General features: G+C 72.3%; 50 protein-coding genes and 1 pseudogene. 31 read left to right on the forward strand and 20 right to left on the reverse strand.

Annotated elements, in window-relative coordinates; translation table 11 throughout:
- The 6 genes from C2142_RS40180 to C2142_RS22105 all read left to right on the forward strand — a co-directional run.
- On the forward strand, positions 1 to 686 hold a 686-nt coding region (locus C2142_RS40180; RefSeq protein WP_241002718.1), incomplete at its 5' end, for a uroporphyrinogen-III synthase.
- Between the two features lie 66 nt (positions 687 to 752).
- Positions 753 to 1,739, forward strand: a complete 987-nt coding sequence (hemB, locus tag C2142_RS22085; protein ID WP_148644259.1) for a porphobilinogen synthase — start codon at positions 753 to 755, stop codon at positions 1,737 to 1,739.
- A gap of 381 nt (positions 1,740 to 2,120) precedes the next feature.
- Positions 2,121 to 2,483, forward strand: coding sequence for a hypothetical protein (locus tag C2142_RS22090; RefSeq protein WP_148644260.1), 363 nt, complete (start codon positions 2,121 to 2,123; stop codon positions 2,481 to 2,483).
- Positions 2,484 to 2,762: 279 nt separating this feature from the next.
- Positions 2,763 to 3,116: a hypothetical protein gene (locus tag C2142_RS22095; protein WP_148644261.1), complete on the forward strand. Its 354-nt coding sequence runs from the start codon at positions 2,763 to 2,765 to the stop codon at positions 3,114 to 3,116.
- Positions 3,117 to 3,419: 303 nt separating this feature from the next.
- On the forward strand, positions 3,420 to 3,764 hold the full coding sequence (locus tag C2142_RS22100) for a hypothetical protein (RefSeq protein WP_153882807.1): 345 nt from the start codon (positions 3,420 to 3,422) through the stop codon (positions 3,762 to 3,764).
- A 572-nt stretch (positions 3,765 to 4,336) separates the two neighbouring features.
- On the forward strand, positions 4,337 to 4,711 hold the full coding sequence (locus tag C2142_RS22105; protein WP_148644262.1) for a hypothetical protein: 375 nt from the start codon (positions 4,337 to 4,339) through the stop codon (positions 4,709 to 4,711).
- A 4-nt stretch (positions 4,712 to 4,715) separates the two neighbouring features.
- Here C2142_RS22105 and C2142_RS22110 read toward each other — a convergent pair whose 3' ends face one another.
- The 3 genes from C2142_RS22110 to ccrA are packed head-to-tail and all read right to left on the reverse strand — an operon-like array spanning position 4,716 to position 14,862.
- The gene (locus tag C2142_RS22110) at positions 4,716 to 11,546 is read right to left on the reverse strand and encodes a type I polyketide synthase (protein WP_148644263.1); all 6,831 of its coding nucleotides are present in this window, start codon (positions 11,544 to 11,546) and stop codon (positions 4,716 to 4,718) included.
- Positions 11,543 to 13,501, reverse strand: coding sequence for a fatty acyl-AMP ligase (locus C2142_RS22115; protein WP_206670995.1), 1,959 nt, complete (start codon positions 13,499 to 13,501; stop codon positions 11,543 to 11,545). The genes C2142_RS22110 and C2142_RS22115 overlap by 4 nt, the downstream gene beginning before the upstream one ends.
- Positions 13,501 to 14,862, reverse strand: coding sequence for a crotonyl-CoA carboxylase/reductase (gene ccrA, locus C2142_RS22120; protein ID WP_148644264.1), 1,362 nt, complete (start codon positions 14,860 to 14,862; stop codon positions 13,501 to 13,503). The genes C2142_RS22115 and ccrA overlap by 1 nt, the downstream gene beginning before the upstream one ends.
- Before the next feature lie 533 nt (positions 14,863 to 15,395).
- Between ccrA and C2142_RS22125 the strand changes: the two genes are divergently transcribed.
- The 4 genes from C2142_RS22125 to C2142_RS22140 all read left to right on the forward strand — a co-directional run bounded on the left by C2142_RS22125 (position 15,396) and on the right by C2142_RS22140 (position 19,088).
- A complete protein-coding gene (locus C2142_RS22125; RefSeq protein ID WP_148644265.1) occupies positions 15,396 to 15,743 on the forward strand; it encodes a hypothetical protein in 348 nt (115 codons plus the stop codon).
- A gap of 1,486 nt (positions 15,744 to 17,229) precedes the next feature.
- Positions 17,230 to 17,550 (forward strand): hypothetical protein, encoded by a 321-nt coding sequence (locus C2142_RS22130; RefSeq protein ID WP_148644266.1) that lies wholly within the window; start codon positions 17,230 to 17,232, stop codon positions 17,548 to 17,550.
- Positions 17,551 to 17,609: 59 nt separating this feature from the next.
- Complete coding sequence (locus C2142_RS40185; protein WP_241002719.1) at positions 17,610 to 18,410, forward strand: DUF2637 domain-containing protein; 801 nt, start codon at positions 17,610 to 17,612, stop codon at positions 18,408 to 18,410.
- Positions 18,411 to 18,722: 312 nt separating this feature from the next.
- A complete protein-coding gene (locus tag C2142_RS22140) occupies positions 18,723 to 19,088 on the forward strand; it encodes a hypothetical protein (RefSeq protein WP_148644267.1) in 366 nt (121 codons plus the stop codon).
- Between the two features lie 322 nt (positions 19,089 to 19,410).
- On the opposite strand, the pseudogene C2142_RS40190 reads toward C2142_RS22140, so the two are convergent.
- Positions 19,411 to 19,925: pseudogene (locus C2142_RS40190) on the reverse strand (DUF4291 domain-containing protein); the annotation flags it as partial.
- A gap of 169 nt (positions 19,926 to 20,094) precedes the next feature.
- On the opposite strand from C2142_RS40190, the gene C2142_RS22150 reads away from it, so the two are divergent.
- From C2142_RS22150 to C2142_RS22165, 4 genes are all read left to right on the forward strand, one after another.
- The gene (locus C2142_RS22150) at positions 20,095 to 21,468 is read left to right on the forward strand and encodes an ATP-grasp domain-containing protein (protein ID WP_148644268.1); all 1,374 of its coding nucleotides are present in this window, start codon (positions 20,095 to 20,097) and stop codon (positions 21,466 to 21,468) included.
- A 99-nt stretch (positions 21,469 to 21,567) separates the two neighbouring features.
- Positions 21,568 to 22,842, forward strand: coding sequence for a hypothetical protein (locus tag C2142_RS22155; RefSeq protein ID WP_148644269.1), 1,275 nt, complete (start codon positions 21,568 to 21,570; stop codon positions 22,840 to 22,842).
- Positions 22,843 to 23,000: 158 nt separating this feature from the next.
- Positions 23,001 to 23,489 carry a MarR family transcriptional regulator gene (locus tag C2142_RS22160; RefSeq protein WP_148644270.1) on the forward strand — a complete coding sequence of 163 codons (489 nt, stop codon included), beginning with the start codon at positions 23,001 to 23,003 and terminating at the stop codon, positions 23,487 to 23,489.
- Between the two features lie 196 nt (positions 23,490 to 23,685).
- Entirely contained in the window at positions 23,686 to 25,092 is a 1,407-nt protein-coding gene (locus C2142_RS22165; RefSeq protein ID WP_241003248.1) for a DHA2 family efflux MFS transporter permease subunit, read from the forward strand.
- A 273-nt stretch (positions 25,093 to 25,365) separates the two neighbouring features.
- Here C2142_RS22165 and C2142_RS22170 read toward each other — a convergent pair whose 3' ends face one another.
- Positions 25,366 to 25,848 (reverse strand): hypothetical protein, encoded by a 483-nt coding sequence (locus tag C2142_RS22170; RefSeq protein ID WP_078881187.1) that lies wholly within the window; start codon positions 25,846 to 25,848, stop codon positions 25,366 to 25,368.
- A gap of 450 nt (positions 25,849 to 26,298) precedes the next feature.
- On the opposite strand from C2142_RS22170, the gene hemL reads away from it, so the two are divergent.
- The 7 genes from hemL to C2142_RS22205 all read left to right on the forward strand — a co-directional run bounded on the left by hemL (position 26,299) and on the right by C2142_RS22205 (position 33,433).
- Positions 26,299 to 27,627 carry a glutamate-1-semialdehyde 2,1-aminomutase gene (gene hemL / locus C2142_RS22175; RefSeq protein WP_148644272.1) on the forward strand — a complete coding sequence of 443 codons (1,329 nt, stop codon included), beginning with the start codon at positions 26,299 to 26,301 and terminating at the stop codon, positions 27,625 to 27,627.
- 62 nt (positions 27,628 to 27,689) lie between these two features.
- Complete coding sequence (locus tag C2142_RS22180; RefSeq protein WP_148644944.1) at positions 27,690 to 28,337, forward strand: histidine phosphatase family protein; 648 nt, start codon at positions 27,690 to 27,692, stop codon at positions 28,335 to 28,337.
- A gap of 234 nt (positions 28,338 to 28,571) precedes the next feature.
- Positions 28,572 to 29,189, forward strand: coding sequence for a TlpA disulfide reductase family protein (locus tag C2142_RS22185; RefSeq protein WP_148644273.1), 618 nt, complete (start codon positions 28,572 to 28,574; stop codon positions 29,187 to 29,189).
- Positions 29,186 to 29,959 (forward strand): cytochrome c biogenesis protein CcdA, encoded by a 774-nt coding sequence (locus C2142_RS22190; protein WP_241002720.1) that lies wholly within the window; start codon positions 29,186 to 29,188, stop codon positions 29,957 to 29,959. Before C2142_RS22185 ends, C2142_RS22190 begins: the two co-directional genes overlap by 4 nt.
- 3 nt (positions 29,960 to 29,962) lie before the next feature.
- Entirely contained in the window at positions 29,963 to 31,771 is a 1,809-nt protein-coding gene (locus tag C2142_RS22195) for a cytochrome c biogenesis protein ResB (RefSeq protein WP_148644274.1), read from the forward strand.
- A gap of 3 nt (positions 31,772 to 31,774) precedes the next feature.
- Positions 31,775 to 32,902: a c-type cytochrome biogenesis protein CcsB gene (gene ccsB / locus C2142_RS22200; protein ID WP_148644275.1), complete on the forward strand. Its 1,128-nt coding sequence runs from the start codon at positions 31,775 to 31,777 to the stop codon at positions 32,900 to 32,902.
- Positions 32,903 to 33,028: 126 nt separating this feature from the next.
- Positions 33,029 to 33,433, forward strand: a complete 405-nt coding sequence (locus C2142_RS22205) for a hypothetical protein (protein WP_148644276.1) — start codon at positions 33,029 to 33,031, stop codon at positions 33,431 to 33,433.
- A 47-nt stretch (positions 33,434 to 33,480) separates the two neighbouring features.
- On the opposite strand, the gene C2142_RS22210 is transcribed toward C2142_RS22205, so the two are convergent.
- A complete protein-coding gene (locus C2142_RS22210) occupies positions 33,481 to 34,536 on the reverse strand; it encodes a ScbA/BarX family gamma-butyrolactone biosynthesis protein (RefSeq protein WP_162002521.1) in 1,056 nt (351 codons plus the stop codon).
- 348 nt (positions 34,537 to 34,884) lie between these two features.
- Here C2142_RS22210 and C2142_RS22215 point away from each other — a divergent pair, with 348 nt between their 5' ends.
- A complete protein-coding gene (locus tag C2142_RS22215; protein WP_148644278.1) occupies positions 34,885 to 35,484 on the forward strand; it encodes a ScbR family autoregulator-binding transcription factor in 600 nt (199 codons plus the stop codon).
- Between the two features lie 77 nt (positions 35,485 to 35,561).
- Here C2142_RS22215 and C2142_RS22220 read toward each other — a convergent pair whose 3' ends face one another.
- The 4 genes from C2142_RS22220 to C2142_RS22235 form a co-directional block, all read right to left on the reverse strand.
- The gene (locus C2142_RS22220; RefSeq protein WP_148644279.1) at positions 35,562 to 36,185 is read right to left on the reverse strand and encodes a ScbR family autoregulator-binding transcription factor; all 624 of its coding nucleotides are present in this window, start codon (positions 36,183 to 36,185) and stop codon (positions 35,562 to 35,564) included.
- 195 nt (positions 36,186 to 36,380) lie between these two features.
- Positions 36,381 to 36,590: an acyl-CoA carboxylase subunit epsilon gene (locus C2142_RS22225; RefSeq protein WP_148644280.1), complete on the reverse strand. Its 210-nt coding sequence runs from the start codon at positions 36,588 to 36,590 to the stop codon at positions 36,381 to 36,383.
- Between the two features lie 55 nt (positions 36,591 to 36,645).
- Positions 36,646 to 38,247 (reverse strand): acyl-CoA carboxylase subunit beta, encoded by a 1,602-nt coding sequence (locus tag C2142_RS22230; RefSeq protein WP_148641277.1) that lies wholly within the window; start codon positions 38,245 to 38,247, stop codon positions 36,646 to 36,648.
- Positions 38,248 to 38,685: 438 nt separating this feature from the next.
- Positions 38,686 to 39,090, reverse strand: coding sequence for a PLD nuclease N-terminal domain-containing protein (locus C2142_RS22235; protein ID WP_148644281.1), 405 nt, complete (start codon positions 39,088 to 39,090; stop codon positions 38,686 to 38,688).
- Between the two features lie 112 nt (positions 39,091 to 39,202).
- Here C2142_RS22235 and C2142_RS22240 point away from each other — a divergent pair, with 112 nt between their 5' ends.
- The gene (locus C2142_RS22240; protein WP_148644282.1) at positions 39,203 to 40,660 is read left to right on the forward strand and encodes a menaquinone biosynthesis decarboxylase; all 1,458 of its coding nucleotides are present in this window, start codon (positions 39,203 to 39,205) and stop codon (positions 40,658 to 40,660) included.
- 73 nt (positions 40,661 to 40,733) lie between these two features.
- Positions 40,734 to 41,639, forward strand: coding sequence for a menaquinone biosynthesis prenyltransferase MqnP (gene mqnP / locus C2142_RS22245; protein WP_148644283.1), 906 nt, complete (start codon positions 40,734 to 40,736; stop codon positions 41,637 to 41,639).
- 6 nt (positions 41,640 to 41,645) lie between these two features.
- Here the strand turns inward: mqnP and C2142_RS22250 are convergent, their stop codons facing one another.
- The 3 genes from C2142_RS22250 to cpt all read right to left on the reverse strand — a co-directional run bounded on the left by C2142_RS22250 (position 41,646) and on the right by cpt (position 43,344).
- The gene (locus C2142_RS22250; RefSeq protein WP_162002522.1) at positions 41,646 to 41,858 is read right to left on the reverse strand and encodes a DUF4287 domain-containing protein; all 213 of its coding nucleotides are present in this window, start codon (positions 41,856 to 41,858) and stop codon (positions 41,646 to 41,648) included.
- 50 nt (positions 41,859 to 41,908) lie between these two features.
- Positions 41,909 to 42,547 (reverse strand): DUF998 domain-containing protein, encoded by a 639-nt coding sequence (locus tag C2142_RS22255; RefSeq protein WP_148644285.1) that lies wholly within the window; start codon positions 42,545 to 42,547, stop codon positions 41,909 to 41,911.
- A gap of 182 nt (positions 42,548 to 42,729) precedes the next feature.
- Positions 42,730 to 43,344, reverse strand: coding sequence for a chloramphenicol phosphotransferase CPT (gene cpt, locus C2142_RS22260; RefSeq protein ID WP_148644286.1), 615 nt, complete (start codon positions 43,342 to 43,344; stop codon positions 42,730 to 42,732).
- A gap of 89 nt (positions 43,345 to 43,433) precedes the next feature.
- Here cpt and C2142_RS22265 point away from each other — a divergent pair, with 89 nt between their 5' ends.
- Positions 43,434 to 43,961: a diadenosine tetraphosphate hydrolase gene (locus C2142_RS22265; protein WP_148644287.1), complete on the forward strand. Its 528-nt coding sequence runs from the start codon at positions 43,434 to 43,436 to the stop codon at positions 43,959 to 43,961.
- 48 nt (positions 43,962 to 44,009) lie between these two features.
- Here C2142_RS22265 and C2142_RS22270 read toward each other — a convergent pair whose 3' ends face one another.
- A complete protein-coding gene (locus C2142_RS22270; RefSeq protein ID WP_241002721.1) occupies positions 44,010 to 44,168 on the reverse strand; it encodes a hypothetical protein in 159 nt (52 codons plus the stop codon).
- Between the two features lie 55 nt (positions 44,169 to 44,223).
- Positions 44,224 to 44,682: a DUF5959 family protein gene (locus tag C2142_RS22275; protein WP_148644288.1), complete on the reverse strand. Its 459-nt coding sequence runs from the start codon at positions 44,680 to 44,682 to the stop codon at positions 44,224 to 44,226.
- A gap of 352 nt (positions 44,683 to 45,034) precedes the next feature.
- Between C2142_RS22275 and C2142_RS22280 the strand changes: the two genes are divergently transcribed.
- Positions 45,035 to 45,655 carry a DJ-1/PfpI family protein gene (locus C2142_RS22280; protein WP_148644289.1) on the forward strand — a complete coding sequence of 207 codons (621 nt, stop codon included), beginning with the start codon at positions 45,035 to 45,037 and terminating at the stop codon, positions 45,653 to 45,655.
- 6 nt (positions 45,656 to 45,661) lie between these two features.
- Here the strand turns inward: C2142_RS22280 and C2142_RS22285 are convergent, their stop codons facing one another.
- Entirely contained in the window at positions 45,662 to 46,165 is a 504-nt protein-coding gene (locus C2142_RS22285; protein WP_148644290.1) for a GNAT family N-acetyltransferase, read from the reverse strand.
- Positions 46,166 to 46,244: 79 nt separating this feature from the next.
- Positions 46,245 to 46,640, reverse strand: coding sequence for a glycine cleavage system protein GcvH (gene gcvH, locus C2142_RS22290; protein ID WP_148644291.1), 396 nt, complete (start codon positions 46,638 to 46,640; stop codon positions 46,245 to 46,247).
- A 169-nt stretch (positions 46,641 to 46,809) separates the two neighbouring features.
- Between gcvH and C2142_RS22295 the strand changes: the two genes are divergently transcribed.
- Positions 46,810 to 47,694, forward strand: a complete 885-nt coding sequence (locus C2142_RS22295; protein ID WP_148644292.1) for a hypothetical protein — start codon at positions 46,810 to 46,812, stop codon at positions 47,692 to 47,694.
- Positions 47,695 to 47,793: 99 nt separating this feature from the next.
- Here the strand turns inward: C2142_RS22295 and C2142_RS22300 are convergent, their stop codons facing one another.
- Positions 47,794 to 48,435, reverse strand: coding sequence for a hypothetical protein (locus C2142_RS22300; RefSeq protein WP_148644293.1), 642 nt, complete (start codon positions 48,433 to 48,435; stop codon positions 47,794 to 47,796).
- 91 nt (positions 48,436 to 48,526) lie between these two features.
- Between C2142_RS22300 and C2142_RS22305 the strand changes: the two genes are divergently transcribed.
- On the forward strand, positions 48,527 to 48,901 hold the full coding sequence (locus C2142_RS22305; protein WP_148644294.1) for a VOC family protein: 375 nt from the start codon (positions 48,527 to 48,529) through the stop codon (positions 48,899 to 48,901).
- Positions 48,902 to 49,038: 137 nt separating this feature from the next.
- Here C2142_RS22305 and C2142_RS41675 read toward each other — a convergent pair whose 3' ends face one another.
- Positions 49,039 to 49,755, reverse strand: a complete 717-nt coding sequence (locus C2142_RS41675; protein ID WP_148644295.1) for an MOSC N-terminal beta barrel domain-containing protein — start codon at positions 49,753 to 49,755, stop codon at positions 49,039 to 49,041.
- A gap of 76 nt (positions 49,756 to 49,831) precedes the next feature.
- A complete protein-coding gene (locus C2142_RS22315; RefSeq protein ID WP_148644296.1) occupies positions 49,832 to 50,575 on the reverse strand; it encodes a cyclase family protein in 744 nt (247 codons plus the stop codon).
- Between the two features lie 68 nt (positions 50,576 to 50,643).
- On the opposite strand from C2142_RS22315, the gene C2142_RS22320 reads away from it, so the two are divergent.
- The 3 genes from C2142_RS22320 to C2142_RS22330 all read left to right on the forward strand — a co-directional run bounded on the left by C2142_RS22320 (position 50,644) and on the right by C2142_RS22330 (position 52,858).
- The gene (locus C2142_RS22320; protein ID WP_148644297.1) at positions 50,644 to 51,300 is read left to right on the forward strand and encodes a UbiX family flavin prenyltransferase; all 657 of its coding nucleotides are present in this window, start codon (positions 50,644 to 50,646) and stop codon (positions 51,298 to 51,300) included.
- Between the two features lie 129 nt (positions 51,301 to 51,429).
- Positions 51,430 to 51,891, forward strand: a complete 462-nt coding sequence (locus tag C2142_RS22325; protein WP_148644298.1) for an Lrp/AsnC family transcriptional regulator — start codon at positions 51,430 to 51,432, stop codon at positions 51,889 to 51,891.
- A gap of 4 nt (positions 51,892 to 51,895) precedes the next feature.
- On the forward strand, positions 51,896 to 52,858 hold the full coding sequence (locus C2142_RS22330) for a threonine/serine dehydratase (RefSeq protein WP_148644299.1): 963 nt from the start codon (positions 51,896 to 51,898) through the stop codon (positions 52,856 to 52,858).
- Positions 52,859 to 53,072 lie beyond the last annotated feature (214 nt).

The following is a 53,072-nucleotide window of genomic DNA, read 5'->3' on the forward strand; positions in this document are numbered from 1 at the left end:
CACCGGCCGCGTGGATCGCCTTCACCTCGGTGAACGCGGTGCGCGCCGTCCGCGAGAAGTTCGAGGAGTACGGCCTGGACGCCCGGGCGTTCGCCGGGATCAAGGTCGCGGCGGTCGGCGAGACCACCGCGCAGGCCCTGGTGGACTTCGGCGTGAAGCCGGACCTGGTGCCGTCCGGCGAGCAGTCCGCGGCCGGGCTGCTGGAGGACTGGCCGCCGTACGACCCGGTGTTCGACCCGATCGACCGGGTGCTGCTGCCGCGCGCCGACATCGCCACCGAGACCCTGGTGGCCGGCCTGGTCGAGCTGGGCTGGGAGGTTGACGACGTGACGGCCTACCGGACGGTGCGCGCCTCGCCGCCGCCGGCCGAGACCCGTGAGGCGATCAAGGGCGGCGGCTTCGACGCGGTGCTCTTCACCTCGTCGTCGACCGTGCGGAACCTGGTCGGCATCGCCGGCAAGCCGCACAACGTGACGGTCATCGCCTGCATCGGCCCGGCCACGGCGAAGACCGCCGAGGAGCACGGCCTGCGGGTCGACGTGATGGCCCCGGCCCCGTCGGCGGCCGCCCTGGCCCAGGCGCTGGCAGACTTCGGGGCCAAGCGCCGCGACGCCGCGACCGCGGCGGGCGAGCCGGTCTACCGCCCCAGCGAGCGCCGTCCCGGATCGCGCCGCAAGGCCCGCTGAGAACCCCCGCCGGGGGCGGCAAGCCCGCCGCCCCCGGCGCTGCACAACCGTTCGGAGAGAGAAGCCGTGTCCGCTGAATTCCCGTACGTTCGCCCCCGCCGGCTCCGTTCGACCCCGGCGATGCGCCGGCTGGTCGCGGAGACCCGGCTGCACCCGGCGGAGCTGATCCTGCCGCTGTTCGTCCGCGAGGGCGTCAGCGCGCCGGTCCCGGTGACGTCGATGCCGGGCGTGGTCCAGCACACCCGCGACACCCTGCGCAAGGCGGCGGTCGAGGCCGCCGAGGCGGGCCTGGGCGGGGTCATGCTGTTCGGCGTCCCGGAGGTGCAGGACGCGCTCGGCAGCGAGGGCACCAACCCGGACGGCATCCTCCAGCAGGCGATCCGGGACGTGGTCTCCGAGGTCGGCGACGCGCTGGTCGTCATGTCCGACCTCTGCCTGGACGAGTACACCGACCACGGCCACTGCGGCGTCCTGGCCGCCGACGGCAGCGTGGACAACGACGCGACGCTGGAGCGCTACGCCGAGATGGCCCGGGTGCAGGCGGACGCCGGCGTCCACCTGGTCGGCCCGTCCGGGATGATGGACGGCCAGATCGCGGTGGTCCGCCGGGCCCTGGACGAGGCCGGGCACCAGGACGTGGGCATCCTCGCCTACACCGCCAAGTACGCCTCGGCGTTCTACGGCCCGTTCCGGGAGGCGGTCGGCTCCTCGCTGAAGGGCGACCGCAAGAGCTACCAGCAGGACCCGGCCAACGCCCGCGAGGCGCTGCGCGAGCTGGAGCAGGACCTCGCCGAGGGCGCGGACCTGGTGATGGTGAAGCCGGCCATGGCCTACCTGGACATCCTGCGGCAGGTGGCCGACGCTTCCCCGGTGCCGGTCGCGGCCTACCAGGTGTCCGGCGAGTACGCGATGGTCGAGGCCGCCGCGGCGAACGGCTGGATCGACCGGGAGCGGATGATCATGGAGACGCTGACCTCGATCCGCCGGGCCGGCGCCGAGCAGATCCTCACCTACTGGGCGCTCGAAGCGGCCCGCCTTCTGGCGCGCGACTGAGCGGGACGCCCTCGGCCCGCCTCCTTCTCCCGATCCGGTCCCGGAACACGTCGCAGCCACGGTCGAGTGTCCGGCGGGTTCCGGGCCGGGGCCGGGCGGCGCCCGCCAGGTGGTGATCACACTTTGACCGGTCCGTCGTCAGAACGGGCCGGTCGCCGTCGGGCACGGCGACTCAGGCCCGCCCGCTCCCCGATACCCGGGGAGGAGGACGCTTACGGCCTCGATGCCCGCGCGTCCCATGCCCGGGCGTGAGTGCAGGGCCAGGGTCGAGGCCGCTCTGCCGAACGGGTGAAGTTGGGTGCGGTGTCGACGCCTCCTCAGGTTGCCGTCGTTAGCCCGGTGTCCGCGGAATCTGCGGAGAACCCCCTACGGAGGCTTCAAATGAACGTTGGCAAGAAGGCGGCCTTTCTGACGGCGGCTGCGGGTGCGCTGGTTCTCGTCGGTGCGGGTGGCGCCAGTGCCCACGGGTTTGGCCACCTGTTCGGCCAGGAGGGTGTCGAGCAGAGCAACACCTGCTCCACCGCCCCGGGCGTCCTCGCCCTGACCGGCCTCGCCCCCGACATCGAGTACGACACCAACTGCCTCAACGTCGACGCGAGCGGTGGCGGCGCCTCGGAGCAGAGCAACAACTGCTCCACGGCGCCGCAGGCCGCCACCCTCACCGGGCTGCTCGCCCCGGCGCCCGAGATCGAGTACAACACCAACTGCGTCAACCTCGCCGGCGACTTCCACCACGGCCACTGACGACGAGTCGCTGACCCACCCCCTCCTGTCCTGTTCGGCGGGCTGGAGACGGGCGAAGCAAGAACTCTCCTCCTGCTCGAGGACGCGGCCCCTGGAAACACTCCCAGGGGCCGCTTCCGCGTGCGGGCTCGACGACGGGCAGCGGGATCCCGATCACTCGTGTGGAATGCCTGATCCGGACGGGTGAAGCTGGGTGCCCTCCCGAAGATATGACTACCTCCGTTGGTAAGCCTGAATTCTCCGTCGACATTCGCGGAGAACCCCACACGGAGGCTTTAAATGAACGTTGGCAAGAGGGCGGCCCTTCTGATGGCGGCTGCGGGTGCGCTGGTTCTCGTCGGTGCGGGCGGCGCCAGTGCCCACGGGATCGGTGACCTGTTCGGCGGAGGGGTCGAGCAGAGCAACGCCTGCTCCACGGCCCCGGGCATCCTCACCTCGGCCAGCCCGCTCGACGCCGAGTACGACACCAACTGCATCAACATCGATGTGAGCGGTCACGGCGCCTCGGAGCAGACCAATAGTTGCTCCACGGCCCCGGCGGCCGCCACCCTCACCGGGCTGGTCGGGACCAGCTCGCTCAAGTACCACACCAATTGCATCAACTTCGCAGGCGGACCGCACCACTCGCACTGAGTCGCTGGGGCACTGAGCCGACTTCCGTCCCGTCCGGGGATCGGAACGGGGCGAAGCGTGACGTTCGGTCAAGGATGCGATCTCTGGAAGTATTCCTCCCAGAGGCCGCGTCTGCGTTGCGTGGACTGGCGGCGGAGTTATGCCCTCGGTTCGAGGGCCCGATAACCGGGTTCCGGATTGCTCGAGCGGCACGCATGGTCCGGACGAGTGAATGTTGGTGCGTTCCCGAAGCCTTCGTGGGCTGCCGTCGTTAGTCGGATGTCTGCGGATGTCCGCGGTAGAGATTCCCTACGGAGGCTTCAAATGAACGTTGGCAAGAAGGCGGCCTTTCTGACGGCGGCTGCGGGTGCGCTGGTTCTCGTCGGTGCGGGCGGCGCCAGTGCCCACGGGTTCGGCCACCTGTTCGGCCACGAGGGTGTCGAGCAGAGCAACACCTGCTCCACGGCCCCGGGCGTCCTCGCCCTGACCGGCCTCGCCCCCGACATCGAGTACGACACCAACTGCCTCAACGTCGACGCGAGCGGTGGCGGCGCCTCGGAGCAGAGCAACAACTGCTCCACGGCGCCGCAGGCCGCCACCCTCACCGGGCTGCTCGCCCCGGCGCCCGAGCTCGAGTACAAGACCAACTGCGTCAACGTCGCGTTCTAGGCGCCACACGCGGCTGTGACCTCCGCGGTCGGGAGTCGTCGGCCGCTTCGTTCCGGTCCGGCTTATCCGGCGGGTGCGGGCCGGGCGCCGCTCCTGCTCGGCATGCGGTCCCTGGAGGATTCTTCCGGGGACCGCATGCCGTGGCGGAGACGACCGCGGCTCGGCCAGCCTGTTCCGCGGTCCGTTCACGTGGCCGGTACCCCGGCCGCTGACGGACGTGCGCCGGCCCTGACGGGCCGAGAACAGGCGACGCCTCCCCCCTGGTCAGGAATGCGGCCCTTGGAAGCTTCTCGTCCCGGGGCTTCGTCCGTATGCGCGGGGCGGATCGCCGGGTTCAGGAGGTGGCGGCCTTCGGCGACCTGCGACTTCCGGAAACCGGCTCCGAGCCGGCGGGGGAATCCCGGCACCGTCGATATCCGAGGAGAGGACTCATCGGAACCCGGTGTCGGCCGGATTCGGTAGCGTGGTCCGGACGAGTGAATGTGGGTGTGTTCCCGAAGCCTTCGTGGGCTGCCGTCGTTAGTCGGATGTCTGCGGATGTCCGCGGTAGAGATTCCCTACGGAGGCTTCAAATGAACGTTGGCAAGAAGGCGGCGTTTCTGGCGGCGGCTGCGGGTGCGCTGGTTCTCGTCGGCGCGGGTGGCGCCAGTGCGGACGGCATCGGTCATCTGACGGGCCACAAGGGTGTCGAGCAGAGCAACGAGTGCAGCACGCGGCCGCTCGTCGGTGATGTGGTGGTCGCGACGCCGTTGACGCCGGCGCAGGACATCACTCACGAGACCACCTGTGTCAACGTCAGCGAGAACGGGGCCGAGTCCCAGAGCAACCACTGCGACACGAGTCCCGTCCTCGGCTCGGTCGTGGTTCCCGTGCTCGCCCCCGCGCCCCACATCACCTACACCACGACCTGTGTGAACGTCGCCGGAGCCGGTAACCCCGGCCGCTGAGCCACTATCGATCCGCCTCAGCGGCGCCGCGCAGCGTGTGGGCAAGGTGCCGCGCGATGACCGCGATGTGGGGCGGATCGATCAGTGACAGGTGATCGCCCGGCACCGGGACAACCTCGAGGGAGGGGCACAGCGGCGCCCACCCCAGATCGGCCTCGTCCCGGAGGTAGCGGGGATCGAGTGCAGTGATCATGATCTGGGGCTCCTGGGCGCGGTAGAGGGTGACGTGCCCCGGATACGGACGCGGCCGGTAGCGCTCGCCGATCCGGGCGTCGACGTACGAGGTTCGCTGGTGCTCCAGGATGCCCGGGCTCATGGACAGTCCGGTCCCGGCAACCAGGCGCATGACCGTCATGATCTGGTCGTCGTCCGTCATGCTCGCCAACTCCTCGTACGGCAACGGCAAGTGATGGCCGAACGTGGTCTCCACGTAGTCGGCGAACCGTCTGAATCGCTCCAGCACGATCTCTTGCGAGTCCGAGCCGGGCAGGGCTGCCGGCAGGATGGTGTCGATGAGGCCGAGATAGCCGGCGTCCTCGCCTCGGTCGCGCAGCTGCACGGCGATCTCGTACGCCTGGCAGCCACCGAAGGACCAGCCGAGCAGCTGGTACGGGCCCCGGGGCTGGACGCGTCGCATCAGGTCGAGGTAGTACTCGGCCTTCTCCTCCATGGACGCCAACTCGTCGACGCGCTCGCAGCCGTAGACGGGCTGGTCGGCGGGAAGCAGCCGCACCAGCGGCCGGTACACGGACGTCGGTCCGCCGGCGGGGTGGAAGACGAACAGCGGGGCGCGGGTGGTGGTGCCGCCGGGATCCCGCAGCACGCGCAGGGGAGTCGCTCCGTCACCGTTCACAGCGGGGCGGATCAGGTCGGCTATGGACTCCACGGTTGGCCGGGCGAGGATCTGCTCCGGGGTTAGGGCATGCGGTGGCTCGTCGAGCCGGGCGTGGATACCGAGGGCCAGGGCATGGGCGGTCGCGTAGTCGCCGCCTGCGGCCCGGAGGTCCTCGAGAACGCCTTCGGGGCGCCGGCCGATCACCTGCTCCCACACTCCTGCGACCAGCCGCTCGGCGGCGTCCCGGGGTGCGATGGTCGTCGGCAGGGGTGCCCGCCCGCTTGGACCCGGGGCGTTCGCGAGCAGTGTCGTCCGGCTCGTCTCGGGGCCGCTTTGCGACGGGGAGCAGGTGCGGTCGCCCACGTCGACCGACTCCGGTGCGCCGGGCAGATCGAGTGTGCTCAGAAGTTCGTCCGTGAGGTCATCGAGGCTGGCGCCGCGCATCAGCAGCTTGTTCGGCAGTACAACGCCGAAGTCGTGCTTGACCGCGTTCCGGATGCGAACGGCCATCAGGGAGTCGAGCCCGAGCCTGGTGAGCGGGACGGAACTGTCGAGGTCCTCGGTGCGATAGCCCATGACGGCCGCCGCACGGAAGGCGAGACGCCGGCGCACCGCTGCAGGGGCCTGGGCGCCGAGGGCGCACAGCTGATCGGGGCCGCCCCAGTGATCCGTCTCGCGGGCGATGTCGCGCAGCAGGCTCGTGAAGAAGGGGACGGACTCCATGCCCGGATACGCCTCGACGACCCGTCGGGCGTCCAGCCGAACGACGCCCGTGTGGGGTCGTCCGTCGGCGAGGAGCAGTTGGAGGGCATCCAGCCCCTGGGCCGGCATGAGGGGTTCCAACGCCATGGCCGCGGCATTCGGGGCGCCTCCGATCTGAGCCCATGGGCCCCAGGCGATGGATGTCGCGGGCAGACCGTCGGCATGACGGCGCTGCACCAGCGCGTCGAGCCAGGCGTTGGCCGCGGCGTAGGCGGCCTGGCCGGGGGAACCGAGGAGGGCCGCGGCGGAGCTGAACACCAGCCACCAGTCGAGGCTGTGCCCCGCGACGGCCTCCTCCAGGCGCAGGGCGCCGTCGACCTTGGGCCGGAACACGGTCTCGAGGTCGTCCGGTTCCAGGTCGGTGATGATGCGGTCGTGCAGCACCCCTGCCGCGTGGGCGACGCCGCGCAGGGCGTGGCCCCCGGCCAGGGCGGCCTCAAGAAGGCGTGCCGCGAGGTCGGGGTCGGCGATATCGCCCTGCACGACCTCCACCGACGTCCCGAGGGCGCGCAGGTCGTCCAGGACGGCCCGAGTGTCCTCGGCCGGTGGGCGGCGCCCGTTCAGCACGAGCCGGCCGGCACCGTGCTCGGAGAGCCGGCGGGCGGTGGCCAGTCCCAGCCCGCCGAGACCGCCGGTGACGATGTAGGCGCCGTCCGGGCGTGCGAAGCGGATCCCGGCGGCGTCCCGGTCCGGGGCGGCGGCGGCCAGGCGGGCGATGAAGCGGGTGCCGTCGCGCCAGGCGACCTCGTCTGCCTCGGAGTCGGCGAGGAGCTCCTGGACGAGGTCGTCGGCGAGACCGGGCGCGCGGTCGACGTCGACCGCGCAGGCCCTGAGCTGGGGTTGCTCCAGGGCCAGCACGCGGACCAGGCCCCGGAGGCAGGCGCGGTCGGGATCGCAGGCCTCTCCGGCGGCCACCGGCACGGCCCGCTCGGTCACCAGCCACAGGCGCGGGCCGGCGCCGGATCCGGGGGCGGTGGCGAGCCGGCGGGCCACCTCGGTGGCCGCGAGGACGGCCCCACGGACTCCGGAGCCGTCAGCGGGCCCGGTGCAGAGCAGAACGACCGAGCCGGGAGCACTCGCGGTCTCCTTGCACCAGGCGTCCAGGATCCGTCCGGTGGATCCGTTGCGGCAGTGTCCGACCGCCACCTTCGCTCCCCGGCGCTCGAGGGCCGAACTGAGCGGCGGGACGAACCGGTTCCTCCTGCCGGACGTGCCGTCGGATCCGGTGGTGAGCAGCAGCCAGTTGGCCGGAATGCGGTCGGCGGCGGGGGGCGTGGTGACCTCGTCCCAGAGGATTTCGTAGCTGGTTTCCGCCAGGGGCAGTGGTATCTCGGCCCGCTCGGGGGTGCGCAGAGCCACGCCCCGCGCCTCGATGACCGTGCCGCCGTCGCGGTCGTCCAGGCGGACGGTCCAGCGCTCGGGCGGAGGTGGCTGACCGTTGTCGCCGGCCCGGGTTCCGGCGGCCTGCTCGAGGCGGCGGTGCAGGCGGCACGGGCCCGGCGTCGTGCGGAGCCACACCCGCAGGCCGGCGAGCGAGACGGGGAGTGCCGCCGGGGACGGGTTGGCCGACGGGTCGCCGTCCGGCTCCGGTGCTGCGGCCTCGGCTGTGCTCCGGGGCGGGGAGGCCGCGTGCAGGCCGGCATCGAGCAGCGCGCCCAGCGCCTTCGGCTGTGGCGTGCCCGGCCCAGTGGCGTGGGGCAGGGTGACGTCGACGGCCGGGAGGTCGTCGTCGCCGGTGCTGGGAATGCGGGGCTCGTCGGGCAGCCCGGTCACCACCGTTGCCGAGGCATGGTGCAGCCAGGTGCCGGCGGGGGACCGCGTCTGGATGCTCACGGCGGCGACCTTGTCCGGGCCGGCCGGGTCCCAGACGGTGGTGACCGGCGTGCTGTCCGACAGCGGAAGGAGATGGTCCAGTGTCAGATCGCGGACCAGGACGGCGTCCGGAGGGACGCCGGTGGCCTCGGTTGCCGCGGCGAGAACGATCTGCGCACACGCCGCGAGCGTCAGGACCGCCGTGCCGTGTACGTGCCGTTCGATGTGGTTCCACCCGCCGGTGCCGGCGTCGCCCTGCCACAGCACGCGGTTGGTGCCGGGGAGGTCCACTCGCCGGCCGAGGATGGGGTGACCGTCAGCGCGGGGCGGACGCCTGCGCGTCGCGCCGTTGACCCAGTGTCGTACATGCCGCCAGGGCGCGGCGGGCAGGGCGGTTCGCCGGCCGGTCGGCCACAGCAGCTCGCGCCGGTGTTGGGCTCCGGCCAGGTGCAGCTCGGCCAGGGAGGTGCGCAGGACCACGGACTCGTCGTCGTCCCGGCGCAGCGTGGGCAGCACGAGGGTTGTCCCGCCGGGTGCCTCGTCGAGCGTCTCGCGGATGGGCAGGGCGGCGATCGGGTGGGGTGAGACCTCCAGGAAGACGGTGTGGCCGTCGGCCGCCGCCGCGGCCACCGCGTGTCGCAGCCGGACCGGGCGGCGGGCGTTGGCGCACCAGTACGCGGCATCGGGCTCGGGCGTGTCGCGTGGGTCCTCGTACACCGTTCCGTACCAGGCGATGGCGGGCGCCTTGCCCTGGAGGCCGGTGAGGGCCTCGCGCAAGGCGGGCAGGACGACGTCCACGGCGGCCGAATGGCCGGCGCCGTGGACGTCGAGGAGGCGGGCGTCGAGGCCCGCCTCCTCCAGCTCGGCGACCAGGTGGGCCACCGGTTGCGCCGGGCCGGTGACGGTGCATCGCCGTGGCGAGGAGTGTACGGCGACCTCCACGCCGGGGAACCGTGCCAGGGTTGCGGCGCGGGTGTCCTCGGGCAGCCCAACGGAGGCCATGGCGCCGGCGCGGGCGCCCTCGACGGTGGCGAGCAGGGCCGACCGGCGCAGGATCACGCGCAGTCCGTCGCGTGCATCGAGGGTTCCGGCGACCACGGCTGCGGCCACCTCCCCCATGGAGTGGCCGATGACGGCACGGGGTTCGACGCCGTAGGCCTGCCAGGTACGGGCGAGTGCCAGTTGAACGCCGTACAGCAGGGACTGGGTGCCGTGGACGGCGGTGGTCGGCACGCCCTGGGCGATCATGCGGCTCAGGGCCGTGCCGGCCACGTCGGCGAACGCCGCGTCGAGGTCGTTCACCGCTGCGGCGAACGCGGTGTCATCCGCGAGAAGGCCGCGGCCCATGCCGTACCACTGGGAGCCGTATCCGGAGAAGACGAACACCGGTCCTCGGCCCGGGACCGCCGCGGTGTCCCCGGCGTCGGCAGCGCGCACGACGCCGGGCGAGGGCCGGTCGTCCGCCAGCGCGAGGAGCCCGGCCGCGAGGGCCTGGTGCCCGCGCCCCACGACGGCGGCGCTGACGGCGTCCCGTCGACCGTGTCCGAGGGTGTGCCCGACGTCGCACAGGGGCGTGCGTCGGCCGGACGTCGTCGTCAGCCAGTCGGCGAGACCACGGGCGGCGTCACCGAGCCGGTCCGCTGAGCGGGCGGTGACCACCAGGACGTGCGGGCCGGCGTCCGGCGCAGGGGCTTCCCCGGCGCCCGGAGCAGCGCTCTCCTGCGGCGCGTGTGACCCTGCCGGAGACCACTGCTCGAGCACGGCGTGCGCGTTGGTGCCCCCGAATCCGAAGGCGGACACTCCCGCCAACGCCGGCCGATGGCCCGCCCGGGGCCACTCGGTGGCCGCGCTGACGACGCGTAGGCGCTTTGCGGTGAAGTCGATGTGCGGGTTGGGCGTGCGGAAGTGGAGACTGGCGGGAAGTGTGCCGTGGTGCAGGGAAAGCACTGTCTTGACGAGACCCACGATTCCCGCCGCACCTTCGAGGTGCCCGAGGTTGGTCTTCACGGAACCGATGAGCAGCGGCCGGCCGGCCGGCCGGCCGAGTCCCAGGACGGCACCCAGGGCGCCCGCCTCGATCGGATCGCCGAGCAGCGTGCCGGTACCGTGCGCCTCGACGTAGTCGATGTCGGCCGCGTCCACGTCGGCGTCACGGAGGGCATCGCGCAGCAGCGCCTCCTGAGCGGCGGGATTGGGCGCCATGATCCCGGACGAGCGGCCGTCGGAGTTGACCGCCGTGCCCCGGATGACGGCGAGGATCGTGTCGCCGGCCCGCCGTGCGTCGTCCAGTGGCTTCAGGACGACGACGCCGCACCCCTCACCACGGACGATCCCGTCGGCCGCGGCGTCGAAGGCCTTGCACCTGCCATCCGGTGCCAGGGCACCGGCCTGGTCGAAGTTCGCCGTGATCACCGGCGAGAGCAGGACATTGACCCCTGCGGCCAGGGCGGTGTCGCACTCGCCGGCGGCCAGGCTCCGGCACGCCTGGTGCACCGCGACGAGCGACGAGGAGCAGGCGGTGTCGATCGTCATGCTCGGGCCGTGCAGATCGAGCATGTAGGACAGGCGGTTGGCGGCGATGCTCCCCGCCGCACCGGTGCTGGTCCAGGCGGCCACGCCTTCGGGGTCCGCCATGGTCAGGTGGCTGTAGTCGAGGGAGCTGAGACCGACGAACACCCCTGTGGCAGTGCCGTGCAGCTCTGACGGCGGGACACCGGCGTGGCAGAGTGCCTCCCACGTCACCTCCAGCAGCAGGCGCTGCTGGGGGTCCATCAGCTCTGCCTCGCGGGGCGTGATCCCGAAGAAGTCGGCGTCGAACCCCGCGATGTCGCCCAGGAATCCTCCCCACCGGCTGGTGCGGGCGAGGGCAGCCGCCGTGCCGTTCGAACCGTCCTCGAAGTCCTTCCAGCGGTCCTCGGGTACCTCGCGTGCGGCGTTGCCGCCGGCGAGCAGGTAGTCCCAGAACGCCTCCGGCCCCTCGACACCGCCGGGCAGACGGCAGCCGATGCCCACGACCGCGACGGACCGGCTGCGGGGATGCGCGTCCGGCCCGGACGTGCGCGCCGCGTCCCGGCCGGGCACGACCCCCTCGGGCGCTCCGGGCTCCGCCGCTCCCGTGGCGAGGCGGCGGACCAGCCGGTCGACGGTGGAGTCCTCCCACAGCAGGGTGGCAGGCAGGACCGCGTCGAGCGCGTTCTCCAGCTCCCCCGAGACGGCGACGGCGTCACGGGACGTCAGACCGTACTCGGCCAGCGGTCTGTCGTCGTCGATCTCGTCCGGGGGCACGTCGGACCTCTCCGAGATCAGCTGCCGCAGCAGTCGGCGGATCTCCGCCTCACCCCATGCCGCTCCCGGCGCACCACCCGGGCGGGCGTCGGATTGCGCACCGTCAGGCGTGGCTCCGCCGGGGCCCTCGACTCTCCTCATGACGCCGTCCCTTCGGATCCTGCCCCGGGCCTGCGGGCACTGCTCCAGCCTCCGTTCAGATAGCGGTCATGGCTGGCGCGGCGGGCGACCTTGCCGCTCGTGGTGCGGGGCACGGTGTTGCGCGGTGCAAGGACGAAGTCCCGTACGGCCAGGGCGTGGACGGTTGAAACGGCTCGGCGCACCGAGCGGGTGACGCTGTGGCGGTCTGCCGCCGGACCGGTGGCCGGCGGGGAGTACTCGGCAACGATGACGAGCTCCTCACCCGCCTCGGCGGACACGGCGAAGGCAGCCACGTGGTCCTTGCGAATGGCCGGATGCGCGTTCTGCACGGTCAGTTCGATGTCCTGGGGGTAGTGGTTGACGCCGTCGATGATGATCAAGTCCTTGATGCGGCCGGTGATGTACAACTGGCCGTCGTGCCACACGCCCAGGTCGGCCGTACGCAGCCACTGCCTGGCACCCTCAGCGGACCGGTCCTCGGCCAGGACCGCCCGGAAGGTCTCCGCGCTGCTCTGTGGATTGCCCCAGTAGCCGCGCCCGACGTTGGGGCCGCTGACCCAGATCTCCCCGACCGTGCCGTCCGGTTGCCGGCGGCATGTCGCCGCGTCCACGATGGCCACCTCCTGCCCCTGGGGCCGTCCGCAGGAGACGAGTTCCGTGACGGGGACGGAAGCGGTGTCCGTGGCGACTCTGGCGATGCCACCGCCCAGCAGTTCCCGGTCGAAAGCGGTGACCTGCGGCTCTTCCTCGGTGGGGGAGGCGGAGACGATCAGCGTCGCCTCCGCCAGACCGTACGAGGGCCGCATCGCCACTCGGCGGGCTCCGTAGTCGCCGAAGGCGGCCATGAAGCGGTTCAACGTGGTGGGCCGGACCGGCTCACTGCCGTTGATCATCACAGCGACCCCGTCGAGGGTGAGGCCCTCCCGGTCCTCCTCGCGTACCCGCTGCGCGCAGTAGTCGTACGCGAAGTTCGGCGCGGCGGTGACGGCGCCCGGGTACCGGGACAGCAACCTCAGCCATCGCGCCGGCTGTTGCACGAAGGCCAGCGGATCAGTGATCACCGAGTGGACTCCGCCGATGACGGGCAGGAGGGCCATCAGCAGCAGGCCCATGTCGTGGTAGAGCGGCAGCCATCCGACCATGTGATTGCGGTCCCTGTGAATGTCGTACGCCTGCACGAGGTGCCCCGCGTTGGCGACCACGTTGGCGTGGGTGATCTCCACGCCGGACGGTGCCCGTGTCGACCCCGAGGTGTACTGCAGATAGGCGCAGTCCTCGGGCCGCGGCCGGATGCCGGCCAGTTCGTCGGAGCCGTCCTCGGCGGTCCGCGCGGACATGAGATCTTCGACGGCCAGCACACGGGGTCGGTTCGGAATGCCGCTCGCGGCGCAGAACGCCGCCACGGCCGACTGCTCGGCACGGGTCGTGAGGATGTGGGTCGGCCGCGCGTCGGTCAGCGAGGCGGCGAGCTTGTCGGTATGGCGGGCGAGATCCGGAGGGAAGAGCGGCACGGCGATGGCGCCCGCGCGGATCGCCGCAAGGAAGCCGACGACGTACTCGAGGCACTGAGGGGCGACGACGGCCACGGGTTCGCCGCCGGCGCCCGCGCGGCGCAGCGCGGCCGCCGTTGCCCGCACCTGACGGTCGAGCTGTCTCCAGGTGGACACGGCGGCCTGCCCGGCCCCGCCGGCCGCGAAGTCGACGAAGGTAAAGGCAGGAGCGTCCGGGGTGCGCACGGCAGCCTCGACCAGGCGGTTGCCGACGGTGTCTGCCTGCATCACCGTCGACTTCGGGTCGGCACGGCGAGCGTCGTTGAGGATGGACAAGGCGTACCTCCCGTGGGGTGGGCGTGGTGGCTGGTTCACCGCCCGGTCCGCATGGACGGGGAAGGAGCGACAGCTGGGGTTGAGTCCTCCGGCCAGCGTCGATGCCGGGACAATGGAAGGGGCGGGCATTACGGACAGGCTGTCGGCGCAGATCTCACATCGCCGTCTCCGTCTTGGAAGAGACGGAACCGGTCCTCGCCGACTCGTGCTCGGCCGACGGGGTCGGTCACGCCTAGCCCCGGCTGCGGGGCGAGGCACAGCACCCCGACCTTCCCGATGTGCTCGTTGACCTGCACGCTCCGGACAGCCGAGGCAACGTCGTCCAGGGCATAGGTCTTCGAGAGTGTGGGAACTATCCGGCCCATGTTGATGAGCCGATTCACCTCCCACTGCTCGTGCAGGTTGGCGCCGTGGCTGCCGATGAGCCGCTTGAGCTTCATCCACAGGTAGCGGTTGTCGAACATGTGCTCATATCCGGTACTGGATCCGCAGGTCACGACCGTGCCCCCACGGCGGGCGACGAAGACCGAGGCCGCGAAGGTCGCTCGGCCCACGTGCTCGAAAACGATGTGCGGATCCTCGCCCACCGCCGCGCGTACCGCTGAGCCGAGTTTCTTCCAGCCGTCAGGACGCTGGAGGACCGTGCGGTCACCCTGCTCGATCTCCGAGCGGTCGATCACCGCCTCGCAGCCGAGCCTTCGCAAGGTGTCGGCCTTCTCCGCCGAGCTCACGACACCCACCGGGATGCCACCACCGTTTCGCACGAACTGCACGGCGTATGAGCCCAGGCCGCCGGTCGCCCCCCAGATCAGCACGACGTCGCCCTGCTTCATCCGGGCGCCGCGGTCACTGACGAGCATCCGGTACGCGGTGGCGGCGCACAGCGGGTTGACGGCGGCCTCCTCCCACGTGAGCAGCGGGGACTTGCTCAGCAACTGGCTGGCCCGCACGACGGCGAAGTGGGCCAGACCACCGAAGTTGGTCTCGAAGCCCCAGGCGCGCTGCTCGCTGCCCAGCATGCCGTCACTGTGGGTTGCCGGCTCCTGGCCGTCGACGTAGGCCGGAGTGACGACCACGTGATCGCCGATGCTCCAACGGCGCACGGACGACCCGGTCCGCACCACGACTCCGGATGCGTCGGATCCGAGGATGTGGTGAGGCAGGTCGTGGCGGGCGTCCCAGCCGCCACTGCGTCCCAGCTGCTGGAGAAAACGGAAGGTCGGAATGGGTTCGAAGATCGCCGACCAGACCGTGTTGTAGTTGACGGAACTGGCCATGACCGCGACCAGTGCCTCGTCCGGCGCCAGCTCGGGCATGGGGACTTCGTCTATCCGCAGCGACCTGCGGACATCCTTGTCCGTTTCGCCCTGGAACATGCCGACGTCGCTGAGCCGCACCGTCGCCGCGGTGAACCGTTCGGGAAGTGGGAGACTGCCCAGTTCGCCACCCTCGCGGCCTGCGACTACGGCTTCCAGTAAAGTCATGCCCATGACATCTCCTGCTCTCACGTCATCCGCCCGGGATGGACGCATCGCGGGCCGGGACTGCGTACCGGCGCTCGCGGGTGGGGGGCCTGAATGCATCCCTTCTGCCCTCTCCCCAGAGGTGGGGATGCAGCTGCCGTCGCTTGCAACTGGCGAGTAGGCGGGGCTATTTACAGCAGAACCCCTGCCGCACCGGCCCGCAAATCCGCGAAGCCCGACGCCTTGCCGAAGCCGCCGCAGCCGCCCGGATAAGGCCAGGCCACAGGCCTGCCGGGCACCTCGGCTGAGCTGCGGCGACCAGGCGCGGGCTCCTCGACCTGCGCACGGCTGCCGTGGTCGCGGTTCCGGGTCGTGGTCCCGATCCGGGACCGCACCCTGGGCGCGCTGGTCGCCTGCCTGGACACCACGTTGCGCCGGTCGGTGGGGCACCGACGTATGTGCTGACCGGCAACGCGAAGACGGTCACCGTCGAGCCCATCGCCGGGATCCCGCTGCGGCACCCGTAGATGGTCGCCGCCGATCGGCACTACGGCTGCCGAGTGGTCAGTTGCGTCCCCCACGACCCCGAATCCAAGGGCGGCGCGGAGGCAACCGTCCGCATCGCGAAGGCCGATCTGGTCCCCACGGACGCGAACCTGCTGCCTGCCTACGACTCCTTCGCCGAGCGCGCCGACGCCTGCCGCACCTGGTGCGACACGGTGAACTCCCGCCGCCACCGGGCGACCGGACAGATGGCCGCCGACCGCCTGGACATCGAACACGCCACGCTGCACGTCCTGCCGATCGAGCCGCCGGCGCTGGGCGAGGAGACGGTGGTCGGCTCGGACCACACCATCAGCTTCAACTCGGTGCGTTGCTCGACCCTGCCGTGCTGCACCGGCGCCTGACCGTTCACAGAGCGGTTCATCCGGGGAGCGGGGATGGCCGGGCGCAGCAGTGAGCCAGTCGGGTGAAGTTGGGTGCGGTGTCGACGCCTCCTGAGGTTGCCGTCGTTAGCCCGGTGTCCGCGGAATCTGCGGAGAAGACCCACACGGAGGCTTTAATGAACGTTGGCAAGAAGGCGGCCTTTCTGACGGCGGCTGCGGGTGCGCTGGTTCTCGTCGGTGCGGGTGGCGCCAGTGCCCACGGGTTCGGCCACCTGTTCGGCCAGGAGGGTGTCGAGCAGAGCAACACCTGCTCCACCGCCCCGGGCGTCCTCACCGTGACCGGCACGCTGACGCCCGGGCTCGAGTACGACACCAACTGCCTCAACGTCGACGCGAGCGGTGGCGGCGCCTCGGAGCAGAGCAACAACTGCTCCACGGCGCCGCAGGCCGCCACCCTCACCGGGCGCGCCGGCGCCCGAGCTCGAGTACCCCACCGAGTGCACGAACGTCGCGTTCTAGGCGATCGACCCGGCCACGACCTCTGTGGACAGTGGTCGCCGACGGCCCCGTGCCCGTCCCCGCGTGGGACGGGCACGGGGCCGAGTGCCGTCCTGGTGAAGGCTCTCCTCCCAGGCGCCGCGTCGGTACGGCTGGGCCGTCGAAAGGCTGAATCCCGTGCGGCGCAGGACTCTGCCGTCGCCCTGAGCCCAGTCCTCGTGACGAGGGCGCGCGCAGCCGGGCGGTGAGCGGCCGGACCGGACGGTGAAGTCGTCCAACCGGGGCGGGAAAGTCGGGATGCGGCCGGTGCGGGCCCGGCCCGAGACGGCGGTCGCGAGGATTTCCGGGAGTCCCGGCTGGCCGACTCCCGCTCCACGCGGGCCTTCTGCTCCGCAGTCTGCGCACTCGTCTCCTCGGTCGGGACCGACGAACGCGGTGGTGACCTTCCCGCGACTCGACTCCTTCGGCCAGGTTCCCGTCACACGGGCGACGACCGGCAGCCCCATGCGTAATCCGGCCACTTCGACCCGCCCGGCCACTGCGGGATCCGGGCATCCGGCCCGCCGGGCCGCGAGGTCGCGCCCGGTCCACCAGATGCGTGCGAGGCCCGGCCGCTGACGGGTGGGTTTCCAGGCTGAGGGATCGGCTACGTCCTGTCCCGTGCCGGAATCAGCAGATCCTGCTCCTGCTCCTGCCGTGCGGCTGCTGCCCGCGGCCGGACGCCGACGCCCGTGCGGGCAGTGGTCCGGCCGAGACCGCGGCTCGGGTTGACGGTCCGTCGCGACCCTGGCCAGGGCTGACTGACGGCCCGTCGTCACCGCCAAGCCCCGCGCCGGGTCGCGGCCGTCGAGGCCCCGGCGGGTTCCTCGCGCAAGATCGCGGATAACCAACATTTGCATGTTATTTGCCCGCCACGCCGGCCGAATACGTGTTGGGGGCGCATGCCCGGAGGATTGCGGCGACCGGTCGTTCTTTGAAATGGAGCGGCGCGAAATGGAGATTCGCCCGCATGCCGCACTCCTGGACGACGCTGCTCGTCGTTGATGCGGATGTGACTACGACAACTTCGTTCCCCGCGTCCGCAGACTTTCGGCTCGCCGACGCCGACGCCGACGCCGACGACCGGTTCCGAGTGGAGGAGGGGGTTCCGCTGGGCAGCTCAAGTGATTTTCTGGGTGGCGGAGAGATCTACCTCGAGTACGGCGCGGAGCGGGTTCGTCTCCGGTACTGCTCCGAGCTGTGGGTGGACTTTCTGCGGATGGTGCAGGAGATCGAATCCGATGCCATGGGGCGCTTCGGGGTTCTGCTGGGAGTGCCAGCCCTGAGCTAACTGGGTGAATCGTTCCGCCAGTCGAATACCAACGGCATGTTTGCCGCGTTATCTGCCGCGTGAGAGTGGAAGTGCCAACCGGACCGGTATTCGCCGATGGCCAGCCATGGCAGGGGCATAATGCCTATACGACGTTTTACGAACTCGGGACCTACCAGGAATTCCAGGGTGCCACGGGGATAATCTCCGTCCCCCGTGACCCCGGCTGGTTCTACGGAAACTCCGCAGGCCAAGAGGCGTACTGCCCGGAAGGCCTTGACGCGGGCGAAACCGGGTGGGATCCGCAACCGGATTTCACCCGGATCCAGTTCTCCGCGGAGGACGTCGGCCACGTGCCGGACGTCGGGCAGATGCCGGACGCCGGCCGGCCCGCCGAGCGCCGAGCCATCCGGCGCCGGCGCCCCCGCGTATCCAGGGTGCGGCACTGGCCCCAGGTGCTCAGCACCGTGTTCGCAGCTCTCGCCGCTCTGACCGTCGCCACGGTGAGCGTCCTCGGGTGGGTGCTCTCCTACAACCCGCTGCAGGACCTGGCATCCCTTCGCGTTTCACGGAACCTGGCGGAGCTGTGGCCCCTGGTTGTCTACGGTCCTTGGCTCGTCGCCTCGCTGTCGATCCTGCGCGCCACCCTCACGCGGCACCGCGCCACGTATTCGTGGGTCGTGGTGGTCCTCTTTTCGGCTGTCGCCACCGTCCTGTGCGTCATTCACGCCTCCAGGACATTTCCCGGCGTGGTCGTCGCCGCACTCCCCCCACTCACCGCCGTCGTCTCGTTCCACCAACTCGTACGCCAGATCATCCTGCCCCCGCGGGCGCGGCCTGCTGCGTCCGGCCGAGGGCCGACGCACAAGGCCCGTGGATGACCGACTCCACCGCGTACGGATCGGAGCCGGGTCTGCCAGGCGGTCCCTCGGGCCAGGGCGCGACGCTCGACCGTGGAGCCGGACCCGCAAGGCCCGCAGGCGACTTGAGTGCAGGCAGAACGGCCGGCACGGCGGGGTGGCTGCGGATATCGGCTGCCGGGGCCGACGTTGACTCCGCCGGGCAACGGGGCAACGGGGCCTGAATCTGTAGTGCGGACGGGTGAAGCTGGGCACGCTTCCGAACCTTTGCCAGGTGCCGTCGTTAGCCAGGTGTCCGCGGAATGTGCGGGTAGATCCCATGTGGAGGCTCTTATGATCATTGGCAAGAAGGCAGCGTTCCTCACGGCGGCTGCGGGCGCGCTGATTCTCGCCGGTGCGAGCGGCGCCAGCGCCTGTGGCCCGGACGGCGGCCACCCCAGCCACCCCGGCCACCACGTCGGCGGCTCCGTCGAGCAGAGCAACGCCTGCTCCACGACCCCGGGTGTCCTCGCCCTGACCGGCCTCGCCCCCGACATCGAGTACAACACCAACTGCCTCAACGTCGACGCGAGCGGTGGCGGCGCCTCGGAGCAGAGCAACAACTGCTCCACGGCGCCGCAGGCCGCCACTCTCACCGGGCTGCTCGCCCCGGCGCCCGAGATCGAGTACAACACCAACTGCACCAACGTCGCCTTCTAGGCGCCGGGCGCGGCCACGGCTCCGGCCACTTGGACCGCAGAGCGCCCCCTCTGTCCGCTCGGCGGGATAGGGACGGGGGCGAAGCGCCAACCCTGGCCAAGGGCGAAGTCGGTCCCCGGAAGCACGCCCTCCGGGGACCGAGTCCGTTTACGGGGCCACGAGCCGGCCGGCCCTCTGGCGGCTCACCAAGCTCGGCATCGTCTGCCTGCACGGCTGACGATCCCCCTACTGCCCCCACCGCCGCCCCCACCCGGACGGCGGTGGGGCCCGTCAGCGGGTACGGTCGCTCCGTCGGCAGCAGTGCGTGGTCCCTGGTGCGCCGGACTTCGCCGGCCAGCTCCGTGACGTCGGTGACCGAGCGGATCCACTCGTCCGCGTACCGCCTCGCGGCGCGGCCCGACCTGGACCGCTAGCCAGGCCAGCGGCTGGAGGTGGATCCCGCGTTCAGGGTCCCACTGGACCCGTACCGGGTTGCGGCGCAGCTCGCGCTGCCAGTCGGCCTTGGCCGTGTGCACCCGGTCGGAGTACGCGCTCAGCACCGCCTGCTCCAGAGCCCAGTCGAAGCCCTCGCGGCTGATCTCGACGGCGAGCACCCGCTCCTGGCCCGAACTGCGGCCCCAGTCGCTGCGGTGCATCATCCAGAGGAACGACGGCTTGATCCACGTCATCCGCTCCCCGCTTGAAGCCCGCCGGGAACCGGCCGGTCGCGGCGGCCGGGCCGGCGATCTCCGGGCCGTAGGCCTGGTAGACGGTGAGTGTGTCGTCGGTGAAGGCCGCCCGGATCTGGCGCAGGGGCGGGGCAGCGTCGGCGGCATCGGTGGGCGTCGCGTCGGGCACGGGGGGACGGTCCGCCGGCGCACGGGCCGGGAGCCACCGGTTTTTCGGCGGGCATGGGCGGCCGGCTGGTCGGCGTACGGCCGGGAGATTCTAAGGCATCGTCAGATCACTTGTGGTGCAGACATGTTGGTGAATCCAACGGGCCTCGGCGAGGTGCATAATCCATCGCGTGATCGCCACTCTGGAGGACGCCGCGCGGCTGCTCCGCCCCGCCGCGCACCTCGGGATCGTCTCCCGTCCGCTGTACCTGCTGCCCCTGCTCCGCGCCGGCGCGCTGACCGCGCTGCTCTCCAGCGAGGCGGCCGACGCCGGTTGGGCCGAGCGCTTCGGGGTGGAGCTGCACTCGTTGGAGGAGCACACCCTCAGCCGGGACGGCGGCCCGGGCGGGCCGGGGCTGGACGGGGTGACCGCCCGCCTGGCCGGGCTGGTCGGGGCTCGCTGGCGGGGCCGCGAACTGCGGCTGGCCGGGTACGGCGGCCAGCGCGGGCACTGGACCGCCGCCGTGGAGGCCACCGGCGCCCGGCTGCTGGTGCCGCCGCCCGCCCCCGACCGCGAGGTGCTGGTCGACAAGACCGCGATGCGCGAGTGGTTCGACCACCTCGGCGTGCCGGCCCCGGCCAGCACCGTGGTCTCCGGCCGGCCCGACCACCGCGCGCTCCGTGACCGTTTCGGCGCGGTCTTCGTCGCCCAGTCCCCGCGCGGCTCCGCGGGCAACGGCACCCACCTGGTCCGCTCCGCCGAGGAGGCGGCCGCACTGCCCGAGCGGGAGCGCTGGCTGGTCAGCGAGTACGTCGGCGACACCGCGATCAACGTGCACGGCTTCGTCGGGCTGGACGGGCTGCCGCAGGTGCTGCGCCCGTCGCTCCAGCTGATCGGGGTCGAGGCGGCGGGCGCCGGGTTCGGCCAGTACGCCGGCTGCGACTTCGGGGCGCCCGAGCGGCTGTCCCCGGTCGCGGTGCGCCGCTGCCTGGACGCGACCGAGCGGATCGGCTGGGCCCTGGCCGGCCTCGGCTACCGGGGCGTCTTCGGGGCGGACTTCGTGCTCCGGGGCGACCACGCGCTCGCCCTGGAGATCAACTGCCGGATGCAGGGCTCCAGCTGGCTGCTGGGCGAGACCGAGCTGGAGCGCGGTGACGGGCGGCTGCCCACGTCGGTCCGGCACGTGCTGGAGCGGCACGGCGTCCCCACCCTCGGCAAGCCGGACCCGGACCGGGCGGACGGCGTGCAGCTGACCGTCCGCCACGCCGGTGCGCCGGCTCGCGCCGTCCGGGTTCCGGAGGGCGGGGCGTACGCGCTGCGCGAGGGCGCGCTGGTCCGCCGGGGCGACGCCGCGGGGCTGCTGGAGTGCGGCCCCGAGGAGACCGTGCTGGTCAACCTGCCCCCGGCCGGCACGCTGTTGCGCCCCGGCGCCGTGCTGGCCCGGCTGGTCACCCGCAGCCCGCTCACCGCCCCGGACGGCCGTACCCTCACCGCCGGGGGCCGTGGGGTGGTCGACGCCCTGCACCGGCTCTACTCCATCGGGGTGTCCGGCACGGAAGGTTGACGCGGGCCCCCGAACCACCGTGCCGTAGGCTCGCCCGGCGGCGGCCCGTTCCGGACGCCGTGCCGAGCACGAGCAGGGGCTGAGGAGGGTCCGGGACTGATGAGCACGGCATCGAGCACGTCGAGTGCGGAGCCGGCGAGCGCGGAGCCGTCCGGCGCGGGCGAGCGGCCCGACGGCGCCGGGGTCCCGGGCCGGTTCGCCGCCGCGGTGGACCGCTACGCGCCCGCCCTCGGCGCGTACGCCGTGGTGAAGGCGACCGGCCTGACCGTCTTCATGCTGCTCCTCTCGTACACCGAGGACTTCCTCAAGAAGAGCGTGGGCCGCGGCGGCGGCGCCCAGCCCTGGGACGTGCTCGGCACCTGGGACGGCATCTGGTACCAGCGGATCGCGGAGAACGGCTACGACCCCAGGCTGGTCCCGCTGCACGGGCTGGGCCCGCTGTCCACGATCCAGGAGAACTCGGCCGCGTTCTTCCCGCTCTACCCGTGGCTGATGCGGCTGGTCGGCGCGATCACCGGTCTCGGCCCGTACGGCTCGGGGATCGTCGTCTCGGTGGTCGCCTCGTTCGTGGCGGCGGCCGGGATCTTCGCCATCACCGAGCGGATGGGCGGGGTCAGGGCAGGCGTGATCGCGGCGGTGATCTGGGGCCTGTTCCCTGGTTCCGGGGTGGAGTGGGCGGTCTACTCGGACTCGCTGTTCGTCGCGATCTCCGCCTGGGCCTGCTACTGCGTGATGACGCGCCGCTGGGTGGCCGCCGGTCTGCTCGGCTTCGCGGCCGGACTCAACCGGCCCACGGCGGCCGCGCTGATCGCGGCCGTCTCGGTCGCGGCGCTGGTGGCACTCGTCCGGCGCGCGGACGGCATTGCGCGCCCCCTGACCGCGATGCTGATCACCCCCTGGGGCCTGCTCTGGTACGTCGCCTGGGTCGGCTACCGGATGGGTGACTGGGGCGGCTACTTCAAGCTCCAGCGCGGAGCCTGGAACCGTTACTTCGACTGGGGCGCCTCCACCTCCCGCACCTTCCTGGACGTGATCACCGGGCACTGGACGTTCTGGCAGTCCAATCCGGTGCCGGACCTCATCGCGGTGGCCCTGCTGATCGCCCTGCCCGGGCTGCTGGTGCTGCTGCTGCGCACCCGGCCGCCGCTGGTGCTCGTGGTGTACACGCTGCTGACCCTCTTCACCGCGCTCAGCAGCAACCAGATCTTCAGCAACATCTCGCGCTACCTGCTGCCCGCCTTCCCGCTCTTCATCGGGTTGGCGATCGCGCTGCGCCGGGTGCGGCTGCCCTCCCTGGTCGGCCTCCTCGCGGTGCCGTCGGTGGCGGCCGGCTGGTACGCGGGGTACGCGCTGTTCGAGCTGGGCATTCCGTAGGCCGGGCGTTCCGGCGGCCGTCAGCCGGGGCGGCTCGGTGCGGTCCGGTGCGGCTCGGTCCGGGATGGCTCGGTGCGGCCCGGTATGGCTCGGTGCGGTCCGGATTTGGTTGGTCACGGGATCATCTGCCGGGAGACGGCCTTGCTACGCTCGGACGTATGACGACGATCCCGCCCGTGCGCCAGATCCGTGACATCTCCGGCCTGCTGGACCACGCCAGCCACGTGCTGGCGACCCGGATGGCGGCCGCCTTCACCGAGCTCGGGATCACTCCGCGCGCGTACTGCGTGCTCTTCCATGCGATGGAGGCCGAGCGCACCCAGATCCAGCTGGCGGAGCTGGCCGACCTGGACAAGACCACCATGGTCGTCACCGTCGACGAGCTGGAGAAGGCGGGCCTCGCGGAGCGCCGGGCGTCCGCCACCGACCGCCGGGCGCGGATCATCTCGGTGACCGGGGCAGGTGAGCAGGCGGTCGAGCGGGGCACCGCGATCGCGGACCGGGTCCACCGCGAGGTGCTGGAGTCGCTGCCGGACGCCGAGCGGACGGCCTTCGTCTCGGCGCTGTCGCGGCTGGTGGACGGGCACCTGGCGGAGCCGGTGGAGAGCGATCGGACGGTGCGGCGGGCCCGCCGCTCCCGGAGCTGAGAACTGAACGGGACCTTTCCGAGAAAGATAGTCCCGAACAAAACCATCTGTTAGCGTCTTACCCGGTACTCGACGAACCGGGAGACCCGCCATGACCACGCACGCCCCGACCGCCCCGCGCACGCCGCGCAATGCCGCACCGCGCCAGGCCGCGCCGCTCGGTGCCGGCCGGGAGGCCGCGCCCGCCCGCTCCCGCATGCTCGCCCTCGCGGTGCTCTGCGCGGGAATGCTGATGATCGTCCTGGACGGCTCCATCGTCACCGTGGCCCTGCCGGCCATCCAGGCCGACCTCGGCTTCACGCCCGCCGGCCTGACCTGGACGGTCAACGCCTACCTGATCGCCTTCGCCGGGCTGCTCCTGCTGGCGGGCCGGCTCGGCGACCTGATCGGCCGCAAGAAGGTCTTCGTCGCCGGGCTCGCGCTCTTCACCGCCGCCTCGCTGCTCTGCGCGGTCGCCACCGGCCAGGGCATGCTGATCGCCGCCCGGTTCCTCCAGGGCGTCGGCGGCGCGATGGCCTCCGCGGTCAGCCTCGGCATGATCGTCACGCTCTTCCCCGAGCCGGGCGAGCGCGGTCGCGCGATCGGCGCCTTCAGCTTCGTCGGCGCCACCGGCGCCTCGATCGGCCAGGTCCTCGGCGGCGTCCTCACCGAGGTCCTCAACTGGCACTGGATCTTCCTGATCAACCTGCCGCTCGGTCTCACCGCCGCCCTGCTCGCCGTCCGGGTGCTCGGCGCCGACCGCGGCCCCGGTCTGCGGGCCGGCGCCGACTCCCTGGGCGCCGTCCTGATCACCTCGGCCCTGATGCTCGGCATCTACACCATCGTCGGCACCGGCGAGTCCGGCTGGACCTCCGACCGGACCCTCGGCCTCGGCGCGCTCTCCGCCGTTCTGCTGGCCGCCTTCCTGTGGCGCCAGGCCCGTGCCGCCCACCCGCTGCTGCCACTGCGGATGTTCCGCTCGCGCAACGTCTCGGGCGCCAACGCCGTGCAGGTCCTGACCATCTCCGGGATGTTCGGCTTCCAGATCCTCGTCGCCCTCTACCTGCAGAACGTCCTGGGCTACGGCGCCGCCGCGACCGGTCTGGCGATGCTGCCGGCGGCCGTCGCCATCGGCGCCGTCTCGCTGCTGCTCTCCGCCCGGCTGAACGCCCGCTTCGGCGAGCGCAGCGTCCTGCTGGCCGGGCTGGCGCTGCTGGTCGCCGCGCTCGGGCTGCTCACCCGGCTGCCGGCCGACGCCGACTACGTCGTCCACCTGCTGCCGACCATGCTGCTGATCGGCGGCGGCGGGCTGGTGCTCTCCGGCCTCACCGCCCTGGGCATGTCCGGCGCGAGCGCGGACGACGCCGGCACCGCCTCCGGGCTGTTCAACACCACCCAGCAGATCGGCGCCGCCCTCGGCGTGGCCGTCCTCACCACCCTGGCCACGTCCCGCGCCACCACCCTGACAGCGGCCGGCCACTCCGCCGCGGACGCCCTCACCGGCGGCTTCCGGCTCGCCTTCGCCGTCTCGGCCGGCCTGCTCGCGGTGGCCCTGCTGCTCACCGCGGTCGTCCTGAAGCCGGCCCGTCCGGCCGCCGACCGGCCTGCGGCGCCGGCCCTCTGACGCGCCGGTCCTCTGACGTGCCGGTCCTCTGGTGCGTCGGTCCTGCTGACGAAACGAGCCCCACGGCGTGCAGCCGTACGGCGGCAAGCCCCGGCCGGCGACGGGCCCCGGCCGGACCGGGCGCCGGCCTGTGGCCCATCTCCCTTGGGGTCGAGCGGTGTTGACGCGGCGACGAGAGCGCTCGCCGCCGGCCGGCGCGGGCCGTCCGCACGCCGGCCGCCTTCAGGTGCCGGCCACGGCCGCCGCCGGCGGATCGTCAGTCCGTTCCCCCGGTCACGGCCAGACCAGGCAGTACAGCTGGTGTCCGGCCTCGTGCAGCCGGTTCGCGAAGTCCTGCCACTCGTGCAGCATGCTGTAGATCACGAAGGCGTCGCGCGGGCCCCGCCGGTCGGGCACGGTGGACCAGATGAAGGCGGCGGCGCCGAGCTCGGTCTCGTCGGCCTTGCGCAGCGGTTCGACGACGTTGTGCGGGAGCTGCACGACGGCGTAGTCGGGGTGCAGGACGACCAGCTCCAGCGGCGGGACCTGGTGCAGCGGCACGCCCTGGATCCCGGTGAGCACCATGGCGCTCATCGTCTCCGGCTTGATCTTGGTGGAGAGGTGCCCGTTGGGGGAGCCGCTGGTCTCCATCAGGTCGCCGAGCCGCCCGAGCGAGCCGAGCTCGCCCGCGTCCAGGCCGAGACCGCCGGGTCCGAGCGCGGTCGGGACTCTGGCGGCGGTGGCCCGGTCGGGCGCGCCGAAGTACTTGTAGGTCACCCCCACGCGTCCCTCGCCCCGCCTCTCACCGCCGCGACCGCCACGACCCGTACCCGCTCCTGTACCCCCGCGTGCGGCCTCGGCGGGCCGGCGGGAGCCACCCGCGGCCTCGTCGTAGCCGTCCTGCGCCTCGGACACTCGGACCATCCTCACCGGAATTCGCCGGAATCGACAGACCCCCGCACGTCCGGCGTCCCACCGGACGTGCTCCTTACCCGTCATGCGCCGCCGTACCCAGTCCGGGCACACGGCAGTCCTCTTCGCACCCCTGCGCATGCGGGGCGTCTGCACACCCCGCATGGAAAGCCTGAGTACATAGTCTGACTGGTCCGTCCAGCGGGAGCAGCCAGGGGCCCCGTTGTACGGATAACCGTACAGACTTCGTCACCCGGATCATCGTTCCAGATGATGAGGTCCGACATGCAGAGGTGAAGGACACGATTTGAGACCATGTCTCCCGTGAGCTACCCCTACGAAGCACCCCAGTCCCAGTCGCTCTTCGACCGCGCCTCGGTCGTCACGCCCGGCGGCGTCAACTCCCCGGTGCGCGCCTTCCGCGCGGTGGGCGGCACCCCGCGCTTCATGGTGTCCGGCACCGGCCCCTACCTCACCGACGCCGACGGCCGCGAGTACGTCGACCTGGTGTGCTCGTGGGGCCCGATGATCCTCGGCCACGCGCACCCCGCGGTGATCGACGCCGTCCAGCAGGCCGTCTCCCGCGGCACCTCCTTCGGCACGCCCGGTCAGGGCGAGGTCGAGCTCGCCGAGGAGATCGTCGCCCGGGTCGCCCCGGTCGAGCAGGTCCGCCTGGTCTCCTCGGGTACCGAGGCCACCATGTCCGCGATCCGGCTGGCCCGCGGCTTCACCGGCCGGGCGAAGATCGTGAAGTTCGCCGGCTGCTACCACGGTCATGTGGACGCGCTGCTGGCCGCCGCCGGTTCCGGCGTCGCGACCTTCGGCCTGCCGGACACCCCGGGCGTCACCGGCGCCCAGGCCGGCGACACCATCGTGCTGCCGTACAACGACCTGGCCGCCGTCGAGCAGGCCTTCAAGGCCCACCCGGGCGAGATCGCCTGTGTGATCACCGAGGCCTCGCCCGGCAACATGGGCGTCGTCCCGCCGCTGCCCGGCTTCAACGGCGGCCTGGCCCGGCTCTGCCGGGAGAACGGCGCACTGTTCATCTCCGACGAGGTGATGACCGGCTTCCGCGTCTCCAGGGCCGGCTGGTACGGCCTGGAGGCGGCCGGCGAGGGCTGGGCGCCGGACCTGCTCACCTTCGGCAAGGTCATGGGCGGCGGGTTCCCGGCGGCGGCCTTCGGCGGCCGTGCCGACGTGATGGGCCACCTGGCCCCGGCCGGCCCGGTCTACCAGGCGGGCACCCTCTCCGGTAACCCGATCGCCACCGCGGCCGGCCTGGCCCAGCTGCGCGGCTGCACCGACGAGGTGTACGCGACGGTGGACCGGGTGTCCGCCGAGGTCTCCGCCCTGGTGTCGGACGCACTGGCCAAGGAGGGCGTGGCGCACCGGCTGCAGACCGCCGGGAACATGTTCTCGGTGTTCTTCACCGAGGCCGCCGTCACCAACTACGACGAGGCGAAGACCCAGGAGGCGTTCCGCTTCAACGCCTTCTTCCATGCCATGCTCGCCCAGGGCGTCTACCTGCCGCCGTCCGCCTTCGAGTCCTGGTTCGTCTCGGCGTCCCACGACGAGCGGGCGGTCGAGCGGATCGCCGCCGCCCTGCCGGCCGCCGCCCGCGCGGCCGCCGAGGCCACGGCCTAGTCTTCCCCGAGCCCCAGGAGTATTGAGAAGTGAGCGCCAAGGACATCACCGTCGTCCACCTGATGCGGCACGGTGAGGTGCACAACCCGGAGGGCATCCTGTACGGCCGGCTGCCCGGCTACCGGCTCTCCGAGCTGGGCCGGCAGATGGCCGACCGGGTGGCCGAGGACCTGGCCGGGCGGGACATCACCCACGTGGTGGCGTCCCCGCTGGAACGGGCGCAGGAGACCGCCGAGCCGATCGCCAAGTCGCACGGCCTGGACCTCGCGGTGGACGAGCGGCTGATCGAGGCGGACAACATCTTCCAGGGCAAGACCTTCGGGGTCGGCGACGGCTCGCTGAAGAACCCGGGCTACTGGAAGTACCTGACCAACCCCTTCAAGCCCTCCTGGGGCGAGCCGTACATCGAGCAGGCGGTGCGGATGATGGGCGCGCTGGCCGCCGCCCGGGACGCCGCGCGCGGGCACGAGGCCGTCTGCGTCAGCCACCAGCTGCCGATCTGGATCGTCCGTTCCTTCGTGGAGCGCCGCCGGCTCTGGCACGACCCGCGCAACCGGCAGTGCTCGCTGGCCTCGCTGACCAGCTTCACGTACGAGGGCGACAAGATCGTCTCGGTCGGCTACCGCGAGCCGGCCCGCGACCTGCTGCCGGCGCACCTGGTCGGCAAGGGCGGCAAGAGCAAGCCGGTGGGCAAGAGCTTCGGCGCCTGACGCGGTGCCCCGTCGGCACCGGCACCCCCTCCCGGGCAGGGCTGACGCCCTCTCCGGGCAGGGCCGCCGACCGGTGCAAGACCTGGCCAAACCTGATGTAAGGCCCGTCTAAATATGGGCTTCGTCACCCCCGGAGGACCCGGGTGGTCTGGTCCAGCCGCAGGTCAGAGGGGGTCCGACACGGAATGTCGGACCCCCCCGAATCCGGTCGGAGGAGCATGCGAAACTTTTCACATGTCTGGCACGACGCGCCCCCGTCCTCGTCTCGCCGCAGCGGCCGCAGCCACGGCCGTCGCTGCCGCGCTCGCCCTCAGCGGCTGCTCCTCCTCCGGCTCGTCGGGCAGTGGTGACGGCCAGATCGGTTTCGTCACGGCCAAGGGCACCAACCTCTCCACGGCCGCCGCCGGACACCGCCAGGACGCGCCCGACATCTCCGGCGGCACCCTGGAGGGGACGCCGGTCAAGCTCTCCGACTACCGGGGCAAGGTCGTCGTCCTCAACGTCTGGGGCTCCTGGTGCGGGCCGTGCCGGGCCGAGGCGGACGACCTCCAGCGGACCTGGGAGAAGTACAAGGACCAGGGCGTCCAGTTCCTCGGCATCAACACCAGGGACCCGGAGATCAAGAACGCCGTCCGCTTCGAGCAGGAGAAGGGCGTCACCTACCCGAGCCTGTACGACCCGGCCGGCACCCAGCTGCTGAAGTTCCCCAAGGGCAGCCTCAACCTGCAGACCCTCCCGACCACCCTGGTGGTCGACCGTGACGGCAAGCTCGCGGCCCGCGCCGTCGGCGGCCAGACCGACGACGCCCTGGAGTCCATCCTCCAGCCGGTGCTGGCGGAGCAGAAGCAGTGAGCGCGGCACTGCAGCTGGCGGACAACATCGGGACCATCCAGAGCGGCGCGCTGCTGGTGGCGGCGCCGATCGCGCTGCTGGCGGGCCTGGTGTCGTTCTTCTCGCCCTGCGTGCTGCCGCTCGTTCCCGGCTACCTCTCCTACGTGACCGGCTTCTCCGCCGCCGACCTCGCCGACGCCCGCGGGGCCCGGCGCGGCCGGATGCTGGCGGGGGCGGCGCTGTTCATCCTGGGCTTCACCGCGGTCTTCGTCTCCGGCGGGGCGCTCTTCGGCCAGTTCGGCGACACGCTGAAGGAGCACCAGGCGGTCATCAGCAGGGTGCTCGGGGTGGTGACGATCGTCATGGGGCTGGCCTTCATGGGATTCGTGCCCGGCCTGAGCATGCGCGAGGTGCGCTCCCACCGCCGCCCGGTGATCGGGCTGCTCGGCGCGCCGATGCTCGGTGTGGTCTTCGGCGTGGGCTGGACGCCGTGCATGGGGCCGACCCTGGGCGCCGTCACCAACCTGGCGCTCAACCAGGCCGACGCCCAGCGCGGCGCCCTGCTGATGTTCTTCTACTGCATGGGCCTCGGCGTACCGTTCATCGTGGCCGCGGTGGCCTTCCGCCGGGCGCTGGGTGCTTTCGGCTGGGTCAAGCGGCACTACCCGCTCGTCATGCGGATCGGCGGCGGCATGCTCGTCGTGGTCGGTCTGCTGCTGGTCACCGGGGTCTGGGACTCGATGGTGAATGACCTGCAGTACCAGTTCGCCGACTTCCAGATCGGAATCTGACCCGTGAGCAAGACCACGACCGACAGCGAGCTGCCCCCGGCGACGGAGGCCGCCGCCGAGGAGGCCGCCGAGCGGCTGACCACCGCGCCGGTCGAGTCGGACGGTCCCACCGGCATCGGGGTGCTCGGCTGGCTGCGCTGGATGTGGCGCCAGCTGACCTCGATGCGGGTCGCGCTGATCCTGCTCTTCCTGCTGTCGCTGGCCGCGATCCCGGGCTCGCTGATCCCGCAGAACGGCCAGAACCAGTTCAAGGTCGAGACCTGGAAGACCCAGCACACCACGGTCGCGCCGGTCTACGAGAAGCTCCAGCTGTTCGACGTCTACAGCTCGGTCTGGTTCTCGGCGATCTACATCCTGCTGTTCGTCTCGCTGGCCGGCTGCATCGTCCCGCGCACCTGGCAGTTCGTCGGCGTGCTGCGGGCCCGGCCGCCGGCCGCGCCGCGCAACCTGACCCGGATGCCGGTCTACGCCGCCTGGCGCACCGACGCGGACGCCGAGACGGTGAACGCCGCCGCGCACGCGCTGCTGCGCAGGCGCCGGTTCCGCGCCAACCTGGCGGGCGGCTCGGTGGCCGCCGAGAAGGGCTACCTGCGCGAGGTCGGCAACCTGGTCTTCCACCTGTCGCTGTTCGCGCTGCTCGGCGGGTTCGCCTGGGCGAGCCTGGCCAGCGGCACCGGCGGCAAGCTGATGGTCGGCGGTGAGGGCTACTCCAACACCATCACGCAGCTGGACGACTTCACCGGCTCGCGGTTCTACGGCACCGAGGACCTCGACCCCTTCTACCTGAAGCTGGAAAGCTTCAAGTCGAGCTTCCAGACCAAGGGCGACCAGATCGGCGCCGCCCGCGAGTTCACCGCAAACGTCGAGTACTACGCGGGCAGCGACGCCTCCAAGCTGGCCAAGGGCACGATCGAGGTCAACCACCCGCTGGAGATCGGCGGCAGCAAGGTCTACCTGATCGGCCACGGCTACGCCCCGGTGATCACGGTGAAGAACGCGGCCGGTGAGGTCGTCTACACCGGCGCGACGCCGTTCCTGCCGCAGGACGGCAACCTGACCTCCACCGGCGTCGTCAAGGTCTCCGACTACGGCGACAAGGACGGCAAGAAGACCCAGATGGGCTTCTCCGGCTTCTTCCTGCCGACGGCTCCGCTCAGCTTCGAGGGCACCGGCCCGATCTCGCTGTTCCCGGGCGACGCCGCCCCCGAGCTGGTGCTCAACGCCTTCGCCGGCGACCTCGGCACCGACTCCGGCCTGCCGCAGAACGTGTACCAGCTGAACCAGAAGAACCTGACCCAGCTCCAGCAGGACGGCCAGCCGGCCAAGGCCCGGCTGAAGCCGGGCCAGACCTGGGAGCTGCCGGACGGCTACGGCACGGTCACCTTCGAGCGCTACACGCAGTGGGCCAGTTTCAACATCTCGCACCGCCCGGGCAACGAGATCGCCCTGGCCGGTGGCGTGCTGGCGATCCTCGGTCTGGTCGGCTCGCTGTTCGTGCAGCGGCGCCGGATCTGGGTCCGCGCGGTGGCGCTGCCCGGCGGCGGCACCCTGGTCGAGCTGGCCGGGCTGGCCCGCAGCGAGTCGGCGAAGATCGCCGAGGAGCTGGCCGAGCTGGCGGTGGACCTCCAGGACGACGCCCCGGCGACGGACGAGGACCCCGCGACGGACGAGGACCCCGCCGATCCCGGTTCCCCCGCCGATCCCGGTGACGCCGCCGGCAACCCCGTTGATGTACCCGAGTCCGACGAGTCCGACGAGGCCTCAGCACCCTCGGACCCCGCAGTCCCTGCCGACCAGAACTCCAAGGAGTAGACGGTGCACCTCGCCTCGGCGGTCGACCCCCAACTGGCCGACCTCTCCAACAAGCTGATCTATTCGGCCATGGCCGTCTACCTGATCGCCATGTTCTGCTACATGTTCGAGTGGACCTTCGGCAGCAAGGGCGCCGTCGCCGTCCGGTCCATCGAACAGGCGGGCCTGGCGGAAACCGTCGCCGCCGCCGAGACCAGGGCGGCGAAGAAGGTCACCGTCACGGTCGCCTCGGCCGGCGGCGGCACCACCACGCTCACCCGCACCGCCCTGGCGGGCGAGGGCGCGACGGTGGTCACCAGCGGGCGCGGCGCGGACGAGGAGGACGGCCCGGGGGCCGCGGGCAGCAGCGAGAAGGCCGATCTCTCCGGCCGGATCGCGGTCTCGCTCACCGTCCTGGGCGCCATGCTGCACGCGGGCGGGGTGCTCACCCGCGGCCTCTCGGTCTCCCGCTGGCCGTGGGGCAACATGTACGAGTTCTCCTGCGCCTTCGCGCTCTCGATGACGGTCGCCTACATCGGGCTGCTGGCCGCGAAGAAGAAGGCCCGCTGGCTCGGCCTGCCGGTCACCCTGGCCGTGCTGCTCACCCTCGGCGTCGCCGTCTCCGTGCTGTACACCGAGTCGGAGCAGCTCGTCCCCGCGCTGCACTCCTACTGGCTGGCGATCCACGTCTCCACTGCGATCGTCTGCGGCGGCGCCATGTACGCGGCCTTCATCGGGACCCTGCTCTACCTGGGCAAGGACACCTTCGACCGGCGCATCGCCGCCGGCCTGACCACGGGCCCGCTCGGTACCTCCGCGTCCATCTGGCGCCGGCTGCCCGCCGCGTCCACGCTCGACAAGTTCTCGTACCGGATCAACGCGATGGTCTTCCCGCTGTGGACCTTCACCATCATCGCGGGCGCGATCTGGGCCGAGGCCGCCTGGGGCAAGTACTGGGAGTGGGACCCGAAGGAGACCTGGTCCTTCATCACCTGGGTCGCCTACGCGTGCTACCTGCACGCCCGCGCCACCGCGGGGTGGAAGGGCCGCAAGGCGGCCTACCTGGCCGTACTGGCCTTCGCCTGCTACCTGTTCAACTACTACGGCGTGAACATCTTCGTCACCGGAAAGCACTCCTACGCGGGGATCTGACCGGAGGGGGAAGCACCCACCGGCCCGGCGCTCCGCAGAACGGAAGCCGGGCCGAGGTGTGACAGGGGTAGTTCGTGCCGGCCACCCGCGCCGGTACGGGGAGGAATTCGAGGAGGAGATCGCGCAATGGAGTGCGACGAGGTCATGCTGACCGTCCGAATCACCGCCGCGGAGCAGTTGCTGCTCCGCAGGCTCGCCCAGGGGCACCGCAGCGACGTGTCCGAGGTCGTGGCCGACGGCCTGCTGGACATCATCCCCACGCTCAGCTCGCGGGCGGACGCCTACCGGCTGCTGGGCGCCCTCACGGCCCCCGCGCCGTGCGCCCTGACGGTCTGGCTGCCGACGCCGCTGGCCGACCTGCTGGTCCCCGGGGCGGCCCGGATCGCCCAGGTGACCGAGGTGCGGATCGGGTCGGCCAGCGCCATGCTGGGCGCCGCGCTGCGGCTCTGGCTGGCCCAGGACCCGAGCCGGCTGGCCGCCAACCTCAGCGTGATGCACGCCGGTCGTCCGGCCGCGCTGGTCGCGGCCTGAGTCCGACGGGCCGCACGCCGGCCGGCCGTGGACCGGCCGGCGGCGGGTCAGCTGGCGAGCGGCAGGCCCGGATCGCGGTCCGGGCCCGCCGGCCGGCCGTCGAGGGCGTCCCGGCGGGCCGCCCCGCCGTCGGCCGGCTCGGTGAGCAGGCGGCACTCGGCGGCGGTCCGGCCGTCCTGGACCAGCAGCACCCGCACCGGCACCCGCCGGCTCTCGGCCCCGCCGCCGAGGCCGGTCCCGGGCTCGCGGACGGCCCGCACCAGGCAGGGCCGGTCCAGCTCGATGAAGCGGTTGAACGAGGACACCAGCTCGACCGGCACCACCCGCTCGGGGTGCCGCAGCCGGTGCGCGGCCTGCCGGGCGGCCTCCAGCACCAGCATCCCGGGCACGTGGTCCGGGTCGCGGTCGAAGAGCACGGGGTGGCGGGCGTCGGCGCGCAGCAGCCAGCTGCCCGGTACCGGCGACGGCCCGAGGACGACGTCGGCGGCCCGGTCGCGGCCGACCAGTTCGGGCGCGGTGGGGGCGTCGGGGATCCACGGCCCGGCGGGCCGGTTCCCGGCCCCGCGCAGCCGGGCGTACGCGACGGGGGAGAACACCCGCAGCTGCCCGGAGGCGTGGCCGACGAGCCGGCCGTCCCGCCGGATCTCGGCGTGCACCCGCAGCGAGGCCAGCCGGCCGTGCCGCATCCGGACGTCGTGGCAGCCCACCTCCAGCATCAGCGAGGCGGGCGCGGCGGTCACGGCGAGGGCGTCCAGGCCGGCCGGGCCGAGCGTGTAGCAGAGCTCGTCCAGCGCGAACTCGTGGCCGTGCGGCACGCCGAAGCCGACGTGGCCGATCAGCAGCCCGGCCTGCCGGACGGTCTCGGCCAGCAGGACGGGGTCGTGGTGCCGGTCGCCGGGCAGCCGGTAGAAGCCGTGCACCCGGGGCCACTGGGCTCCGAGCAGGAAGTCGTACGGGCCGGTGGCGTGCCAGCCGGTGATGAGGACCTCGGAGACGGCGGAGCGGTGGACCAGGTGCCGGGAGACGGTCCGCGCGTGGAAGTCGTAGCCGGGACCGGGGTGGGGATACGGACCGTGGTCATCCGGTTCTACGATCAATGGCATGACGGGCCCCACTCCCGGGTGTCGGTCGACCGGCCGCGCGGGCGGCCTCCACAAAACATACAGACCACCCGGTTTGCGCATCATGAGTGGGGTCACCGCTGCCGGTTGCTTGGCGTGATCACGTTACCCGGCCTCTGGTCTGCGGGAACGTCCCGCAGGGAGACGGCAGACCTTGGACGGGGGTCGGTCCCCCCTGGACGGCGGGGGCCATCGAGGGGCTAGATTAGATACCAACCATGCGGTTTCGGGCGGGCCCGTCCGCAGGCGAGGCGTCGCACCACCCACGGCGGCGCCCTGACAGCAGCCGGGCGAGCCGGGATCTCGCCGAGGCCGAGGCCGGAGGGGCCAGTGGTCAAGCAGGAACGCGCGGGGAGGACCAGGCGGGCCGTCCTGCTCGCGGCCGCGGACACGTTCGCCGAGGCGGGGTTCGAGTCGGCCGGCCTGGTCGACATCAGCCGCCGCGCAGGAGTCAGCAAGGGCGCGCTCTACTTCCACTTCGTCTCCAAGCAGGCGTTGGCCGACGGCGTCCGCGCCGCTGCCGCACGCGAGATCGGCTCGGCCGCGCTGCGTGCCCGGCGCGCCGCCGGCCCGGCGGTCCAGGGACTGATCGACTTCTCGCACGAGCTGGCCCGGCTGCTCCGGGAGGACGTCGTGGTCCGGGCCGGGGTCCAGCTCGGCCAGGGCGCCCGGGGCGGCGCCGCGACCGCCTGGCAGAGCCTCACCGCGGTGTTCCGCCGGCTGCTGGACCGGGCCGCCGACGCCGGCGAACTGCGCCCCGGGGTGGACCGCCGGCACGCCGCAGACCTGCTCACCACCCTGGCGGCCGGGCTGGTGCAGCTCGCCCCCGAGGACGCCGGCCGGCTCCGGCCGGAGGCGGTGCGCACCCTCTGGGCGGCCACGCTGCCCGCGCTGGTCCCGGCGGACCGCTGCTCGGCCTACCGGACGTGAGGCGCCGTCGGGCTTGAGGTGCGGACGTCGCCGGGGCTGCGTCGGCGAGGCGCCGACCGCCGTGCGGCGCCGGGTGCTCAGGCGGCGCCGGGTGCCCGGTCGGCGACGCTGAGCCGGGCGAGCGCGTGCGGCTGGACGAGGCCGGGCAGCAGCAGCGTCCACAGGTCGGCCATCCGCTGGAGCAGGTCGCGCCGGCCGGTGAGCACCTGCGAGCTGAGCTGGATCCCGGTCACCGCGCCGGTGATCACCCCGGCCGCGGCCGCCACGTCCAGGCCCGGGTGCAGGTCGCCGGCCTCGCGGGCCTGCTCCAGCAGCCCGCGCGCGGTGTCCGACCAGCCCTGGTACGCCCCGACCTGCGGCTGGGTGAAGCTGCCGTGCTCGATGGTCAGCCGGATGCTGCCGCGCACCATCGGGTCGTCCAGCAGCGCGTGCGCGAAGGCGTAGCCGAGGTCGATCAGGGTCTGCACCGGACTGTCGGAGGCGGGCTCCCAGGTCGCGAGCCAGGCGCCCTGGCCCTCGATCACGGCCAGCGCCAGCTCCTCCTTGGAGCGGAAGTGGAAGTACAGCGCGCCCTTGGTGACGCCGGCCCGCTCCAGGATGTCCGACATGGTGGCGGCGGCGTAGCCGCGCTCGTCGAACACCTCGGCCGCAGCGAGGAGTACCGCCTGGCGGGTCGCCAGCGCCCGGGCCTGCCTGGCCATCGCAGCCTCCCTGGAAAGTTCTCGTGCTCGGCAGCGGCCGATCCTATGGGGAGGCGCCGGGTGGCGGGCCGCATACCGTCCAGTAGGTATTCTACCGAGCCGCCGGCGGCCGGACCGGCCCCGCCGGGGGCGGGAGCGCCGACGGCCGGCCACCCGGGGAGGGTGGCCGGCCGTCGACCGGATGCTGCGGGACCGTCAGGCGGCCTGCTGCCAGCTGACCGGCGAGAAGTAGGCCGGGCGGCGCTCCAGGCGCTGCCAGTTGGCGATCGGCTCGACCGGCGCGGCGGCGGCAGCGGCCTGCCGGTCGGCCGCGCGGGCCATCAGCACGGCGGTCAGGGCGGCGAGCTCCTCGTCGGAGAGCGAGCCCCGGACGATGCGGACGAGAGGTTCGGCGGAAGCGGTCATGGTGTGTTTTTCTCCCCCGGCACGTTACTGGTGAATGGTCAGCTGAACGGCGCTGCTACATCGGCGGGTTGCCGTGCTTGCGGCTGGGCAGGTCGGCGTGCTTGGTGCGGAGCATGGCGAGCGAGGAGGCGAGGACCTGGCGGGTCTCGGCGGGGTCGATGACGTCGTCGACGAGGCCGCGTTCGGCCGCGTAGTACGGGTGCATCAGCTCGCTCTTGTATTCCTTGATCTTCTGGGCGCGCATGGCCTCGGGGTCCTCGGCGCCGTTGATGTCGCGGCGGAAGATCACGTTGGCGGCGCCCTCGGCGCCCATCACGGCGATCTCGTTGGTCGGCCAGGCGAAGGAGAGGTCGGCGCCGATGGAGCGGGAGTCCATGACGATGTAGGCGCCGCCGTAGGCCTTGCGCAGGATGAGCTGGATGCGCGGCACGGTGGCGTTGCAGTAGGCGTAGAGGAGCTTGGCGCCGTGGCGGATGATGCCGTCGTGTTCCTGGTCGACGCCGGGCAGGAAGCCGGGGACGTCGAGCATGGTGACCAGCGGGATGTTGAAGGCGTCGCACATCTGGACGAAGCGGGCGGCCTTCTCGCTGGCGTTGATGTCCAGGACGCCGGCCAGCGACTGGGGCTGGTTGGCGATGATGCCGGTGACGTGGCCGTCGATGCGGGCCAGGACGCAGAGCACGTTGGTGGCCCAGCGCTCGTGGACCTCCAGGTACTCGCCGTGGTCGACGATCTCCTCGATGACCTTGCGCATGTCGTAGGGCCGGTTGCCGTCGGCGGGCACCAGGTCGAGGAGGGAGTCGTTGCGGCGCTCGACGGGGTCGTCGTTGACGGCGGTGGGCGGCATCTCGCGGTTGTTCTGGGGCAGCAGCGACAGGAGGTAGCGGACCTCCTCGATGCAGGACTGCTCGTCGTCGTAGGCGAAGTGGGAGACGCCGGAGACGCCGGAGTGGACGTCGGCGCCGCCGAGGCCGTTCTGGCTGATCTTCTCGCCGGTGACGGCCTGGACGACGTCGGGGCCGGTGATGAACATCTGCGAGGTCTCGCGGACCATGAAGATGAAGTCGGTGAGCGCCGGGGAGTAGGCGGCGCCGCCGGCGCAGGGGCCGAGCATCACGGAGATCTGCGGGATGACGCCGGAGGCGCGGGTGTTGCGCTGGAAGATGCCGCCGTAGCCGGCCAGGGCGGTGACGCCCTCCTGGATGCGGGCGCCGGCGCCGTCGTTGAGGGAGACCAGCGGGGCGCCGGCCGCGATGGCCATGTCCATGATCTTGTGGATCTTCTGGGCGTGGGCCTCGCCCAGCGCGCCGCCGAAGATCCGGAAGTCGTGGGCGTAGGTGAACACGGTGCGGCCGTGGACGGTGCCCCAGCCGGTGATGACGCCGTCGGTGTGCGGCTTCTTCGCCTCCAGGCCGAAGCCGGTGGCGCGGTGCCGGCGCAGCGGCTCCACCTCGCGGAACGAGCCCTCGTCGAGCAGCAGGTCGATCCGCTCGCGGGCGGTCAGCTTGCCCTTGGCGTGCTGGGCCTCGGTGGCCTTCTCGCTGGGGCCGCGGCGGACCTGCTCGCGCAGTTCGTGCAGCTCGGCGACCCGCCCGTGGGCGTCGGCCGGGATCTCGGGGATCTCGTCGCCGACCGGCGCCTCATGCACAACCGTCATCTCGAACCACTCCAAGGGTGAGGGAACTGTCCGACAGCCAACGTCTGCGTTGCCCCCGGCTGCGAATCACTTCTTCACTTATGACTGTACGAGGGGCCCCGCGCTGGTTTCGGCGTCGATTCTGTACAAGGTCGCGTCCGTTTAGATGTCAGGCCTGTACAGAAACCAGCCCCGACTGGCATATGCGTACGGTGTTCGTTCGATTACCCGGGGCTGTCCGCCGGGCGGCCTCCGGATGATCTGAGCACGAGGAAACATGCAGGTCAGGGCGGGCGCACGGGGGCGCGGAAGGGGCGCCTCCGGGGCCACTTCGGGCAGGCTCCGGCGGGGCGCGAAGCACCGCCCGGAGCGGGTCGGGCGGCCGATCAGTCGTAGGGATACGCCAAAAACGCCGAAGCCCACCCGGATGCTCCCGGGTGGGCTGTCCGAGGGACTCCGTCAGTGCTTGTGGCCGTCCCCGGGCTCGTCCTTGCCCCGCAGCTCCTCCTCGCGGCGGCGCAGGTCCGCCTCCCACTGCTTGAGCATGTCCTCGTGCTGCTTGTTGTCCTTCTTCAACGAGGCCAGGAACTCCGGGTCGTCGTCCGGTGCGAGCGGCCGGCCGTCGCGCGGGCGCTCGTACTCCGGGTGGCCGGAGGTGCGGCCCGCCCCGTCGGTCCGGAGGGCGCCGCGCTGCTTGCCGGCCACCAGCCAGGCGATCGAGCCGACCAACGGGAAGAGCAGCACGATGATCACCCAGATCACCTTGGGCAGGTGCTTCACCTCCTCCTCGGGGGTGGTCAGGCAGTCGATGAACGCCCAGACCCAGAGGGCGAGTGGAAGGACGAAGGTCAGGATCCTCAGCACGGCGGCGATCTCCCCCGGCGACGGCGGTGGTGGCGGGCGTCCCCGAAACGGCGGCGGCTTCACAGGGGGCCCTTGACCGAGCCAGGCTATCGGGTGGCGGATACTGACTGGCATGGCATACGACGATCTCCGCTCCTTCCTGCGGGCCCTCGACCGGGAGGGCGACCTCAAGCGCATCAAGGCCGAGGTGGACCCCCATCTGGAGATCGGCGAGATCGTCGACCGGGTCCAGAAGGCCAAGGGCCCGGCCCTGCTGTTCGAGAACGTCAAGGGCTCGTCGATGCCGCTGGCGATGAACGTCTTCGGCACCGAGCGCCGGCTCGCCAAGGCCCTCGGCCTCAAGGGTCCGGACGACATCTCCGAGAAGATCGCCGGCCTGCTGAAGCCCGAGCTGCCGCACGGCTTCACCGGCTTCCGGGACGCCTTCGGCAAGCTCGCCTCGATGGCCCACGTGCCGCCGAAGAAGGTGAAGCCGGGTGAGGCCGCCGTCCAGGAGGTCGTGCTCACCGGCGACGACGTCAACCTGGACGACCTGCCCGCCCTCTTCACCTGGCCGCTCGACGGCGGCTCCTTCTTCAACCTGGGCCTGACCCACACCAAGGACCCGGACACCGGCATCCGCAACCTGGGCCTCTACCGCCTCCAGCGGCACGACCGGCGCACCATCGGCATGCACTGGCAGATCCACAAGGACAGCCGCAACCACTACGCGGTCGCCGCCAGGAGGGGGGAGCGGCTGCCCGTCGCGATCGCCTTCGGCTGCCCGCCCGCCGTCACCTACGCCGCCACCGCGCCGCTGCCCGGCGACATCGACGAGTACCTGTTCGCCGGCTTCGTCGCGGGGGAGCGGGTCAAGATGGTCGACTGCAAGACCGTCCCGCTCCAGGTCCCGGCCGACGCCGAGGTCGTGCTGGAGGGCTGGCTGGAGCCCGGCGAGATGCTGCCCGAGGGCCCCTTTGGTGACCACACCGGCTTCTACACGCCGCAGGAGCCGTTCCCGGCACTGAAGATCGACTGTGTGACGATGCGCCGGCGCCCGATCCTGCAGTCCATCGTGGTGGGACGCCCGCCGACGGAGGACGGCCCGCTGGGCAAGTTCACCGAGCGGTTCTTCCTGCCGCTGCTGAAGATCATCATCCCGGACATCGTCGACTACGACCTGCCCGAGGCCGGCGGCTTCCACAACTGCGTGATCGTCTCGATCGACAAGAAGTACCCCAAGCACGCCCAGAAGACGATGCACGCCATCTGGGGCGCCCACATGATGTCGCTGACCAAGCTGATCATCGTGGTGGACTCCGACTGCGACGTGCACGACTACCAGGAAGTCGCCTGGCGCGCCTTCGGCAACGTCGACTACAGCCGGGACCTCACCGTGGTCGAAGGCCCCGTCGACCACCTCGACCACGCCTCCTACCAGCAGTTCTGGGGCGGCAAGGCGGGCATCGACGCGACCCGCAAGCTGCCCGAGGAGGGCTACACCCGGGACGGCGGCTGGCCCGAGATGGTCTCCTCCGACCCGGCCACGGCCGCGCTGGTGGACCGCCGCTGGAAGGAGTACGGGCTGTGAGCGGGCTCGGCGAGCGAACCATCGAAGGGCGCGCAGGGGCGAATGACCCTGCCGGGCGAAGCGAGGCGGGCGCATGAGCACGGCCGCCGCACTCCCCGAGGTCCCGCCCGGCAAGGTCAAGGCCTTCCTGCGGCTGGTGATGATCGAGCACTCGGTCTTCGCCCTGCCCTTCGCCTACATCGCCGCGCTGACGGCCATGTTCCTCGCCGACGAGCGGGTGCACTGGGGCGAGCTGTTCATCGTCACCGTCTGCATGGTCGGCCTGCGTACCTTCGCGATGGCCGCCAACCGGATCATCGACCGCGAGATCGACGCCCGGAACCCGCGCACCGCCGGCCGCGAACTGGTCACCGGCGCCGTGTCGGTGAAGACCGCTTACGCCGGCTCCGCGATCGCGCTGGTGGTCTTCCTGGGGGCGGCCGCGCTGCTGAACCCGCTCTGCCTGGCGCTCGCGCCCGTCGCCGTCGTGCCGATGGTGGTCTACCCGTACGGCAAGCGGTTCACCGACTTCCCGCAGGCGATCCTGGGCCTCGCCCAGGCGATGGGCCCGGTGGGCGCGTGGCTGGCGGTCACGGGCTCGTGGTCCTGGGAGGCGGTCGTGCTGGGCGCGGCCGTGGGCATCTGGATCGGCGGGTTCGACCTCATCTACGCCTGCCAGGACGTCGCCTCGGACCGGGCGGACGGCGTGCGCTCCGTGCCGGCCCGGTTCGGCGTCCCGGCCGCGGTGTGGGGCGCGCGCGTCTGCCACGTGCTGACCACGCTGCTGCTCGGCTGGTACGCCGTGCTGACCGGGGCCGGGGCCGCGTTCTGGATCGGGCTGGCGGTGGTGGCCGGCGCCTTCGTGTACGAGCACACCATCGTGAAGCCGGGCGACCTGTCGCGGCTGAACCGGGCGTTCTTCCAGACGAACGGGTTCGTCGGCATCTCGCTGTTCTTCTTCGCCCTGGTGGACCTGATCGTGCGCGGCCTGGGGATCTGATCCCTCCTACTTGGCGCCCTCGTCGAGCGTGTGCTTGACGAGGGCGTTCGCGTGCCCGTGCCCGAGACCATGCTCGGCCTTCAGCCACGCGACCAGTTCCATGTGCTTGGCCAGCGGGGAGGAACGGATCAGCTCCGTCCAGTACGAGATCGGCTGCCCGTGCTTCTTCTCGATGGAGGGGAAGTAGCTGGCGGGGCCCTTGGGGGTGTCGGTGCTCATGGTGGTGGGCTCCTGTCGGTCCGTCATTTCGATCTTGCCGTGGGTGATTGTTACGCAGTCAGCCGGGCTGCGGTAGCGCTCAGCCAGCCGAGCCCGAGCGCGGCGCCGGCGGTGAAGGCCGGCACGGCGACGCCGGAACCGGCGAAGCCGGCGAGCACGCCGACGGGCACCAGGCGGGAGGCGAGCGCCCAGCCGCGCCGGCCGGCGGCCGCGAAGTGGCGGGCCAGGACGAGGAGGGCGGCGCAGAGCGCGAGGTAGCCGACCGAGCCGCCGATCATGTGGACGGTGCCGTGGGCGCTCAGCCCGGTCGCCCGGCCCTCGGGCGCCCCGACCGGGAACCCGGCCCCGGGGTCGGCCTCGAACACCGCGCTGAGGAGGAAGCTCGCGGCGAACACCGCGACCAGGCGCGGCGCCCAGGTGCCGCCGGGGGTGTTCCGCAGGGCCTGGCGGAGGCCGACGGCGCCGGCGGTCAGCAGGACACCGGCGAGCAGGAAGTTCGCGGTCTGGATCCAGCCGGCGTCCCCGAGGGCGAGCTGGCTGATGGCGTTCCGGGAGAAGTCGAAGCCCTCGCGGGTGAGGCCCTGGGCGATGCCGACGGCGAGGAACAGCGGTCCGGCCGCGGCCCCGGCGAGGAGCAGGGTCCGGGTGGCGGGGGCGGCGAGCGGGGCTGCGGCGAGCGTGTTCGTCATGCAGGTAGGACCGGGGGCGGGGGCGGAACTCATCGGTGCGGCGCGTGTGAGCCGGGCCACACCGTGGTGCGGCGGGCGAGGAGGCAACCGGCCGCCGCACCGCACGGGCCCCGCCGGGCCGGACGACAGAACGCGTGAGCCCCGCCCCGGCGGACCGGACGGGGTCGTCGGGAGCGTCCGCGCTAGCGGAGGTGCCCGTCGAGCCGGGCGCCTGTGACCGGGGTGTTCTCGTCGTCCCACCTGGTCCGGGCGCCGGTCCCGTCACCGGCGACCCGCGCGGCGATGGTCCGCGCGCAGTCCAGGGACTCGGTGTGCGTGGTGTCCACCTCCAGGTCGTAGACCACGCCCCGGTGGACGATCGGTGCCTGCTGTGCGGCCATGCCCGGGGCCCGGTCCCCGCGGGCGATCTCGCGGCCCGCGGCCACCGCGCTCTCGCACCTGACGCCGACCCACAGCACGTCCAGTCCGTCGAGGACGTCCCGCCAGCGCTCCTGGGACTGCGCTCCGCCGAGGAAGACGTCGTCGACGACGATCCGGGCGCCTGCCCGGGCCATCGCGGCGACCCCCGCCATCCAGGCGGCCTCCAACTCCCGGAACGTCGATCCGATGGCCACGGCGCCGTCGGCGGCGATCTCGATCCCGAGGTCCGAGGCCTGCATGGAGGCCGGCATCATCTCGATCAGCGAGTCGATCGCCGCTGCGAGCCACGGATCCGGCAGTACCGCCTGGAGGCACCGGACGATGCCGGACTTGCCGGAGCTGGACCCGCCGTTCAGCACGATCACCTGAGTCGTCACCGGATCACCGTAGAGCCGGAGGCCACGGCGTTCCACGCGGTTTTCGCGGGCCCGCCCGGCCGCCCCGCCTCCGGCCGTAGCATCGGCGCATGACCGCCGACACCGCCGACACCGCCAACACCGCCGACTTCCGCTCGGACCGGATCGGCAGCGCCCTGCGCGGCGAGAACCCCACCGTCCTGCGCCGCCTCGGCACCGGGTTCGCCGTGATCGGGGACGTGCAGTTCCTCCCCGGGTACTCGATCCTGCTCACGGACGAACCGGACGTCGAGCGGCTCTCCGACCTTCCCCGCGCGCGCCGGCTCGGGTACCTCGCGGACATGGACCGGCTCGGTGAGGCGGTTGAACGTGCCTGCCGTGCCGCCGATCCGGCGTTCCGACGGGTGAACCTGGAGATCCTCGGCAACAGGGACACCTACCTGCACGCCCACGTCTGGCCCCGCTTCGACTGGGAGCCGGAGCACCTGGTGCAGAAGCCGGTCTGGCTCTACCCGGCGGACCGCTGGAGCGACGAGCAGTACGCCCTCGGGCCGCAGCACGACGCGATCCGCGCCGCGGTCGCCGCCGAACTCGACGCCCTGCGCCGACCGTCCGCGGCGCAGGCCCGGCCGGCGTAGTCCGCGGCCGGTCCGCCGGGCCCGAGCCGTCCCGGGCCGTCCCGACGCTCAGCGGTCCGGGGTGAGGCCCTCCAGGGCCGGGGCGTACTGGTCGTCGAAGACGAGCCAGGCGTCGGGAGCCCCTTCGTCGGGCTGCCGGGGTGCGGCCGCCCGATCGGTCGGCGTCGATTCGACGTGCCCGACCGGGCGCAGGGTGTAGGCGGTCACGAGTCCTTGGTCCTTCCCGGGCGGGTGGGGGTGGTCCTCGCCCCTGCTGTGTCCGTCAGCGCGGTTCCCAGGGCCAGACGGTGCGGACCAGGGCGAGCTGCCGTCGCTGGGCGTCGATCCAGCCGTCGGGCAGGCGTACCAGCACGGTGGCCGAGGTGAGCGACGCCGCCGCGTCCCGCACCGTCACCTCGATCGCGTCGAGCGGCCCGTGCGGGGTGCCGTAGGGGCCCTGGAGGGCGATCCGGATCTCCGGGTTGCGGCCGTCGTCCATCCACTCGACCTCCTGGCCCGCGGAAAGGCGGTCGAGGGCCGCCTCCCAATCGTCCAGGTCCTCCGGCAGCAGGAAGACCTCGGTGAGCCGGCCGTTCGCGAACCCGCTGGTCACCGTGATGTCGGCCTCGAAACAGCCGTCCCAGAAGGGGCCGTTGACGGTTGTCGGCCCGGTCACGCGGACGACGACGCCGTTCTCGTCGTCGGTGAGGCGGACGAGGTCCACAGGACCGTTCGTGGTCACAATCTGCCGCCTTGGGCGAGGAGTTGACTGTTCCGCAGACCGACTGCCGTGCTGCGTCATGGCCGTGTTGCGGCCGCGACGCCGGCAGGGGAGAGGAGGGCCCCAGTGGTGCGCAACACTCCGGAGTCCGGCGCCAGGAAAAACAGCTTCAGATGCGGATTCATCGTAGCCCCCACGTGCGCTGTTCCACCGTGCCGCCGCCGAACGGCCTGTTCCGGGGCCCTTCCCCCTCCGGCCGCCGGGGCCGCGCCGAGGAGCCCGTATTCCCGGGGGCGGGGGCGGCCACCCGATCTCGTGAACTTCCCGGTTCAGGCCTGGGCGAGTCGCGCAACTCGTGCCTACGCTCGCGGACATGGACATCGTGATCCCGCTCTTCGACCGCTTCGAGCCGCTCGACGCGATCGGTCCGTACGAGATCCTGGGGCATGTGCCGGGCGCCCGGGTCCGCTTCGTCGCGCCCGAACCGGGGCGGGTCACCGATGTGCTCGGCGCGCTGCGGGTCGACGTGGCCACCCGGTACTCGGAGGTCGAGGCCTGTGACGTGCTGCTCGTCCCGGGCGGCGTGGGGGTGCGGCCGCTGGTCGGTGAAGCGGATTTCCTCGACTGGGTGCGGCGGGTGCACGAGACCACCCGCTTCACCACCTCGGTCTGCACCGGCGCGCTGGTGCTCGGAGCGGCCGGGCTGCTGAAGGGGCACACCGCCACCACCCACTGGGAGGCGGTCGCCGACCTGGAGGGCTACGGCGCCACCTACACCGCCGAGCGCGTCGTCCGGCACGACCGGATCGTCACGTCGGCCGGCGTCTCCGCCGGGATCGACCTGGCCCTGGGGCTCGCCGCCCTGCTCACCGACGACCTCACGGCCGAGGCCATCCAGCTCTACACCGAGTACGACCCCCAACCGCCCTTCGACAGCGGCTCGGTGGCCAAGGCCTCGCCCGAGGTGGTGGCGCGCGCCCGGGCGCTGGGCTGAACCCGCTCAGCCGGTCGTGCGGCGCCGGTACCTGACGCCCGGGCGTCCGTTGATGACGAGCTCCCCGACGGGGGTGAAGCCGGTACGGCGGAGAACGGCTGTCGACGCCGGGTTGTCGAGGGTGGCGACGGCGGTGAGCGCGGAGAGCCCGTACCCGGCCGCCGCCAGCCGGCAGACCTCCAGCACCGCGGCCGTCGCCACGCCCCGGCCGGCGGCCTGTTCGCCGATCCGGTAGCCCAGTTCGGCCTCTCCGCGTTCGGCGTCCACCAGGTTCACCCGGCCGAGCAGGGTGCCGTCGTCGCTCATGACGAGGTGGAAGTGGCAGGCCCCGGCGTCCTGTTCGGCGAGCAGGGCACGGTGTCGGTCGCAGAAGTGCTCGAAGTAGGCGTCCCCGCGGTCCGGAACCGACCTGGCGAAGTACGCCCGGTTCTGCCGCTCGAACGACAGCAGGGCCTCCGCGTGGTCCGGGCGCAGCCGCTCCAGTCGTATCGCGATCACGTCGGCCAGCATAGGCGCCCGGTGGCCGGCCGGGGCGGCCGGAAGCCGCCTGCGACCGGCCGGCCCGCTCCGGCCCGCTCCGGGCCGGCCGCTACCCGTCGGTCCCTTCCTTGATGAAGTCGGCGTACTCGTCGGCGGAGAGCAGCGCGTCCAGGGCCGCGGGATCGGACGGAGTGAACTCGACCATCCAGCCGTCGCCGTACGGGTCGTCGTTGACCTGTTCGGGCGAGTCGTCGAGGGTCTCGTTCACGGCGCTGACCGTGCCGGCCAGCGGTGCGTAGACCTCACTCACCGACTTCACCGACTCGACGCTGCCGAACGGCTTGTTGGCGTCGATCTTGTCGCCCTTCTTGGGCAGTTCCACGAAGACGATGTCCCCGAGCTGTTTCTGGGCGTGGTCCGAGATGCCCACCAGCACCTTTCCGCCCCGGGGCAGTACCCACTCGTGGTCCTTGGTGTACCTGCGGTCGGTCGGGGTGTTCGCCATGGAGGTCTCCGTCGGTTCGTCCGGTCGGCCTGACGCTGCGTCAGCCACGAGGGGAGCCTGCCGCAGAAGTCTGCCGTCGGCCGGGATGGTCACCCGGACGTGTGGGCCCCGTGGCCGCCGCGGCCGTCCCTACACTGGGCACCGTCGGGTAGGGAGACAGGAGAGTCGAGTGGGTACTGCCAGGATCGCCGTCGTCACCTGCCTCGCCTACGCGGACCTCGACCCGGACCTCCCGCTGCTCGTCGACGCACTGCGGGCGGCCGGCCTGGCGGCCGAGTCGGTGGCCTGGGACGCCGAAGCGCCGGGGTGGGAGCGGTTCGACCTGGCGGTCGTCCGGTCGGCCTGGGACTACTCGGAGCGGCTGGGCGAGTTCCTGGCCTGGGCCGACGCGACGGCCCGCGTCACCCGGCTGTGGAACCCGGCCCCGGTGGTGCGCTGGAACAGCGACAAGCGCTACCTGCTGGAACTCGCCGGACGCGGGCTCCCCGTCACGCCGACGCGGATCCTCGAACCCGGCGGCCCGTTCGAGCAGGGGGACCTCGACCACCCGGACGGCGTGGTGGTCAAGCCCGCGGTCTCCGCGGGTGCCCGGGACACCGCGCGCTACCTGCCCGGCCGGGCCGCGGACGCCGCCCGCCACGCCCGGATGCTGCTGGACCAGGGGCGCGCCGTCGTCGTCCAGCCGTACCTGCCGCTGGTCGCGGAGGGCGAACGGGCGCTGGTCTTCGTCGACGGCGACTTCAGCCACGCGATCCGCAAGGGGCCGGTGCTGACCGAGCCCGGCGTGATCGACAACCTCCGGACGCCGCACCCGGACCTCGTCGCCCATCAGCCGACCGGGGCCGAGCTCCGCACCGCCCGGGCGGCCCTGGCGGCGGCGCCGTCCGCCGAAGGACTGCTCTACGCCCGGGTGGACCTGGCGCTGGACGGCGCCAGGGAGCCCGTGGTGATGGAGCTGGAGCTCATCGAGCCGAACCTGTTCCTCGGGTACGGCCCGCAGGGCCCGGAGCGCCTCGTCGCGGCCGTGGCGGCCCGGGCGGCGACCGGCCGCTGACCTGGGCCCGGCGGCGGGTCGCCGCCCGTCGCCCCGGCCGCCTGCCGTCGCCGGACAGCCCGGCGGTCCCGAGGTGTCCCGCGGGCGGCGCCGCCGCCCTCAGGCGAGGTGCGGCGCCTCCGGGTGGTAGATCCGCTGCCGCTCGACCGGCGCGTCGCGGAAGTCGCCGCTGCCGTTGACCACTTCGCCCACCCCGAGCCGGATGCCCAGGGCCCGGCCGAAGCCCTTGAGGACGGCGCCGCGGCCGTCCGGGTCAGGGTAGGTGTACGGGTGTCCGGCGGCCAGGGTGACCGAGCGGGCGGAGACCTGCCCGAGCACCTGGGCGCCGGAGCCGATCCGGCTGGTGCCGGTCACCTCGGCGCCGCCGGCGAGCCGGGTTCCGTCGCCGATGTCGATGGCGTCGGTGCCGGCCGCCCTGATCCGGGCGCCGCCCTCGCCGATCTCCGACCGGGCGCCGATCACGACGGTCCCGCCGCCGGTGGCGGTGATCAGGGTGCCGCCGTGCAGGACGTTCCCCCGCCTGACCAGGCAGCCGCTGTGCTCGTCGCACTCGATGACCACGCCGGGGTAGAGCACGTTCTCCGGGTGCAGCCGCACCCGCCGCGAGACGATGACCGAGAACGGGTCGAGGACGACGACGCCCTCGTCGGCGAGGTCCATCAGCTCGGCGGGGGTGAGCAGCCCGCGCTCCCGGCGCAGCCGCGCCACCCGCTCCTCCAGCGATCCTGCTCCCGTGATCATCCGATCATGCTCCCGGTGTTGCGCGCGTGCTGTAAAGCGGGAGCCCGACGGGCGAGAATGGCCGCCAATCCAGAGTCCCGGGAGGACCACCGTGATCGGCAGGCTTCAGTGCATCGTCCTCGACTGCCCGGAGCCGGCCGTGCTGGCCCGCTTCTACGCGGCCCTGCTCGGCGGCGAGGTGGACCGGCCCGACCCGCGGTGGGGGCTCGATGAGGCGTGGTCCACCCTGCACAGCGACGGCGGCCCGGTCCTCTGCTTCCAGGGCGTCGCCGACCACCGGCCGCCGCAGTGGCCCGACCCCGCGCACCCGCAGCAGGTGCACCTGGACATCGACGTGGAGGACCTCGACGGCGCCGAGCGTGAGGTCCTCGCGCTCGGCGCCACCCGGCTGCCCTCCGCCGCCGCCGGCTGGCGGGTCTACGCCGACCCGGCCGGCCACCCGTTCTGCCTGCTCGGGGCCGGCTGACCGGCGGTCGTGGTCAAGTCTCCTGAGAAGAAGGCGATCTGACGAAGGGGAAATCGGCGGGGAGCCGTCCGTCGGCCCAGGTCGGAGCGTCCGTCGGCGGGCCTGGCGGCCTTCCGGAGGGGGCGGCCCGCGCGCGCTCAGTCCAGTGACAGGACGTCACCGATACTCAGGCGTCCGGGAGTCGCGACCTCGGCGAGGGCGTCGAGGCGGTTGTCGTGCGCCTGGGCGAGGGCCTTGAGGATCTCGGGCGCGTGCGGGAGGCCGGGCTGGGCGGCGGTGGTCATCGCGCACCGCTCGCTGGACCGGGCGAAGGCCAGCCGGGCGCCGCCGCGGGCACCGCCGCGGGCCTCCCGCCCGAACCAGGTGTCCTCGACGAACGGCGGGGTGCCGGGCGGGGTGCGCAGCAGGATGTTGGGGCGGAACCGGCGCACGTCCACGACGGCGGAGGGCGCGGCCTCGCGCACCCAGTCCAGGCTGGCGGTGGTGAGGATGCTGACCGGGAGCTGGTCGAAGTGGGAGACGGCGTCCTCGCGGGCGAGTGCGACGTCCGGGCGCTGGAGGTAGGCGCGCAGGAAGGCGGTGGGGTCGGCCACCGGCCGGCCGAGCGGGTCGAACAGCTCGGGGGCGTCGAGCCGGTGGCCGAGCCGGGAGGAGAGGCGGAGCAGGCCGTCCATCCGGCGGAAGCGCCGGGTGTTCTTGCCGGAGCCGAGCTTGCCCGCGCCGTCGCGTACGGCGTAGAGGCGGTCGCCGGCCAGGCCGCGCTCGTCCACGTCGACGGAGTCGAGCTGCTCGCCGCCGGTGGACTTCACGGGGTAGCGCCAGAGCTGCTCGATCACTCCGATGATCTCTGCCATGGCGGGAAAGCGTAGCGGCGCCCGGCGGGGATGGTCTAGACCAAGTGTCAATGAGGGGCGGGCCGTCCGGCCCCGCTCACCCCAGCCGGGCGACCGCCCGCACCGGCGCGCCGTCGGCTGCGGCCAGCCGCAGCGGGAACAGCGACACCTCCACCGGCCGCCCGGCCTCCTGGGCCGCGATCAGCGCCCGCAGGTCGGTCAGGTTCTCGGCGATGACGCCGCCGCCGGGCGCACCGAGCAGCACCCGGTGCGCGGCCAGGGTGGGCTCCGCGGCGGCCGGCTGGTCGTGCTCGTCGGTCAGGTCGGCCAGCAGTGCGGCCACCGCCGGGTCGCCCGGGCCCGGATCGGGGGTGGGGTCGACGCTGAGCGCGTCCACGCCGACCGTCCGCACCCCGGCCGCGACGATCGCCTCGGCCGCCCCGGCGGTCAGGCCGGGGTGGGCGAAGTACGCGTCGGTGCCCCAGTGCCGGGCCCAGCCGGTCGCCAGCAGCAGGACGGTGCCCTCCGAGACCCGCTCCAGCGCCGGGGCGAGCAGCTCCGGCGTCACCTCCGCACGCGGCTCCAGCCCGCGCAGGTCGGCGACGACCGCCGGCCCGGTGAACCGCTCCAGCGGCAGGCCGTCCAGGGTGGGCCAGGTGACGTCCACGTGGTACGGCGCGTCCACATGGGTGCCGGACTGCGAGCCGAGGTGCAGGGCCAGCACGTTCACCCCGGCGGTGGCGGTGGTGAGGGCGGGCTCCAGGACGACGGCCGGGTCGCCGGGGTAGACCGGCATCGCGGTGGTCACCTGATGGGTGAGGTCGACGAGGGTCGCTGCCATGGCGCCCATCCTCCCAGGGGTGACGGCGGATGGGGCCGTCGCGGGGGCCTCCGTATAGAAAGGGGGCCATGGGAACAGACAAGCGTCAGCCGTGGGTGGTCGGGGTCTCGGGCGCGTCCGGTACGCCGTACGCCGCCTCCGTGATCCGGGCGCTGCTCGCCGCCGGGGAGCCGGTGGACCTGATCGTCAGCCGGGCCGCCCGGCTCACCATCCTCGACGAGACCGGCATCTCCTTCCGCGACGGGCACTGGCGCACCGACCTCGCCGCCTGGCTCGGCATGCCGGAGGGGGGCCTCGACGACGTCCGCCACTGGCCGGCCGGCGACTTCGCGGCCGGCCCGTCCAGCGGCTCCTACCCGGCCAAGGGCATGCTCGTGGTGCCGGCGACCACCGGGGCGGTGGCCGGGATCGCGCTGGGCCTGAGCAAGGACCTGCTCCAGCGGGTCGCCAGCGTCACCCTCAAGGAGCGCCGCCCGCTCGTGGTCTGCGTCCGCGAGGCGCCGCTCAACGGGGTGACGCTGAAGCACCTGGTGGAGCTGGACGCGCAGGGCGCCGTCGTGCTCCCCGCCTCGCCCGGTTTCTACGCCGGCGGTTCCACCGTCCGTGAGCTGGTCGACTTCGTGGCCGGACGGGTCCTGGACGCGGTCGGCGTACCGCACGCGCTGTACCGCCGCTGGGAGGGCGAGTTGGGCGCGGCCGCGCGCCACACCGCGCAGCCGGAGTGAGGGGGAGTGGGGAGCCCCCGGGCGGGAGAGTATCTTCTCTGCGATACCCGGGTTGTTCCGCGCATGGCGCCTTTGAATCCGGATAATGATCTGTGGGTCTGGTGAGGTTCGGAAGGACGCGGACGGTATATGGACACGGTGGACAGACAGCTCATCCAGGCGCTGCGGGAGAACGGCCGTGCGTCCTACGCCGAGTTGGGCCGGCTGGTGGGTCTCTCCGGGCCCAGCGTCACGGACCGGATCAACCGCCTGGAGCAGGCCGGCGTCATCACCGGTTACCGGGCGACGGTCAACCCGGCCTCGCTCGGCTTCGGGGTCACGGCCCTGATCGGCCTTCAGCTGACCGACGCGGCCGACCACGAGGACGTGGCGCACCGGCTGAAGGACCTCGGCGAGGTCGAGGACTGCTGGTTCATCGCCGGTGACGACTCGTACATGCTCAAGGTCCGGGTCTCCGACGTGGAGGGCCTGGAATCGGTGGTCAAGCGGATCTCCGGGACGAAAGGCGTGGCCCGGACCCGCACGACCGTCGTACTCTCCACGAAGTGGGAGAACCGGGTGAGCGAACTCCCTCTGACCGAAGGGGAGTAACACGATGGCACTGGTCGGTCTGGAGGAGCTGCGCGCGGCCCGGCAGCGGATCGCCGGCGTGGCGGTAAGGACCCCGCTGGTCCCCGCCCCCTGGGCGGCCGACGGCGAGCGCCGGCTCTGGCTCAAGCCGGAGAACCTCCAGCCGACCGGGGCCTTCAAGACGCGCGGCGCCTACAACCGGCTCGCCGCGCTCACGGCGCAGGAGCGCGCCCGGGGCGTGGTCGCCCAGTCCAGCGGCAACCACGCGCAGGCCGTGGCGTACGCGGCGGGGCTGCTCGGCATCAAGGCCGTGATCGTGATGCCGGACACCTCCCCGGCGGTCAAGGTCGACGCCACCCGCGCGTTCGGCGCCGAGGTGGTCCTGGTCGAGCCGCAGGAGCGCGACACGCTGCCGGCCGAGCTGGCCGAGCGGCACGGCTACGTCTGGGTGCCGCCGTACGACGACCCGTTCATCATCGCGGGCCAGGGCACGGTGGGCCTGGAGATCGCCGAGGACGCCCCCGCCGGGCTGGACACCGTCCTGGTGCCGGTCAGCGGCGGCGGGCTGATCGCCGGGACGGCGGCCGCGCTCAAGCTCACCCGCCCGGGCGTACGGGTGGTCGGCGTCGAGCCCGAACTGGCCGCCGACGCCCAGGCCAGCCTGCGGGCCGGCGAGCGGCTCTCCTGGCCGGTCGCCGACACCTACCGGACCATCGCGGACGGGCTGCGCACCCCCTCGGTCGGCGAGCTGCCCTTCGAGCACCTCACCGCCTACGTGGACGACATCGTCACCGTCACCGAGGACGAGATCCGCGCCACCGTGGCCCTGCTGGCCCGCCGCGGCCGGCTGGTCGCCGAGCCCTCGGGAGCGGTCGCCCCGGCCGCGTACTTCCACCGCGCCGCGCAGACCGGCGGCCAGGTGGTGGCCGCCGTGGTGAGCGGCGGCAACATCGAACCGGCGCTGCTCGCGGAGCTGCTCGCCGGCTGACGCGCCCCGGGGGGCGGGCCGAGGCCAGCCCGGCGGGGGGCATAGGCGTACGCTCGTTCCGGCAACGATTCGAAGTCGGAGGAGGCGGGGCACCGCATGGACGCAGGGCTCAAGCGCGAGCTGGAGGCGAAGGTCTACGCGGGTGAGCGGCTGACCCGCGAGGACGGGATCGCGCTCTACGAGAGCGACGACCTGGCCTGGCTGGGCGGCCTGG

Origin of the sequence: Streptomyces sp. CB01881 (genome assembly GCF_002953255.1) — a bacterium.
GTDB lineage: Bacteria > Actinomycetota > Actinomycetes > Streptomycetales > Streptomycetaceae > Kitasatospora.

What these genes read in the sequence shown, in the direction of transcription:
- C2142_RS22250 (WP_162002522.1), bottom strand. Translation starts at nt 41,858, where the DNA reads ATGAGCACCGACACCCCCAAGGGCCCCGCCAGCTACTTCCCCTCCATC.
- C2142_RS22105 (WP_148644262.1), top strand. Translation starts at nt 4,337, where the DNA reads ATGAACGTTGGCAAGAAGGCGGCGTTTCTGGCGGCGGCTGCGGGTGCG.
- C2142_RS22285 (WP_148644290.1), bottom strand. Translation starts at nt 46,165, where the DNA reads ATGCTGGCCGACGTGATCGCGATACGACTGGAGCGGCTGCGCCCGGAC.
- C2142_RS22095 (WP_148644261.1), top strand. Translation starts at nt 2,763, where the DNA reads ATGAACGTTGGCAAGAGGGCGGCCCTTCTGATGGCGGCTGCGGGTGCG.
- C2142_RS22180 (WP_148644944.1), top strand. Translation starts at nt 27,690, where the DNA reads ATGCGGCACGGTGAGGTGCACAACCCGGAGGGCATCCTGTACGGCCGG.
- hemL (WP_148644272.1), top strand. Translation starts at nt 26,299, where the DNA reads ATGTCTCCCGTGAGCTACCCCTACGAAGCACCCCAGTCCCAGTCGCTC.
- C2142_RS22255 (WP_148644285.1), bottom strand. Translation starts at nt 42,547, where the DNA reads ATGACGAACACGCTCGCCGCAGCCCCGCTCGCCGCCCCCGCCACCCGG.
- C2142_RS22230 (WP_148641277.1), bottom strand. Translation starts at nt 38,247, where the DNA reads ATGACGGTTGTGCATGAGGCGCCGGTCGGCGACGAGATCCCCGAGATC.
- C2142_RS22130 (WP_148644266.1), top strand. Translation starts at nt 17,230, where the DNA reads ATGCCGCACTCCTGGACGACGCTGCTCGTCGTTGATGCGGATGTGACT.
- C2142_RS22140 (WP_148644267.1), top strand. Translation starts at nt 18,723, where the DNA reads ATGATCATTGGCAAGAAGGCAGCGTTCCTCACGGCGGCTGCGGGCGCG.
- C2142_RS22165 (WP_241003248.1), top strand. Translation starts at nt 23,686, where the DNA reads ATGCTCGCCCTCGCGGTGCTCTGCGCGGGAATGCTGATGATCGTCCTG.
- ccrA (WP_148644264.1), bottom strand. Translation starts at nt 14,862, where the DNA reads ATGGGCATGACTTTACTGGAAGCCGTAGTCGCAGGCCGCGAGGGTGGC.
- C2142_RS22155 (WP_148644269.1), top strand. Translation starts at nt 21,568, where the DNA reads ATGAGCACGGCATCGAGCACGTCGAGTGCGGAGCCGGCGAGCGCGGAG.
- C2142_RS41675 (WP_148644295.1), bottom strand. Translation starts at nt 49,755, where the DNA reads ATGGCAGAGATCATCGGAGTGATCGAGCAGCTCTGGCGCTACCCCGTG.
- C2142_RS22315 (WP_148644296.1), bottom strand. Translation starts at nt 50,575, where the DNA reads ATGGCAGCGACCCTCGTCGACCTCACCCATCAGGTGACCACCGCGATG.
- C2142_RS22185 (WP_148644273.1), top strand. Translation starts at nt 28,572, where the DNA reads ATGTCTGGCACGACGCGCCCCCGTCCTCGTCTCGCCGCAGCGGCCGCA.
- mqnP (WP_148644283.1), top strand. Translation starts at nt 40,734, where the DNA reads ATGAGCACGGCCGCCGCACTCCCCGAGGTCCCGCCCGGCAAGGTCAAG.
- C2142_RS22320 (WP_148644297.1), top strand. Translation starts at nt 50,644, where the DNA reads ATGGGAACAGACAAGCGTCAGCCGTGGGTGGTCGGGGTCTCGGGCGCG.
- gcvH (WP_148644291.1), bottom strand. Translation starts at nt 46,640, where the DNA reads ATGGCGAACACCCCGACCGACCGCAGGTACACCAAGGACCACGAGTGG.
- C2142_RS22325 (WP_148644298.1), top strand. Translation starts at nt 51,430, where the DNA reads ATGGACACGGTGGACAGACAGCTCATCCAGGCGCTGCGGGAGAACGGC.
- C2142_RS22280 (WP_148644289.1), top strand. Translation starts at nt 45,035, where the DNA reads ATGGACATCGTGATCCCGCTCTTCGACCGCTTCGAGCCGCTCGACGCG.
- C2142_RS22100 (WP_153882807.1), top strand. Translation starts at nt 3,420, where the DNA reads ATGAACGTTGGCAAGAAGGCGGCCTTTCTGACGGCGGCTGCGGGTGCG.
- C2142_RS22330 (WP_148644299.1), top strand. Translation starts at nt 51,896, where the DNA reads ATGGCACTGGTCGGTCTGGAGGAGCTGCGCGCGGCCCGGCAGCGGATC.
- C2142_RS22225 (WP_148644280.1), bottom strand. Translation starts at nt 36,590, where the DNA reads ATGACCGCTTCCGCCGAACCTCTCGTCCGCATCGTCCGGGGCTCGCTC.
- C2142_RS22220 (WP_148644279.1), bottom strand. Translation starts at nt 36,185, where the DNA reads ATGGCCAGGCAGGCCCGGGCGCTGGCGACCCGCCAGGCGGTACTCCTC.
- C2142_RS22110 (WP_148644263.1), bottom strand. Translation starts at nt 11,546, where the DNA reads ATGAGGAGAGTCGAGGGCCCCGGCGGAGCCACGCCTGACGGTGCGCAA.
- C2142_RS22090 (WP_148644260.1), top strand. Translation starts at nt 2,121, where the DNA reads ATGAACGTTGGCAAGAAGGCGGCCTTTCTGACGGCGGCTGCGGGTGCG.
- C2142_RS22300 (WP_148644293.1), bottom strand. Translation starts at nt 48,435, where the DNA reads ATGATCACGGGAGCAGGATCGCTGGAGGAGCGGGTGGCGCGGCTGCGC.
- C2142_RS22160 (WP_148644270.1), top strand. Translation starts at nt 23,001, where the DNA reads ATGACGACGATCCCGCCCGTGCGCCAGATCCGTGACATCTCCGGCCTG.
- C2142_RS22210 (WP_162002521.1), bottom strand. Translation starts at nt 34,536, where the DNA reads ATGCCATTGATCGTAGAACCGGATGACCACGGTCCGTATCCCCACCCC.
- C2142_RS22240 (WP_148644282.1), top strand. Translation starts at nt 39,203, where the DNA reads ATGGCATACGACGATCTCCGCTCCTTCCTGCGGGCCCTCGACCGGGAG.
- C2142_RS22265 (WP_148644287.1), top strand. Translation starts at nt 43,434, where the DNA reads ATGACCGCCGACACCGCCGACACCGCCAACACCGCCGACTTCCGCTCG.
- C2142_RS22205 (WP_148644276.1), top strand. Translation starts at nt 33,029, where the DNA reads ATGGAGTGCGACGAGGTCATGCTGACCGTCCGAATCACCGCCGCGGAG.
- C2142_RS22115 (WP_206670995.1), bottom strand. Translation starts at nt 13,501, where the DNA reads ATGCCCGCCCCTTCCATTGTCCCGGCATCGACGCTGGCCGGAGGACTC.